At 71.1% G+C, this 56,182-nt stretch carries 53 protein-coding genes and 1 pseudogene (2 of these 54 cut by a window edge); 19 read left to right on the top strand and 35 right to left on the bottom strand.

Annotated elements, in window-relative coordinates; genetic code table 11:
* The 13 genes and pseudogenes from ACWFRU_RS10505 to ACWFRU_RS10445 form a co-directional block, all read right to left on the bottom strand.
* Positions 1–788: the 5' portion of an SDR family oxidoreductase gene (locus tag ACWFRU_RS10505; protein WP_453685703.1), read on the bottom strand. 70 nt of this gene lie to the left of the window's left edge; the window shows 788 of its 858 coding nt (coding positions 1–788); its start codon is at positions 786–788; its stop codon lies off the left edge, out of view.
* Positions 789–858: 70 nt separating this feature from the next.
* The gene (locus ACWFRU_RS10500) at positions 859–2,400 is read right to left on the bottom strand and encodes an acyl-CoA carboxylase subunit beta (RefSeq protein WP_453685702.1); all 1,542 of its coding nucleotides are present in this window, start codon (positions 2,398–2,400) and stop codon (positions 859–861) included.
* Positions 2,401–2,412: 12 nt separating this feature from the next.
* Positions 2,413–3,801, bottom strand: coding sequence for an MFS transporter (locus ACWFRU_RS10495; protein WP_453685887.1), 1,389 nt, complete (start codon positions 3,799–3,801; stop codon positions 2,413–2,415).
* Position 3,802: 1 nt separating this feature from the next.
* Positions 3,803–6,145, bottom strand: a pseudogene (locus tag ACWFRU_RS10490) (SDR family oxidoreductase); the annotation flags it as partial.
* A complete protein-coding gene (locus ACWFRU_RS10485) occupies positions 6,097–7,041 on the bottom strand; it encodes an aromatase/cyclase (RefSeq protein ID WP_453685701.1) in 945 nt (314 codons plus the stop codon). The pseudogene ACWFRU_RS10490 and the gene ACWFRU_RS10485, both read right to left, overlap by 49 nt.
* Before the next feature lie 44 nt (positions 7,042–7,085).
* A complete protein-coding gene (fabG, locus tag ACWFRU_RS10480; RefSeq protein WP_453685700.1) occupies positions 7,086–7,871 on the bottom strand; it encodes a 3-oxoacyl-ACP reductase FabG in 786 nt (261 codons plus the stop codon).
* A 30-nt stretch (positions 7,872–7,901) separates the two neighbouring features.
* Positions 7,902–8,174 (bottom strand): acyl carrier protein, encoded by a 273-nt coding sequence (locus ACWFRU_RS10475; protein WP_453685699.1) that lies wholly within the window; start codon positions 8,172–8,174, stop codon positions 7,902–7,904.
* Between the two features lie 121 nt (positions 8,175–8,295).
* Complete coding sequence (locus ACWFRU_RS10470) at positions 8,296–9,510, bottom strand: ketosynthase chain-length factor (protein WP_453685698.1); 1,215 nt, start codon at positions 9,508–9,510, stop codon at positions 8,296–8,298.
* Complete coding sequence (locus tag ACWFRU_RS10465) at positions 9,507–10,778, bottom strand: beta-ketoacyl-[acyl-carrier-protein] synthase family protein (RefSeq protein ID WP_453685697.1); 1,272 nt, start codon at positions 10,776–10,778, stop codon at positions 9,507–9,509. Before ACWFRU_RS10465 ends, ACWFRU_RS10470 begins: the two co-directional genes overlap by 4 nt.
* Positions 10,775–11,104 carry a TcmI family type II polyketide cyclase gene (locus tag ACWFRU_RS10460; protein WP_365818852.1) on the bottom strand — a complete coding sequence of 110 codons (330 nt, stop codon included), beginning with the start codon at positions 11,102–11,104 and terminating at the stop codon, positions 10,775–10,777. The genes ACWFRU_RS10465 and ACWFRU_RS10460 overlap by 4 nt, the downstream gene beginning before the upstream one ends.
* An 82-nt stretch (positions 11,105–11,186) precedes the next feature.
* On the bottom strand, positions 11,187–12,656 hold the full coding sequence (locus tag ACWFRU_RS10455; protein WP_453685696.1) for an FAD-dependent monooxygenase: 1,470 nt from the start codon (positions 12,654–12,656) through the stop codon (positions 11,187–11,189).
* Positions 12,657–12,980: 324 nt separating this feature from the next.
* Entirely contained in the window at positions 12,981–13,466 is a 486-nt protein-coding gene (locus ACWFRU_RS10450; RefSeq protein ID WP_453685695.1) for a hypothetical protein, read from the bottom strand.
* Between the two features lie 469 nt (positions 13,467–13,935).
* On the bottom strand, positions 13,936–14,655 hold the full coding sequence (locus ACWFRU_RS10445) for a response regulator transcription factor (RefSeq protein ID WP_453685886.1): 720 nt from the start codon (positions 14,653–14,655) through the stop codon (positions 13,936–13,938).
* Positions 14,656–15,042: 387 nt separating this feature from the next.
* On the opposite strand from ACWFRU_RS10445, the gene ACWFRU_RS10440 reads away from it, so the two are divergent.
* Entirely contained in the window at positions 15,043–15,711 is a 669-nt protein-coding gene (locus ACWFRU_RS10440) for a ScbR family autoregulator-binding transcription factor (RefSeq protein ID WP_453685694.1), read from the top strand.
* 159 nt (positions 15,712–15,870) lie between these two features.
* On the opposite strand, the gene ACWFRU_RS10435 is transcribed toward ACWFRU_RS10440, so the two are convergent.
* The 3 genes from ACWFRU_RS10435 to ACWFRU_RS10425 form a co-directional block, all read right to left on the bottom strand.
* Entirely contained in the window at positions 15,871–16,542 is a 672-nt protein-coding gene (locus tag ACWFRU_RS10435) for a ScbR family autoregulator-binding transcription factor (protein WP_453685693.1), read from the bottom strand.
* Between the two features lie 193 nt (positions 16,543–16,735).
* Entirely contained in the window at positions 16,736–17,506 is a 771-nt protein-coding gene (locus ACWFRU_RS10430) for an SDR family NAD(P)-dependent oxidoreductase (RefSeq protein ID WP_453685692.1), read from the bottom strand.
* A gap of 81 nt (positions 17,507–17,587) precedes the next feature.
* Complete coding sequence (locus ACWFRU_RS10425) at positions 17,588–18,280, bottom strand: HAD family phosphatase (RefSeq protein ID WP_453685691.1); 693 nt, start codon at positions 18,278–18,280, stop codon at positions 17,588–17,590.
* Positions 18,281–18,639: 359 nt separating this feature from the next.
* Between ACWFRU_RS10425 and ACWFRU_RS10420 the strand changes: the two genes are divergently transcribed.
* Both ACWFRU_RS10420 and ACWFRU_RS10415 read left to right on the top strand, forming a co-directional pair.
* Positions 18,640–19,641: a ScbA/BarX family gamma-butyrolactone biosynthesis protein gene (locus ACWFRU_RS10420; RefSeq protein WP_453685690.1), complete on the top strand. Its 1,002-nt coding sequence runs from the start codon at positions 18,640–18,642 to the stop codon at positions 19,639–19,641.
* A gap of 226 nt (positions 19,642–19,867) precedes the next feature.
* Positions 19,868–21,664, top strand: a complete 1,797-nt coding sequence (locus ACWFRU_RS10415) for an SGNH/GDSL hydrolase family protein (protein ID WP_453685689.1) — start codon at positions 19,868–19,870, stop codon at positions 21,662–21,664.
* A gap of 54 nt (positions 21,665–21,718) precedes the next feature.
* Here ACWFRU_RS10415 and ACWFRU_RS10410 read toward each other — a convergent pair whose 3' ends face one another.
* From ACWFRU_RS10410 to pcaDC, 3 genes are read right to left on the bottom strand one after another with little or no spacing between them, the layout of a single operon-like run.
* The gene (locus ACWFRU_RS10410) at positions 21,719–22,498 is read right to left on the bottom strand and encodes an exodeoxyribonuclease III (RefSeq protein ID WP_453685688.1); all 780 of its coding nucleotides are present in this window, start codon (positions 22,496–22,498) and stop codon (positions 21,719–21,721) included.
* A 45-nt stretch (positions 22,499–22,543) separates the two neighbouring features.
* The gene (locus ACWFRU_RS10405) at positions 22,544–23,176 is read right to left on the bottom strand and encodes an MBL fold metallo-hydrolase (RefSeq protein WP_453685885.1); all 633 of its coding nucleotides are present in this window, start codon (positions 23,174–23,176) and stop codon (positions 22,544–22,546) included.
* A 40-nt stretch (positions 23,177–23,216) separates the two neighbouring features.
* Entirely contained in the window at positions 23,217–24,515 is a 1,299-nt protein-coding gene (gene pcaDC / locus ACWFRU_RS10400) for a bifunctional 3-oxoadipate enol-lactonase/4-carboxymuconolactone decarboxylase PcaDC (RefSeq protein WP_453685687.1), read from the bottom strand.
* Between the two features lie 142 nt (positions 24,516–24,657).
* Here pcaDC and ACWFRU_RS10395 point away from each other — a divergent pair, with 142 nt between their 5' ends.
* Positions 24,658–25,593 (top strand): ornithine cyclodeaminase family protein, encoded by a 936-nt coding sequence (locus ACWFRU_RS10395; protein WP_453685686.1) that lies wholly within the window; start codon positions 24,658–24,660, stop codon positions 25,591–25,593.
* 4 nt (positions 25,594–25,597) lie between these two features.
* On the opposite strand, the gene ACWFRU_RS10390 is transcribed toward ACWFRU_RS10395, so the two are convergent.
* The 8 genes from ACWFRU_RS10390 to ACWFRU_RS10355 form a co-directional block, all read right to left on the bottom strand.
* Complete coding sequence (locus ACWFRU_RS10390) at positions 25,598–26,884, bottom strand: sulfite oxidase (RefSeq protein ID WP_453685685.1); 1,287 nt, start codon at positions 26,882–26,884, stop codon at positions 25,598–25,600.
* 53 nt (positions 26,885–26,937) lie between these two features.
* Positions 26,938–27,540, bottom strand: coding sequence for a sugar kinase (locus ACWFRU_RS10385; protein WP_453685684.1), 603 nt, complete (start codon positions 27,538–27,540; stop codon positions 26,938–26,940).
* A 4-nt stretch (positions 27,541–27,544) separates the two neighbouring features.
* The gene (locus tag ACWFRU_RS10380) at positions 27,545–28,702 is read right to left on the bottom strand and encodes an ROK family glucokinase (RefSeq protein ID WP_160508012.1); all 1,158 of its coding nucleotides are present in this window, start codon (positions 28,700–28,702) and stop codon (positions 27,545–27,547) included.
* A 196-nt stretch (positions 28,703–28,898) separates the two neighbouring features.
* Positions 28,899–29,720 carry an ATP-binding cassette domain-containing protein gene (locus tag ACWFRU_RS10375; RefSeq protein ID WP_453685683.1) on the bottom strand — a complete coding sequence of 274 codons (822 nt, stop codon included), beginning with the start codon at positions 29,718–29,720 and terminating at the stop codon, positions 28,899–28,901.
* Positions 29,717–30,787: an ABC transporter permease gene (locus ACWFRU_RS10370; protein WP_453685682.1), complete on the bottom strand. Its 1,071-nt coding sequence runs from the start codon at positions 30,785–30,787 to the stop codon at positions 29,717–29,719. The genes ACWFRU_RS10375 and ACWFRU_RS10370 overlap by 4 nt, the downstream gene beginning before the upstream one ends.
* Positions 30,784–31,797: a sugar ABC transporter substrate-binding protein gene (locus tag ACWFRU_RS10365; RefSeq protein ID WP_453685681.1), complete on the bottom strand. Its 1,014-nt coding sequence runs from the start codon at positions 31,795–31,797 to the stop codon at positions 30,784–30,786. The genes ACWFRU_RS10370 and ACWFRU_RS10365 overlap by 4 nt, the downstream gene beginning before the upstream one ends.
* A 95-nt stretch (positions 31,798–31,892) precedes the next feature.
* The gene (locus ACWFRU_RS10360; protein WP_453685680.1) at positions 31,893–32,900 is read right to left on the bottom strand and encodes a sugar ABC transporter substrate-binding protein; all 1,008 of its coding nucleotides are present in this window, start codon (positions 32,898–32,900) and stop codon (positions 31,893–31,895) included.
* Positions 32,901–33,096: 196 nt separating this feature from the next.
* Entirely contained in the window at positions 33,097–33,270 is a 174-nt protein-coding gene (locus ACWFRU_RS10355) for a CsbD family protein (protein ID WP_453685679.1), read from the bottom strand.
* 181 nt (positions 33,271–33,451) lie between these two features.
* On the opposite strand from ACWFRU_RS10355, the gene ACWFRU_RS10350 reads away from it, so the two are divergent.
* Positions 33,452–34,318, top strand: coding sequence for a SigB/SigF/SigG family RNA polymerase sigma factor (locus ACWFRU_RS10350; RefSeq protein WP_453685678.1), 867 nt, complete (start codon positions 33,452–33,454; stop codon positions 34,316–34,318).
* 121 nt (positions 34,319–34,439) lie between these two features.
* The gene (gene dps, locus ACWFRU_RS10345) at positions 34,440–35,000 is read left to right on the top strand and encodes a DNA starvation/stationary phase protection protein Dps (protein WP_453685677.1); all 561 of its coding nucleotides are present in this window, start codon (positions 34,440–34,442) and stop codon (positions 34,998–35,000) included.
* Between the two features lie 70 nt (positions 35,001–35,070).
* Here dps and ACWFRU_RS10340 read toward each other — a convergent pair whose 3' ends face one another.
* Positions 35,071–35,820: a GntR family transcriptional regulator gene (locus ACWFRU_RS10340; protein ID WP_453685884.1), complete on the bottom strand. Its 750-nt coding sequence runs from the start codon at positions 35,818–35,820 to the stop codon at positions 35,071–35,073.
* Between the two features lie 127 nt (positions 35,821–35,947).
* On the opposite strand from ACWFRU_RS10340, the gene ACWFRU_RS10335 reads away from it, so the two are divergent.
* Positions 35,948–36,967, top strand: a complete 1,020-nt coding sequence (locus tag ACWFRU_RS10335; RefSeq protein ID WP_453685676.1) for a Gfo/Idh/MocA family protein — start codon at positions 35,948–35,950, stop codon at positions 36,965–36,967.
* 42 nt (positions 36,968–37,009) lie between these two features.
* Here ACWFRU_RS10335 and ACWFRU_RS10330 read toward each other — a convergent pair whose 3' ends face one another.
* Positions 37,010–37,681 carry a response regulator gene (locus tag ACWFRU_RS10330; protein WP_453685675.1) on the bottom strand — a complete coding sequence of 224 codons (672 nt, stop codon included), beginning with the start codon at positions 37,679–37,681 and terminating at the stop codon, positions 37,010–37,012.
* 193 nt (positions 37,682–37,874) lie between these two features.
* Here ACWFRU_RS10330 and ACWFRU_RS10325 point away from each other — a divergent pair, with 193 nt between their 5' ends.
* Positions 37,875–38,606: a class I SAM-dependent methyltransferase gene (locus ACWFRU_RS10325; protein WP_453685674.1), complete on the top strand. Its 732-nt coding sequence runs from the start codon at positions 37,875–37,877 to the stop codon at positions 38,604–38,606.
* A gap of 45 nt (positions 38,607–38,651) precedes the next feature.
* Here the strand turns inward: ACWFRU_RS10325 and ACWFRU_RS10320 are convergent, their stop codons facing one another.
* The gene (locus ACWFRU_RS10320; RefSeq protein WP_453685673.1) at positions 38,652–39,104 is read right to left on the bottom strand and encodes a hypothetical protein; all 453 of its coding nucleotides are present in this window, start codon (positions 39,102–39,104) and stop codon (positions 38,652–38,654) included.
* 158 nt (positions 39,105–39,262) lie between these two features.
* Positions 39,263–40,189, bottom strand: coding sequence for an LLM class F420-dependent oxidoreductase (locus tag ACWFRU_RS10315; protein WP_453685672.1), 927 nt, complete (start codon positions 40,187–40,189; stop codon positions 39,263–39,265).
* Between the two features lie 158 nt (positions 40,190–40,347).
* On the opposite strand from ACWFRU_RS10315, the gene ACWFRU_RS10310 reads away from it, so the two are divergent.
* From ACWFRU_RS10310 to ACWFRU_RS10270, 9 genes are all read left to right on the top strand, one after another.
* The gene (locus tag ACWFRU_RS10310) at positions 40,348–40,539 is read left to right on the top strand and encodes an FDLD family class I lanthipeptide (protein ID WP_365818900.1); all 192 of its coding nucleotides are present in this window, start codon (positions 40,348–40,350) and stop codon (positions 40,537–40,539) included.
* Between the two features lie 130 nt (positions 40,540–40,669).
* Complete coding sequence (locus ACWFRU_RS10305) at positions 40,670–42,085, top strand: lanthionine synthetase C family protein (protein ID WP_453685671.1); 1,416 nt, start codon at positions 40,670–40,672, stop codon at positions 42,083–42,085.
* A 55-nt stretch (positions 42,086–42,140) separates the two neighbouring features.
* On the top strand, positions 42,141–45,446 hold the full coding sequence (locus ACWFRU_RS10300) for a lantibiotic dehydratase (RefSeq protein WP_453685670.1): 3,306 nt from the start codon (positions 42,141–42,143) through the stop codon (positions 45,444–45,446).
* Positions 45,443–46,333, top strand: coding sequence for a phytanoyl-CoA dioxygenase family protein (locus ACWFRU_RS10295; protein WP_453685669.1), 891 nt, complete (start codon positions 45,443–45,445; stop codon positions 46,331–46,333). Before ACWFRU_RS10300 ends, ACWFRU_RS10295 begins: the two co-directional genes overlap by 4 nt.
* A 17-nt stretch (positions 46,334–46,350) precedes the next feature.
* The gene (locus tag ACWFRU_RS10290) at positions 46,351–47,292 is read left to right on the top strand and encodes a phytanoyl-CoA dioxygenase family protein (protein WP_453685668.1); all 942 of its coding nucleotides are present in this window, start codon (positions 46,351–46,353) and stop codon (positions 47,290–47,292) included.
* On the top strand, positions 47,289–48,305 hold the full coding sequence (locus ACWFRU_RS10285) for an NAD-dependent epimerase/dehydratase family protein (RefSeq protein ID WP_453685667.1): 1,017 nt from the start codon (positions 47,289–47,291) through the stop codon (positions 48,303–48,305). Before ACWFRU_RS10290 ends, ACWFRU_RS10285 begins: the two co-directional genes overlap by 4 nt.
* Positions 48,306–48,342: 37 nt before the next feature.
* Positions 48,343–50,346, top strand: a complete 2,004-nt coding sequence (locus ACWFRU_RS10280; RefSeq protein ID WP_453685666.1) for an ABC transporter ATP-binding protein — start codon at positions 48,343–48,345, stop codon at positions 50,344–50,346.
* Positions 50,347–50,367: 21 nt separating this feature from the next.
* Positions 50,368–50,994 carry a hypothetical protein gene (locus tag ACWFRU_RS10275; RefSeq protein WP_453685665.1) on the top strand — a complete coding sequence of 209 codons (627 nt, stop codon included), beginning with the start codon at positions 50,368–50,370 and terminating at the stop codon, positions 50,992–50,994.
* Positions 50,991–51,746, top strand: a complete 756-nt coding sequence (locus tag ACWFRU_RS10270) for a thioesterase II family protein (RefSeq protein WP_453685664.1) — start codon at positions 50,991–50,993, stop codon at positions 51,744–51,746. The genes ACWFRU_RS10275 and ACWFRU_RS10270 overlap by 4 nt, the downstream gene beginning before the upstream one ends.
* On the opposite strand, the gene ACWFRU_RS10265 is transcribed toward ACWFRU_RS10270, so the two are convergent.
* Positions 51,717–53,006 carry a sensor histidine kinase gene (locus tag ACWFRU_RS10265; RefSeq protein ID WP_453685663.1) on the bottom strand — a complete coding sequence of 430 codons (1,290 nt, stop codon included), beginning with the start codon at positions 53,004–53,006 and terminating at the stop codon, positions 51,717–51,719. The genes ACWFRU_RS10270 and ACWFRU_RS10265 overlap by 30 nt on opposite strands.
* 158 nt (positions 53,007–53,164) lie before the next feature.
* Between ACWFRU_RS10265 and ACWFRU_RS10260 the strand changes: the two genes are divergently transcribed.
* Entirely contained in the window at positions 53,165–53,374 is a 210-nt protein-coding gene (locus ACWFRU_RS10260) for a hypothetical protein (protein ID WP_453685662.1), read from the top strand.
* Between the two features lie 22 nt (positions 53,375–53,396).
* Here ACWFRU_RS10260 and ACWFRU_RS10255 read toward each other — a convergent pair whose 3' ends face one another.
* The 3 genes from ACWFRU_RS10255 to ACWFRU_RS10245 form a co-directional block, all read right to left on the bottom strand.
* On the bottom strand, positions 53,397–53,816 hold the full coding sequence (locus tag ACWFRU_RS10255) for a ribonuclease domain-containing protein (protein ID WP_453685661.1): 420 nt from the start codon (positions 53,814–53,816) through the stop codon (positions 53,397–53,399).
* A 92-nt stretch (positions 53,817–53,908) separates the two neighbouring features.
* Positions 53,909–54,310 carry a hypothetical protein gene (locus ACWFRU_RS10250; RefSeq protein ID WP_453685660.1) on the bottom strand — a complete coding sequence of 134 codons (402 nt, stop codon included), beginning with the start codon at positions 54,308–54,310 and terminating at the stop codon, positions 53,909–53,911.
* Between the two features lie 33 nt (positions 54,311–54,343).
* On the bottom strand, positions 54,344–55,261 hold the full coding sequence (locus tag ACWFRU_RS10245) for a DMT family transporter (RefSeq protein WP_453685883.1): 918 nt from the start codon (positions 55,259–55,261) through the stop codon (positions 54,344–54,346).
* A 193-nt stretch (positions 55,262–55,454) separates the two neighbouring features.
* Here ACWFRU_RS10245 and ACWFRU_RS10240 point away from each other — a divergent pair, with 193 nt between their 5' ends.
* Positions 55,455–56,182, top strand: the 5' portion of a protein-coding gene (locus ACWFRU_RS10240; protein WP_453685659.1) for an SDR family NAD(P)-dependent oxidoreductase. It continues 13 nt past the right edge of the window; only the first 728 of its 741 coding nucleotides appear in the window; its start codon is at positions 55,455–55,457; its stop codon lies beyond the right edge, outside the window.

Here is a 56,182-nt window from a genome sequence, read left to right as displayed (position 1 = left end):
GCGACGACCGTGGAGCCGACCTCGGGCTCCTTCGTCAGCATGGCGAAGTAGTCGAGTGCGCCGTCCGCGTACGAGGGCGGCCAGCCGGTGTCGACCATGGCCCGGCGGGCGTCGTCGTGCTCGATGTCCTGCCAGCCGAGCTCGCGCCCGATGACCTCGCCGATCACACGGACCTGACCCTCCTGGGAGAGCTCCTCGGGCCCGGACACCAGGTACTTCTGGCCCGCGTGGCCGTCCTGGGTCAGCGCGGCGGCGCCGACGGCGGCGAGGTCGCCCTCGTGGACGGAGGTGCGGGTCGCGGCGCCGTAGGGGAAGTGGACGACGCCGCCCTCGCGGATCTGGCCGGCGAAGCCGAGGGCGTTGGCGTGGAAGCCGGTGGTGCGCAGGAACGTCCAGTCCAGGCTCGTCTTCTCGACGATCGACTCCAGGTAGGCGTGGCAGTTGTTGTCGACCGGTTCGAGGCCGATGTGCACGCCGACCGATGAGACGACCGCGATACGGCTCGCGTGCGCCTCGATCTTGCGCAGCACGGCGGGCGCGGTGGTGACGTCGAGTGCGAAGAACGGCCACATCCAGAAGACGCCGTCGACGCCGTCGAGCGCGGCGTCCAGGCTGTCGGGGTCGGCGAGATCCCCGTAGTGGATCTCGGTGCCCTCGGGGAGGCGGCCGATGTTCGGGTCGTCCTCGAGCACCAGGGCGCGGACGGTGGCGCCGGCCTTCTGCAGTTCGGCGACAGCGTGCGGTCCGACGTTGCCGGTGGCGCAGGTGACCAGGATGGTTTCGGGCATGGGTGTGTCCTTCTCGTACGTGGGCGGGGCGGGAAGAGGTGGGGTGTGGGGGCGCGGGCGCCAACTGCCGCTACTGCGGCGGGTTTCCGTGCTTCCGCGACGGCAGGTCGGCGTGCTTGGCCCGGAGCATCGCCAGGGAGCTCGTGAGCACCCTGCGGGTGTCGCGCGGATCGATCACGTCGTCGACGAGGCCGCGCTCGGCGGCGTAGTACGGGTGCATGAGCTGCTCCCGGTACTCCTCGATCTTCGACTGACGCAGCGCTTCGGGGTCGTCGGCGGCGGCGATGTCCCGGCGGAAGATGACGTTCGCGGCGCCCTCGGCGCCCATCACGGCGATCTCGTTGCTGGGCCAGGCGAGGGCCAGGTCCGCGCCGATGGAGCGGGAGTCCATCACGATGTACGCGCCGCCGTAGGCCTTGCGCAGCACCAGGGAGATCCGCGGCACCGTCGCGTTGCAGTAGGCGTAGAGCAGCTTGGCGCCGCGCCGGATGATGCCGTTGTGCTCCTGGTCGACGCCGGGCAGGAAGCCCGGCACGTCCACCAGGGTCACCAGCGGGATGTTGAACGCGTCGCAGAACTGGACGAAGCGCGCGCCCTTCTCCGAGGCCTCGATGTCCAGGACCCCGGCCATGGCCTTGGGGTTGTTGGCGACGACACCGACGACTTGGCCGTCCAGACGGGTCAGCGCGCAGACCAGGTTGGGCGCCCAGGCGGCGTGCACCTCGAAGTACTCGCCGTCGTCGACGATCTCCTCGATGACCTCGCGCACGTCGTACGAGCGTCCCGGCTCGCTCGGCACGATGTCGAGGAGCGCGTCCGTCGCACGGTCGGCCGGGTCGTCGCTGTGCTGCACGGGCGACAGTTCACGGTTGTTGGCGGGCAGCAGGGAGAGCAGATAGCGGACGTCCTCCAGGCAGCTCTCCTCGTCGTCGTACGCGAGGTGCGCGACGCCCGAGGTACCGGCGTGCACGTCGGCGCCGCCCAGGCCGTTCTGGCTGATCTCCTCGCCGGTCACCGCCCGCACCACGTCCGGTCCCGTGATGAACATCTGTGAGGTCTCGCGCACCATGAACACGAAGTCGGTCAGGGCGGGCGAGTAGGCCGCTCCCCCGGCGCACGGGCCGAGCATCACGGAGATCTGCGGGATGACGCCGGAGGCGCGTGTGTTGCGCCGGAAGATGCCTCCGTATCCGGCGAGCGCGGTGACGCCCTCCTGGATGCGGGCCCCCGCGCCGTCGTTGAGCGAGACGAGCGGGGCGCCGGCCGACGCGGCCAGGTCCATCACCTTGTGGATCTTCTCGGCGTGCGCCTCTCCGAGCGCGCCGCCGAAGATGCGGAAGTCATGGGCGTAGACGAAGACCGTGCGGCCCTGGACGTTGCCCCATCCGGTGACGACGCCGTCGGTGTGGGGCTTCTTGTTCTCCAGGCCGAAGCCGGAGGCCCGGTGTCTGCGCAGGGTCTCGATCTCGTTGAACGAACCTTTGTCCAGCAGGAGTTCGATGCGTTCGCGGGCGGTGAGTTTCCCCTTGGCGTGTTGTGCCTCGGTGGCTTTGTCGCTCGGACCCGCGAGTGCCTTCTCTTTCAGGTCGAGCAGTTCTTCGAGCTGTTGCAAGGCAATGCTCCTTCACGATCGGCGAAGAGGTCTCAGTGCGGCGAGCAGCCCCACGGCGCCGGCCCCGGTCACCAGGGCCATCGCCGTGCGGCTGCCGTACGCCGTCAGGAGCGCGGCGGTCGGCGCGATCACCAGGACGGCGCCGCTCTGCACGGCGGTCTGGTAGGTCGCGACGGCCGGGCCGCGTTCGGCGGGTGCGACGCCCGCGACCGCCTGGGTGTTGAGCGCCGCGAAGGCGCACACGAAGCCGGCCCCCACCAGGAGCAGCGTGGGCAGGACTCCGGTGGTGTACGTCGCGTGCGCGGGGTCCCGCAGGTACAGGACGTATCCGATGAGGGGCGCGGTGGCGCCGAGGACGATCAGCCGGGGTGCGCCGAAGCGCTGGACCATGCGGCCCGACGACAGGGCGGTCAGGGCGAGGGGCGCGCTGGCGGGCAGCAGCGCGAGGCCCGTGCGCAGCGGCCCCCATCCCTGCGCCGCCTGCCATTGGTAGGTGACGACGAACAGCAGCCCGAGGAACGAGCCGTTGAGCGCGGCGGCGCCCACGGCCGACCGGAGCAGGGGCCCGTGACGCAGCAGCGAGGCACGTACCAGCGGTTGGCGCGCGCGCCGTTCGGCGAGGCAGAACGCCGCGAGGAGCACGAGGGCCGCCAGTGCGGCACCCCATGTTCGTACGTCGGCCCACCCCCGCTCCGTGAGGGTGACGACGGTGAGGACGAGGGCGAGCAGCCCTCCGGTCAGGGTGAGTGCCCCCGCCACGTCCAACTGCCGCTTTGCCACGTCCTGTTCGTGGTCGGGGCCGTCGTCGGCGGGGATGAGTTTCCTGCCGACGACGAGCAGCACCAGCACGACCGGAGCGGGGAACACCATGGTCCAGCGCCAGTCCACCTCGGTGAGCAGGCCCGAAAGGATGAGCCCGGCCGTGAAGCCGCACCCGCCGAAGAGGGTGTAGACCGACACGGCCCGGTCCCGGTCGGGTCCCGCCCTGAAGGTGGCACCGATGATGGCGAGCCCGGTCGGCGCGGTCAGCGCCGCACAGAATCCCTTGACGAAGCGCGTCGCGAGCAGTGTCGCCGGGTCCCCCGCGAACCCCGCGACGAGCGAGGCGGCGGCGAACCCGAACAGCGCCCACAGGTAGACGCGCCGCCGCCCGAGCAGGCCCACGACCCGTCCCGCGAACAGCATCAGACCGCCGAAGCCGACGGCGAATCCGGTCATCGTCCACTGCGCGGCGGCGGGTGTCAGACGCAGGTCCGCGCCGATCGACGGCACGGCCACCACCATCACCGACACCTCGAGGGCGTCGATGAGCATGTTGCCCGCGAGGACGATCAGCAGCCCCCACAGACGCGGGCCCCAGGCCCCGGGGGCCCGGGGCCCGGCCGTGGCCGCGGCGGTCACGTCAGCCAAGGAGGGTGCCACCGGTGGCGTCCACGAAGGAGCCGGTGATCCAGCGGGCCTCGTCGGAGGCGAGGAAGGCGACGACGTCGGCGATGTCCTCGGGCTCGCCCACCCGGTTGAAGGCGGAAAGGGCCGACATCTGCTCGACGGCCTCGGGTATGTCGAACACGGGGGTGCCGTTGCGGGTGATGCCGGGCGCCACGCTGTTGATCGTGATGTTGCGCGGGCCCAGGTGCTTGGCGAAGTGCAGGGCGAGCTGCTCCACCGCGCCCTTGGTCATCGCGTAGGCGATCTCGGACGGGTTGGCGCACCGGGTCAGGCCGGAGGAGATGTTGATGATGCGGCCACCGCTGGGCAGGTTCTTCAGCGCCCGCTGGATGATGAAGAACGGCGCCCGCGCGTTGACCGCGAAGAGGCGGTCGAACGCCTCCGGGGTGGTCTCCTCAGCGGCGACACCGCCCATGACACCGGCGTTGTTGACCAAAATGTCGAGCGTCGTTGATCCCGTGCGCTCCTTGAGGCCCTCCTCCAGGCCCAGGAACAGCTCGTGCACGTCGCCCGGGACGCCGAGTTCGGCGCGGATCGCGAAGGCCCGGCCGCCCTCCTTCTCGATGGTCGCGACGGTCTCCTCTGCGGCCTCCTTGTTGCTGGTGTAGTGCACGGCGACCAGTGCGCCGTCGCGTGCGAGGCGCAGGGCCGTCGCGCGGCCCATGCCGCGGCTCGATCCCGTGACCAGGGCTGTCTTTCCTTCAAGCCTGCTCATGCTGTTTCTCCTGTGGTCGGCTGATGTCGCGGCTCGCGTCGTCCCGAACCAGCGCTCCAGAGCGGCGCGCAGACCGTCTTCCTCGGTGCCCGTCCAGGCGACATGGCCGTCGGGGCGTACGAGGACCAGGCCGGCGTCGTCGAGGTCCGTGCCGGACGCGCGGGCCGCCGTGACGGTGACGCGGTCGTGCCAGGGTTCGCTCAACTCCCGTACAGCGGTGTGCTGTTCCGGGTCGGCCCGTAGATCGATGAGCAGCCCGCGGCCGGTGCGCAGCAGGGCCGTCGTCGTCACCGGGCCTTCGGGTGTGGTGATTTCGGTGTGCGGGAGGCGGGCCCCCAGGAGCGGGGACGGCCCCGCTCCGACGTCGTAGCGCACGTCCAGGCCGGAGACCATGCCCGCCAGGTGCTCCCGCGCGCGGCGGCTCGCGACGAGTTCGCCGACCACCGCCCGCACCGGCTCCACCTCGGGGCCGCCGAGCAGCAGCATGGCCTGGGCCTTGATGTTGGTCAGGATCCGCTGCCCGACCGTGTGCCGCTCCTCGTGATAGCTGTCGAGGAGGCCGTCCGACGCCTTGCGCGCGACCTGGACGGCCAGCTTCCAGCCGAGGTTGACGGCGTCCTGGAGGCCGAGGTTGAGGGCCTGGCCGCCGATCGGCATCTGCTGGTGCGCCGCGTCACCGGCGAAGAGCACCCGCCCCTCGCGGTACCGGGTGAGCTGACGGCTCGCGTCCCCGAAGGAGTTGATCCACAGCGGGGTTCCGCCGCTGATGTCCTCCCCGGTGACCCGCCGCCACACCGCGCACAGTTCGTCGAACGACGGCTCGCCGGTGCGCGCGCCGACCGGGCGGCCGAACTCGTGCACCATGACGCGCGTGACACCGTCGTCCCTGCGCGCCGCGATGGCGAGCCCGTTCTCCAGGCGCTCGAAGCGCCGGCCCGGTACGTCGATCCCGTCGACGTCCGCCCGTATGAGCTCACGCCCGGCGTCCGTGCCGAGGAAGTCGGCCCCGGTCAGGCGCCGCACGGCGCTGTTCTCGCCGTCGCAGCCGACGACGCACAGGGCACGCAGCCGCACGGCGCCCTCGGGCCCCGCCGCCTCGACCTCGACGTAGTCGTCCTCGACGGTCAGCGCGCGTACGTCATGCCCGCGCCGCAGATCCGCGCCGAGAGACAGGGCCCACTCCTGGAGGACCTCCTCGGTGCGGGTCTGCGGGACCTTCCACTGCCCGGGATAGGGGCTCGGCAGCGTCAGGTCGAGCGGGATGCCACCGAAGTGACCGCGGGGTTCGTTCGGCGGGGTGCCGAACTTCTCCAGGAGGCCGCGGCTGTCGAGGATCTCCATGGTCCTGGCGTGCAGGGTGGAGGCCCGCGACTCCGTTGTCGGGACCTCCCTCCTCTCCAGGACGATGACGTCGGCGCCGCCGAGCCGCAGCTCCCCGGCGAGCATCAGGCCCACGGGACCGGCACCCACGACGATGACCTGACTGTCCAGGCGATGGTCCTGGTGGCTCTCGTGCTGGTGCGACGGCATGGTCAGGCCCTCGACTCCGCGTAGTCCTTGGCATGGCCGAGGGTGGCGCGGCTGTTGGTGCTGAGCGCCGAGTGCACGTACTCCCTGGCGTCGGCGACCGTCGCGTCCGGGCCGAGAATCCGGGCGATGTTGTCCGGGTTCAGGACCACCGTGTGCTGGGACGACGCGGCGACCCCGGTGCCGTTCTCCTCGAACGTCCAGTAGCCGGTGTGCAGCGTCATCAGGGCCGGCAGGGTGACCTGCTTGTAGGCGATCTTGTGGTGCTCGAAGGTCACCCGGTACGACTTCGTGGTGTGGGTGGAGCCGTCCTTCGCCCTGGTGTCCATCTCCAGGGTCTGCAGGCCCGGGGTGTCCTCGTCGAGGCGGACCTTGGCCACGTGCGGCAGACGCTCCGCCCACAGGTCGGCCTCGTTGATGAAGCCGTAGACGTCCTTGGCCGAGCCCTCGATCTGCACGGTGTCCTCGAAGGAGAACGTCAACTCCTCGGCGGCGTGCGCCCGTTCGACGTTCTCCTTCAGGGCGGCCAGTTCGGAGCGCGAGTTGCGGTCGACCGCCTCGTCGATCCACTTCAGGCCCGCGGGGTCGTCGTCGACCGCGCGGTAGTCGTGCAGAAGGCGTATCCGGGACGAGGTCGCCGAGAGCGCCTCGATGATCCAGGTGCCGCCCATCGAGGCGACGGGCGGCGTGGAGACCGTCTGCCGGAAGGTGATCCGCCGGGCCCCGGGATCGAGGGTGCGGCGCGACGACCAGTTCTTGGCCTCGCCGTTGGCGGTCGCCCAGATCCTGATGAGCTCCTCGTTCCCGCTGCTCTCCACCTGGTCGACGTAGATCGTCGGGGGGAAGATGCGCGGCCAGTTCCGTACCTCCGCGATCAGCCGGTACACGGCGTCGGCCGGTGCCTCCACACTGATCTCGTGCTCCACCTCACGCAGGCCGTGCTGCGACATGTTCACGCTCCTTGACTGTTGGTCGGGTCGGTGCCGCTCGCGGCTCAGAAGTTGCCGAGGCCGCCACAGACGTTGAGGGCCTGCGCGGTGATGGATCCGGCGGTGTCCGAGGCGAGGTACCCGACGAGACCCGCGACCTCCTCCGGCGTGGAGTAGCGGCCGAGCGGGATCTTGGACTGGAACTTCGCGAGGATGGCGTCCTCGGAGGTGTCGTAGGCGGCGGCGTACCCCTCGCGCACGCGCTGGGCCATCGGCGTCTCGACATAGCCGGGGCAGACCGCGTTGACGGTGATGCCGGTCGGGGCGAGCTCGTTGCCGAGCGACTTGGTGAACCCGACGACGCCGTGCTTGGACGCCGAGTAGGGCGCGCCCAGCACCACGCCCTGCTTGCCGGCGGTCGAGGCGATGTTGATGATCCGGCCGCGGTCCTTGTGCCGCATGCCGCCGGTGTTGAGCACCTCGCGGGTCATGCGGAAGACACTGTTGAGGTTGGTGTCGATGACGTCGTGCCACAGCTCGTCGGTGATGTCGGCGGTGACACCGCCGCCGCTGCGCCCGGCGTTGTTCACCAGGACGTCGACGGTGCCGAAGCGGTCGACCGCCGCCTGCACGAAGGCCTTGACGGCTGCCTCGTCGCGTACGTCGAGGACGGCGCCGTCGGCGTCGAGTCCCTCGTCCTGCAGTTGTTTGACGGTCGCGGCGACGTTCTCGGCGTCACGTGCGCCGATGAACACCTGGTGTCCCTGTGTGGCGAGGAGCCGGGCGGCGGCGAGGCCGATCCCGCTGGTGGCTCCGGTGATGAGGGCGACGCGCTGATTGTCCTGTGCCATGGTGTTCGGTTCTCCCTTGATGCGAGCCGGTCAGGCGGCGGTGGCCGTGGGGGCGAGCTGCTCGCCGACCGCTTCGATGAACCGGCGGGGGGTGGCGGCGTCGGTGACCATGTCCTCGTCGAGGGTCACGCCGTACTCGCGCTCTATTCGGCTGCTCGTCTCGAGCATCGCCAGCGACTCGTAGCCCAGGTCCTCGAACGGGGTGTCGAGGATGTCGCCGTCGAGGTCGACGCCCTCCGCGGCGCCCGCGCCTTCGAGGAGGATGCGCTTGAGGTCTTCGAGGGTGAAGCGTTGTGCGGACACGTGGTTCCCTTCGTGGTGCGGTCAGGTGGGGTGTTGCTGCGGCAGGCGTGTGGAGGGTGCCGCGCGCCCCGCCGGCCTCGCGGGGGATGTGGAGGCCGGCGGGGCGCTGTCTGTGGGCCGCCTAGTCGGCGGCGCGGACGACCAGGGCGGAGTTGAAGCCGCCCTCGCCGCGGGCCAGGACCAGCGCGGTGCGCACCTCGGCGGGGCGCGGCTGGTTGACGACCAGGTCGAGGCCGTAGGCGGCGTCGGGCGCGACGTTCACCGTGGGCGGGATCAGGCCCTCGTCCATGGCGAGCAGCGCGGCGGCCACGTCCAGCGGGGCCGCGCCCGAGTAGAGCCGTCCCGTCATCGTCTTCGGTGCCGTCACGACGACTCCGCCGCGGCCGAAGACCGCGTTGAGTGCCTCCGCCTCGACGCGGTCGAGTTCGGGTACGGCGGCGGCGTCCGCGAAGACGACGTCGACGTCCTCGGGGGCCACGTCGGCGTCCGCGAGTGCGATCTCGATGGCCTTGCGCAGGCCGGGTTCGCGTCCGCTGCCCGGCTTCGGGTCGAAGGTCGCGCCGTACCCGGCGATGGAGCCGTAGATCTTCGCGCCGCGCCCGCGGGCCGCCTCCTCGTCCTCCACGACGAGGATCGCGCCGCCCTCGCCGGGCACATGCCCGGCGGCGTCGGCGTCGAACGGCAGGTAGGCGCGGTTCGGCTGGTCCTCGGTGCTGAGCCGGCCACCGGACAACTGCGCCACCCAGCCCCAGGGGCAGATGGAGGCGTCGATGGAACCGGAGACGATCAGGCTGGTGCCCTTGCGTATCTGGCGGCGCGCCTGGGCGAGCGCGTCGAGGCCGCCGGCCTGGTCGCTGACGACGACCCCGCTCGGACCCTTCATGCCGTTGCGGATGGAGATCTGGCCGCTGTTGACGGCGTAGAACCATGCGAAGGACTGGTACGCGGAGACGTACTGGCTTCCCTTGCCCCACAGCTTCTCCAGCTCGCCCTGCCCGAACTCGAAGCCGCCGGACGAGCTCGCCGTGATGACGCCCATGTCGTACTCGGACATCTTCTCCGGCTCGACGCCCGCGTCGGCGAGCGCCCAGTCGGTGGCGACGAGCGCGATGCGCGTCATCCGGTCGGTCTGCGGCAGCAGCCTGCTGGGCAGATGCTCCTCGGCGACGAAGCCGGGGACCTCGCCCGCGAGCGTGGCCGGGTAGGGCGTCGGGTCGAAGTGCGTGACGCGCCCGATGCCGCTCTTCCCGCTGCGGGTGGCCGCCCAGTAGTCGTCTGTGCCCAGGCCGTTGGGGGATGCGATGCCCAGGCCCGTGACCACGGCGGAGGCTGTCATGCGCCCTTCCTCTCGGGGTTGGCGAGCACCATGGCGCTCTGGAATCCGCCGAACCCGCTGCCGACGGTCAGGACCGTGTCCGTGCGCTGGTCGCGCGCCGTGACCGGCACGTAGTCGAGGTCGCACTGCGGGTCGGGGGTGTGCAGGTTGGCGGTCGGGGGCACCACGTCGTACTCCATGGCCAGCGCGGACGCGGCGATCTCGATGGAGCCGATCGCGCCCAGCGAGTGGCCCACCATCGACTTGATGGAGCTCACCGGCGTGCGGTACGCGTGGTCGCCGAGTGCCTTCTTGAAGGCCGCGGTCTCGTGCCGGTCGTTCTGCTTGGTGCCGGAGCCGTGCGCGTTGATGTAGTCGATCTGGTCGCCGTTCATCCGGGCTTCGTCGAGCGCCACCCGGATCGCCTCGGCCATCTCCGCGCCGTCGGGCCGCAGACCCGTCATGTGGTACGCGTTGCTGCGCGCCCCGTAGCCCGCGATCTCGGCGTAGATGTGGGCGTGCCTGCGCCGCGCGCTCTCCAGCTCCTCGAGGACGAAGACGGCGGAGCCCTCGCCGAGGACGAACCCGTTGCGGGTGTTGTCGAAGGGCCGTGATGCCTCGCCGGGCGCGTCGTGGCGCGGGGTGGTGGCCTTGATCGCGTCGAAGCAGGCCAGCGTGATCGGTGAGATCGGCGCGTCGGACGACCCGGCGATCATGACGTCGGTGCTGCCCTCGCGGATGAGTTCCACCGCGTGGCCCACCGAGTCGATGCCGGAGGTGCAGCCCGTGGACACCACGGTGGAGGGGCCCTCGGCGCCGACGGCCCAGGCGACCTCGGCGGCGAACGAGCTGGGCACCAGGAAGTTGTAGAGGTGCGGCACGGCGTACGCGTGGTCGACGAGACCGAGCCGGCCGCCGTCACTGACGACGCGGTACTCCTCGTCGAGCCCCGTCGTCGCGCCGACGGCGCTGCCGATGGTCACGCCGACGCGGTGGGGGTCGTAGGCCCCGAGCTCCACGCCGCTGTCGGCGACCGCCTCGCGCGTCGCCACGACGGCGAGCTGCGCGGCCCGGTCCATGCGCCGGATCTCCTGCGGGCTCAGGCCCTGCGCCTCGGCGTCGAAGTCGATCTCGGCGGCGACCCGGGAGCGGAAGGGCTCCGGGTCGAAGAAGGTGATGCCGCGCGTCGCCGTACGGCCCTCGCTGAGCAGGCCCCAGAAGTTCTTGGTCCCGATGCCGCCCGGGGCGACGACACCGATCCCCGTGATGACGACCCGACGACCCGTCACTGGGAGGCCTCCCAGTTGTAGAAGCGCTTGGCCATGGCGTCGGCGGGCGAGCGCCAGGTCGCCGGGTCGTATGCCTCGATGAACGGCTTGAGGTCCTGGCTGATGCCGACGAACCGCGGGTCGGTCTTGGCCTCCTCGATCAGCTCGCCGCCGTTGTCCTGGTCGAAGTCCTGCAGATGGAAGTACAGGCCGCGGTACGAGAACAGCTGGCGGCGGCGTGTGCCCATCCGGTGCGGCATCTCGGTGTCGTCGAACTCGCCGAACAGACGGGCCACGTCGACACCGGAACCGGGGTCCATCCGGGCCACGATCAGAGTGCTGTGCATGTCTTCTCTCTCCTCGACGACCGGATCGGTCCGGTCGTCGTGCGTGTGTGGTGGATCTGGTCTGCCGTGTCCGTCGGCCGCTCTAGCGGGACGGTCCGAACCAGCGCTCCAGGGACATGGGCAGGTCGTCATGGCTGCCGGGCGCGGCCCAGGCGACATAGCCGTCGGGGCGGACCAGGACGGCGGTGGTACCGGCCAGTTGGCTGTTCTCGGCCAGGCCGTGCGGGGCGGCGGTCACCACGTCCACGCGGTCGGCCCAGCCCGCGGCCCTGCGCCGCAGCACGGCGTTGTCCGCCAGGTCGAGCAGGAGGCCGCGCCCGGAGTGCAGCAGTCGCGTGGCCCGGGTCTTGAGGTCGGCGCCCACCAGTTCCAGGTCGGGCATCCGGCGGCCGAGCAGCGGATGCCGCCCGCCCCCGACGTCGTAATGGATCTCCAGGCCGCTGACCATGCCCGCGAGGTGGCGGCTGACGTCCTCGTACTGGATGAGTTCGGACAGGACGTCGCGCAGCGGCTGCACCTCGGAGCCGCTGAGGAACAGCAGGCCCTGGGCGCGGGTGTTCATCAGGAGCCGCTGCCCGACGGGGTGCCGCTCGTCGTGGTAGGTGTCGAGCAGCGCTTCGGGCGCCTTGCCCCGCACCACGGCCGCGAGCTTCCAGCCGAGGTTCACGGCGTCCTGGATGCTGGTGTTCATGCCCTGGCCGCCGGCGGGCAGATGGATGTGCGCGGAGTCGCCCGCGAGCAGAATCCGCCCGCGCCGGTACTCGGTGGCCTGCCGGGTGGCGTCGCCGAAGGAACTCACCCAGATCGGCTTGCCGTGCGAGATGTCCTCGCCCGTCACGCGCTTCCAGCCGACGACGACTTCCTCGTACGAGGGAGCGCTGGTGCGCTTCTGCGGCGGGGTGCCGCGTTCGCAGAGGATGAGGCGCGTGACGCCGCCGGGCAGCGGGCCGACCATGACCATGCCGTTCGCGAACGTCTCGCCGATCATGCGGGGTTCGAGACCGAGCCCCTCCACGTCGGCGAGGAACATCTCCATCGTCGACGCGGTGCCGGGGAAGTCGAACCCGCCGGCCTTGCGCACCATGCTGCGGCCGCCGTCACAGCCGACCAAGTAGGCGGCGCGCAGGGTGTATTCACCGTCGGGGCCGCGCACGCCCACCTCGACGCCGTCGCCGTCGTCCTCGATGGACGTCACTTCGTGTCCGCGTCGCAGGTCCGTGCCCAGTTCGTTCACCCAGGCCTCGAGCGCCGCCTCGGTCTGCGACTGCGGCACGGACTTCGCCGCCTGGTGCGCGCCTTCGAGCACCCCGAAGTCCACCGGCAGGCCGCCGAAGTGGCCCACGTTGCTGGTCTCCACGTCGCCGAAGCGGGTGAGCAGACCGCGCTGGTCGAACACCTCCATGGTGCGGGCGGTGAAACCGAGCCCGCGGGACTCGCCGGTCCGCTCCGGCAGGCGCTCCAGGGCGATGACATCGACGCCCGCGAGCCTGAGCTCACCGGCGAGCACAAGCCCGGCCGGCCCCGCCCCCACGACAATCACTGCAGCGTCCATACGCATCTCCTTGGTAATCGTCGAATTCCTGCCCGACAGCTCGACACAGAGCAGCGGAAGCTATTAATAAGCTTCTTCGCCGGTGCTGTCCTTTTCAAGATTTCCCATGTCATACGTTGGTGAAGTTGAGTCATGAATAGGTGCGGGAATCCGACAGAAACGTGCGGGAGAATTGCCAGAGGAATGTCAAATGCCGGTCAGAACGGCAGCTCAGCCCTGCCTGTACCGCGGCACGGCCATGACATGCGACAAGGCCCGGCCGGCGGCTGCCGATCGGGCCTCGTGGGGGGGGCGGGTGGGGGTGAGAGGGGTGGGAGGGATGGGTCAGAGGGTGCGCGCCGCACGGCGGCTGAAGCTCTCGTGCACGTCCTGCTCGAAGTAGTAGGTACGCCCGACGCGCTGCTCGCGCCGCCACCGCTGCTCGCTGGCGAGCCGGTAGACGGTGCCTTTCGGGGTGCCCCAGAGCCTGCACACGTCCGCCGCCGTCAACCAGCGTGCGGTGGGCTGCTGTTCAGCGGCCGCGGCCTTGGGCACCTGGGCGATCGCCCTGCTGAGCTCCGTCCACTGATGGCGCTCCCACACGTGCTCGGCGTTCCGGTCGCACCGGATCTCGGTGGCCGCGGCCCCGGTGGCCGGGTTGACGGCCGCGGTGAGCTCCCCTCCGCAGCCCTGTGTCGCACAGGGCCCGACGCGGACGGTGCGCCGCCGCTCCCCGTGGGCGATCCGGCGGGCCCTGCGGGCGAGCAGGGCCACTTCCCTGGTGGCCTCACCGACGGCGGGGTGAACGGCCAGCCAGTCGACATGCCGCACGAGGAAGAGAGAAAGGGGTTCTACGGAACGCCGGGGAGCGGAAATTCCCCGCCCCTCCGCGACAAGTCCGCACCATGAACTCAGGGTGGTCAGAATAGAGGTCCGCACATCGGCGGCGGCGCCGTTGAAGGGCATTCCGGGAAGCGATCCGCCACCGGTCGCCCGCTCCCCCGGCAATTGCGCCGTTCCGCCGCCCAATACGCTGCCGCAATCCTCGTGGAGTCCGGGCAGCCGACGAAGCTGTACGACGAATCCTTCCCGGCACAGCGGGCAGAGGCGTTGTCCCCGCACGGCGAGGCGGCTGCCCTCGCCGGTCGCCGCGCGGTACTTGCATCCGTCGCCCTGGCACAGGGTGCTCGTAGTCGGGCGGGCGGCTGTCCGATGCGTCACGGGTGTCTCCGGAGGTCTCTCGGCCGAGTCGGGAAGTGCGGTGCTTCGTGCGGGGCTACGTGCGGGCACTGGTGAACGCTCACACCTGACCGAACCGGAATCCGACACCCCGGACGGTGATGATCCAGCCGCTGCAGCCCAGCTTGTTGCGCAGGCTGCTGACATGGGTGTCGACGGTCCTGCGGGACCACGAGTCACCCCAGACCCGCTGCATGAGCTGCTTGCGCGGGATGACGGTGTCGGGGTGGGAGGCGAGCAGGAAGAGGAGGTCGAACTCCTTGCGCGTCACGTCGATGCGCCTGCCTTCGAGGCTGACCTCGCGGGAGCCCGCGTCGATGCTCAACGGCCCGCGGGAGATGGACTCGGCGGTGGACGACGGCTGTCGCGTGGTCCGGCGCATGACCGCCTCCATACGGGCCATCAACTCCCGGAACCCGTAAGGCTTCACCAGGTAGTCGTCGGCGCCTGCCTGGAGGCCGAGCACACGGTCCAGCTCGCTGCCGCGGCCGGTGACGGCGATGATCGGGATGTTGCTGACCCGCCGGATGTCCCGGCAGACCTCCAGCCCGTCCAGGTCGGGCAGTTCGAGGTCGAGGAGCATCAGGTCGGCGCTCTCGTACGAACGCAGCGCCTCCCGCCCCGTCGTGACGTGCTCGACCTCGTGGCTGTGCCTGCGCAACCCCCTCACCAGGCTGTTGGCGTCGTCGACGTCGCTCTCGGCCACCAGCACGCGCCATACGTCGCTCGTGCCGCGAACTTCCCTCCCCGGGACACCTGTCGGCCTGACCAGCACGGACATTCTCATGTCGCGTGAGGTCGATATATGAGGCTCCAGAAGGTTTGCCGCACTCTGATTCATCGTCTTCCCCCTCGATCGATGCAGCTCAGCTACTACCTCGCGTCAAGACGGGTAGAAATTTACAAACCTCGGTGCCGGTTTGTCAAAGAAGAAAGTTCCTTTGAGACCGACGCCGCAGGGAAGCCAAATACGGACACAACCACACCAACTCTGACGTAGCGGCGCCCTCACCACCCCTTGACGCCGCAACGCTACGGGAAAGATTGGCGCTAACTGTAGAAACAAAACAGACTTGGCGGTTTAAATACAGTTCATGGACCAGCCGCCCCCGCGGGCCCCGCAGTCACCCGGGCCGCCCGCCCCCGCCCAAGAACCGTCAGGAATCTCATGACCAAGCAGGAACGGGCCGTTCGTACACGATCGCAGCTGATCGCCGCGGCCGCCCTCGCGTTCCACCAGCACGGCTTCACCCGCACCAGCCTCACGAACATCAGCCATCAAGTAGGCGTCAGCTCAGGGGCGTTGTACTTCCACTTCGACAGCAAGGAAGCGCTGGCCACCGAGGTGGTGCGGCAGGCGTCCCGTGCGCTCCAGGGTGCGGCGCGGCAGTCCTACCGCGCCGGCACCTCGTCCCTCCAGTGTCTGATCGACACCTCGCACGCGCTCGCCGAGCTCCTGCGTTCCGACACCGTCGTCCGCGCCGGTTTCCGGCTCAACTGCGCGGGCCACGGCGCCAGTCGGACCGACCTGTGCCAGGAGTGGCAGGCCTGCGTGCAGCGGCTCCTCGCCGAGGCGGCCAGAGAGGGCTCGCTGGCGCCGGGCGCCTCACGGCAGAGCATCGTGGCCGCGCTGGTGGCGGCGACGGTCGGTTTCGAGGTGCTGAGCCGCGACGACTTCCAGTGGCTGTCACGGCATGCCCTGAGCGGCTTCTGGAGCCTTCAACTCCCGTGCATCGCCGCCCCGGAGGTCCTTGACCGGCTCAGCCCGGCAGGCTCCGACACAGCCCTGCACGGACCGCGCGTGACCTCGCCGGGCGACGGACGCTGGGCCACCTGAGTCAGCCGCCCCCGGCAAGCGGTCCTGCCGTTTGTCGGGGGCTGCTTCTTTGTCGGGGGCGGCCTCGCTGACGGCACGCACACGAAAAACGCGGGCCGGACCGGTACGCCACAAGGGCGCCCGGTCCGACCCGCGCGGAGTATGCCGCGGACGGCCGCCTCAGACCCCCGCGCCCACGTCCTCCCGTACGTCCGTCCGTGCCATCTCCGCCTCGACCAGCTCGCCGCGCCCAGGGGACATGTCCAGGGTGGCGAGCACGCCCGGCAGCGCGATGCTGGGCATGATGTGCCGGTACAGGGCCGCTGCCCGGTGGCGCAGCTCCGCCTGCTCGCCCGTCGACCGCGCCATCATGTTGATGCCGGCGTACGCGCCGACGATGATCAGGCCGGACTCCAGCGGATCGACGTGCGGCAGCAGCTCGCCGTTGTTCTTGGCCTGCCGCAGCGCCTCCACGTTCAGCTCGGACCAGTTGCGGTACGGACCGCTGCGGTCGAGCCGCGGGCCCGTGTCGTCCAGGGCGAGGCGCACGCTCCCGCGCACCACCGGGTCGTACGTCAGGCGGTGGGCGAACACCATGCCGATGTCCACCACCTCCTGGAGCTTGGACTTGCGGGGGATGACCGGCAGCCCCTCGCTCACCTGCGCGGCCAGGACCGCGAGGGCGAGCGCCTCCTTGGACTCGAAGTGGAAGTACAGCGCGCCCTTGGTCACTTCCGCCCGGGTCAGGATGTCCGTGATTTTGGCGGCCTCGTACCCGCACTCCTCGAAAACGCCGGCGGCCGCCTCGAGGATCACGCGGCGGGTCCTGATCCCGCGGTCCTGCTTCGCCATGGCCACTCCACCCATCTGTGCCCATCCGTGCGGGCCCTGTATACCTCCACGTGCCGATGCACGCTGACGGTCCATTCTAAACCGCCAGGTCTGTATGTAATCAATACGTCAGTCGCATATGCTTTTGAGATCGTTCACGCAAGAGTGCGTCCCGCGCCGCGACCGCCCCTTGGGTCTCGGCGAGCACCACGCGTCACACGATGGTGAGCCCGCCGTCCACCGGCATGGTCATGCCCGTGACGAACGAGGCGCGGTCGCTGAGAAGCCACGCGGCCGCCTCGGCCACTTCCTCGGGCTCCGCGGTGCGCGGCTGCGGGGTCGCCTGGTGCAGCGCCTCCTCGATGCCGGGGTTCGCGGCGAACCACTCCCCCACGACCTCGGTCCGCGTCGTGCCCGGGGCCAGCGCGTTCACCCTGATCCCCTGCGCCGCGTACTCCGCGGCCGCGGCCTTGGTGAGCCCGAGGACCGCGTGCTTCGCGGCCACGTAGGGCGCGGCCACCGGGGTGGCGAGAAGACCGCCCACACTGCTGGTGTTCACGATCGCGCCGCCCCCGGAAGCGAGCATCGAGGTGATCTCGGCACGCAGGCAGTTCCACACCCCGCGTACGTTGACGTCCATGATCTGGTCGTAGAGACCGTCGTCCATGAGGTGCAGCGGGGTACGCCCGGTGCCCCAGCCCGCGTTGTTGAAGGCGGCGTCCAGCTTTCCGAAGCGGTCCACCGCGTGGGCCACCGCCGCCGCCGTGTCCGCGGGACGCGTCACGTCCGTCACCACGTACTCCGCCTCGTGCCCCGCGTCGCGCAGTTGGGCCACGAGCTGCTTGAGCCGGTCCTCCCTGCGTGCCGCGAGGACGACCTTGGCGCCCTCGCGGGCGAAGACGCGGGCCGCGGCCTCTCCGATCCCGCTGCTCGCCCCCGTGATCAGTGCCACCCGGCCGTCGAGCAGTGCCCCGTGCGTGTTCATCGACTTCTCCCCCATGACGTTCCTCTCCCCTGTCACGTACTTTTCCCCTGTCACATCAACTGTTGGCTGCCGCAAGGCGGTTCAGGACCACACGGTCCCGGCCGCGGCCTCGGCGTCGACCGTGCGCAGCAGGTCCTCGTCGATCTCCCCGAGTGACCCGACCACGTGCCGCACGCCGGCCCGGCGCATCAACTCGCCCTGGTGGCCGTGCTCGAAGCCGCTCGGGTGACCGATGAACGGCACACCGAGATCCTTGGCCACCTCGGCGACCCGCGCCACGTCGTCGATGAAGACCACCTGGGCCGGTGCGAGCCCGAAGACGTCGCGGACGATCTCCTGGACGCCGGGCCTGAAGTCGTTGGTGCACACGTAGTGGGGCTCGTCGAAGAGCGGGGCCAGTGTGCCGAGGTGGCGGTCGAAGTGGGTCTTCTCCAGACCGCCGTAGCAGATCGTCCGCAGGCCCAAGGAGCGCAGCCGGCGCAGGAGTTCGGCCGCTCCGTCGTGGACGCGGATCGGGTCCTTGGCGAGGTACTCCTCGCGCTCGGCGAAGTAGAGGTCCCGGACCTCCTCCGCGGTTTCCGTCATCCCCGCCGCCGCCCCGAGGGCCTTGCAGGCGGTCAACTGGGTCTGGGAGAAGATCTCGCGCTCGGTCGCGGCGTCGTAGCTGCCGCCGCGGCTGGTGATGAAGTGGTGGATCACGGGGCTGAAGGTGTCGTTGAGGAGCACGCCGTCGATGTTCACGGCGGCGAGCCGTATCTGTTCCAAGTGCTGCACGAGGTCTCCCCGTTGAGTGGCGTGGCGCGGTGTGGCGCGATGTGGCCCGGCGTTAAAGAGAAGGAAACAAAACCGCGTGGACCGGATGTTCTGCGTCAGGAACATACCGGAAACAGCACGGGCACAGCCCTGTGCGAGCAAGATCCTCATGGATGTACGCAACACCGATCGGCCGGTGCCGAGCCGCCAACACCCATCCCACCTGCGGAAACACAGGATCTTCAGATGCTGGATCAGTCAACGACCCACAGAGCGCCGAAAAGTTGCTCGTGAATCTTGTTGTAAACCAAACCACGAAGTACGTATCTTTTTCCCAGCCAAGCACGCCTCGGTCTGTCGACATCTCTATGGGGGAAGCCATGCTGCAGACGCTGGAGTCAACGGAGTCGGTCCGCACCACGGACACGCACCACTCGGCCGCGAGACGCACGGTGGGGAGCATCGAAGCCACGCTGACCAGGACCGTCCCGCGAGAGTTCGTGCACCGGGCCGCGGTGGCCGAGGTATTCCTCACCGGCATACGCCAGCTGAGCGACGAGCAGTTCACCGTGACCGCCCAGTGGCCCCGCGGCCACAGCTTCTACGGCTCCGTGCACGGCAGGTACGACCCCCTGCTGATCGCCGAGACCATACGCCAGGTCGGTGCGCTCCTGTCCCACACGGTCTTCGACGTGGCGCTCACCCACAAGTTCCTGCTGTGGGACCTGAACTACACCGCGCTTCCCGAAGGCCTGGTCATGGACTCCGCTCCGGCCGACCTCGAACTCTCCGTGACCTGCACCGAGATCCGCCGCCGCGGCAACCGCCTTGCCGGTCTGCGGTACGAGGCCACCATCCGGCACGCCGAGCGCATCATCGCCACGGGCGGGGCCAGCTTCACCACCACCTCACCGGAGGCGTACCGCCGCCTGCGTGCCGCACGCCTGGAGAGCTCGACCGGGCCCGTGATCCCCGGCGCGTCCGTGTTGCCCCAACTGGTCGCCCGTACCTCGCCGTTCGACGTGGTCCTCGCCCCCACCGAGCAGGCCGGGCGCTGGCAGCTTCGGGTCAACGCGACCCATCCGGTGCTCTTCGACCACTACGTGGACCACGTACCCGGCATGGTCCTCCTGGAGGCGGCGCGCCAGGCGGCGCACGCCATCGGGTCGCAGGACCGCCCGGTCCTCCCCGTCACCCTTGACAGCACCTTCCACCGGTACGCGGAGTTCGACACCCCGTGCTGGGTGGACGCCGAGATCGTCGACACCGACGCCACCTCGCCCGACGCCTGCACGGTCCGCGTCACCGGCCGGCAGGACGGCGAGACCGTCTTCACCACCACCGTGGGCCTGACGGCGCTGAACCCGACCCCCATGGTCTAGCTCCACCCGCGCATGGCCCCCGGCGCCGGGAGGCCGTTCGGGTGCGGCAGGCAGCGGCCGCCCCACTCGAACGGCCGTATCGCGCTCAACGCGATCACCCCGGTATCCCGGCAAGTTCGGGTCATGTTCACGCACACCTCATTGACGCTTCTCTCCCACCTCCTTAGCTTCATGGCGCACCTGTCGTCACGTCAGCTTCGGCTTCAGCCAAGGGGAGGGGTCTGGTGTGCGCCCACGCAGCTCGCGTACCTCGCGTATCTCACGTATCTGGGGTGCGGCCGCCGTACTCGCGGTGATCAGCGGCGCCGTCCCCGTGGCGACGGCGCAGGCCGCTCCGCACAGACCCGGGCCGCTCCCTCTGGAGCGGCTCTTCGACAACCGGGCGATCAGCGATGACGCGCGGCCCGGCGACGCGGACTTCGACGGCTCGGGCGGTTCGTTCTCGGCGCGGGATCTCGACGCGGCGGGCTGGACCCCGGGCCGTTCGCTCGCCGTGGACGGGGCTCGGCTCACCCTGCCCCGCACGGCCGCCGGCGAGAAGGACAACGTCCGCGCCGACGGGCAGTCCGTGCGGGTGCGCGGGCGCGGGGACGCACTGGCGTTCCTGGTCGCGGGCACGGGCGGCGAGGCGAGCGGCACGGGGACGGTGCGCTACCGGGACGGTTCGAAGGGGACGTACCGCCTGACGGCGCCGGACTGGCGCTCGGGCCCGCTTGCCACCAAGGCGGTCGCGCTCCCGCACCTGAACACCCCGGGCGGCCAACTCGCCGAGAAGACACGGCTGTACGTGGTGACCGTGCCGGTGGCGCGTGGGCGCGAGGTCACCTCGGTGACTCTGCCCAAGGACCCGGGCGCCCCGGATCTGCACGTCTTCGCGCTCTCCGTGCGGCAGCCGGCCAAGGGGTGGACCGGCAGCTGGTCGACGTCGACGGCCGGTTACACGGCGGTGGGCCCGTGGACCGACCGGACCGTGCGGCTGGTCGTCCACACCAGTGCGGGTGGGCCGCGGGTGCGGATCAGGCTCGACAACACCTTCGCCTCCGCCCCGGTGCGGATCGGGAGCGCGACGGTGGCGGTGCAGGAGTCCGGGGCGGGGGCGCGGGGCGAACCCCAGGCGCTCTCCTTCCGCGGCAAGACGGGCACCGAAGTCCCGGCGGGCGCGCAGGCGTTCAGCGACCCGCTCGACTTCGACGTGCCCGAGGACACGAATCTCCTGGTCAGTTTCCACCTCCCCGAGACGGTGACGACCGCCCCCGTGCACAGCCAGGCCATCCAGCGCTCGTACGTGAGCAGCCCCGGCGACCACGCGGCCGAAGGCTCCCCGGCGGCGTACACGTCGACGATCACCACCTGGCCGCTGCTCACGGGGGTCGACGTGGGCGGCGGTCCCGGGTCGGTGGTGCTGCTCGGCGACTCCATCACGGACGGCGTGAAGTCGACGCAGGACGCGAACCGCCGCTGGCCCAACGTCCTCGCCACGCGGCTGCTCCAGCAGGACGACGTCCCGCGCTTCGGTGTCCTGAACCAGGGGATCTCGGCGAACCGCGTCGTCGCGGACCGCTACCCCGGCGACGGTGTCTCCACCGACACGGGCGGCGTCAGCGCGCTGCACCGCCTGGACCGTGATGTGTTCGCCCAGACGTCGGCCCGTACGGTCGTCGTCTTCCAGGGCATCAATGACGTGCGGTGGGGCGCGTCGGCGGACCAGGTGATCGCCGGTATGCGGGAGATCTCCGAGCGGGCCCACGCGCGGGGGCTGCGCGTGGTGGCAGCGACCATCGCGCCCTGCCAGGGCGAGTCCCTGTGCACGGCGGCGGCGGACGCGGAACGGGTCAAGGTCAACGACTACCTGCGCGGCGGCGACGGCTTCGACGCCGTCCTGGACTTCGACGCGGTGCTGCGGGACCCGGCGAACCCGGCGCGGATGCTGCCCGCGTACGACAGCGGAGACCATCTGCATCCCGGGGACGCGGGGCTCGCCGCGATCGCGGAGTCGGTGGATCTGCGGCTGCTCGAGCCGTAGGGAGCAGGCGGGGGTGCCGACCGGAGGTCTTTCACCCCGGCCGGCGCCCCTGGGTCACACGTCCAGGTCCACCACGACCGGCGCGTGGTCCGAGGCGCCCTTGCCCTTGCGCTCCTCGCGGTCCACGTACGAGTCCGAGACGGCCTTCGCGAACGCCTCGTTCCCGTACACCAGGTCGATGCGCATGCCCTTGTTCTTGGGGAAGCCGAGCTGGCGGTAGTCCCAGTACGTGAACGGGTGGTCGTACTTCAGGGGTCGCGGCACGATGTCCGAGAGGCCCGCTTCCCGCAGCGCCGCGAGTGCCGCGCGCTCGGCGGGGGTCACATGCGTGGCGCCCTCGAACAGGGAGGGGTCCCACACGTCCGCGTCGGTCGGCGCCACATTGAAGTCCCCGAGGACCGCGAAGGGCCGGGCGCCCGCCGCGTCGGCGGCGACCGCGGTCTTCAGCGCCTCGAACCACCGCAGCTTGTACGCGAAGTGCGCGTGGTCCACCTCGCGGCCGTTGGGCACGTACACCGACCAGACGCGGGCGGGGCCGCAGGTGGCGGAGATGGCGCGCGGCTCCTGGACCCCGTCGTAGTCGGGGCCGCCGGGCAGGCCGGTCGTCACGTCCTCGAGGCCCACGCGGGAGACCAGCGCGACGCCGTTCCACCGTCCTGTCGCGTTCACCGCCGACTCGTACCCGAGCTCGCGGAGCTCGGCGGCGGGGAACTGCTCCGCGGTCGTCTTGGTCTCCTGGATGCACAGCACATCCGTACCGCTGCTCTCCAGCCAGGCGAGGAGCCTGGGCAGCCGAGCGGTGATCGAGTTCACGTTCCAGGTGGCAATGCGCATGCTTCCCAACCTACCGAACGCCACTGACAGTGCCGGGCCCGCCGGTCACAGCTCGGCGGACTCCCCCGGGGTGAGCCGCAGGTGCTCGGCGCCGCCGAGGGACCCGATCTGCGAGTCGTAGATCGGCCGGGCCAGGTCCGTGAGCAGGGCGTCGTGGACGTCGTAGGCGCGCTGCGGCTTGACCTCGCGCACGTAGTCGATGACCTCGGAGATCTTGCTCCAGGGTGCCATCACCGGCAGCATCAGCGTGTCCACGGGCTGCGCGGGGACGGTCAGGGCGTCGCCCGGGTGGAACACCGAACCGTCCACCAGATATCCGACGTTGGTGATCCGCGGGATGTCCGGGTGAATCACGGCGTGCAGCTCCCCGTGCACCTGTACGTCGAACCCGGCGGCCTCGAAGGTGTCGCCGTGCCCGACGGTGTGCACCCGCCCCGGGAAGGCCGCCGAGATCTTGTCGGCGACGGAGCGCAGGGTCCAGATCTCGGCCGCGGGGTTGGCCTCGAGACCGGCCCGCAACCGCTCCTCGCTGAAGTGGTCGGGGTGCTCGTGCGTGACCAGGATCGCGTCGGCGCCGAGCGCCGCGTCCTGTTCGCTGAAGCCGCCCGGGTCGATGACCAGACTCCGGCCGTCCCGCTCCAGTCGGACGCAGGCGTGTGTCTTCTTCGTGAGCTTGATGCGCTTCGCGGCAGTCGTCATCCCCCCATCCTGCTACGCCTCACTCCTGGGGCGTGGTTTCCTCGCGGATCACGGCCTGGGCGACCTTGAAGGCGGAGTTCGCCGCGGGGACACCGCAGTAGACGGCCGCCTGCAGAAGGACTTCCTTGATCTCCTGCGGGGTGAGGCCGTTGCGCAGGGCGGCGCGGGTGTGGAAGGCCAACTCGTCCAGATGGCCGCCCGCGACGAGCGCGGTCAGGGTGACGCAGCTGCGGGAGCGCCGGTCCAGGCCGGGGCGGTTCCAGACCTCGCCCCACGCGTAGCGCGTGATGAGCTCCTGGAAGTCCGTGGAGAAGTCGTCGGCCGCGGCGAGCGCGCGGTCGACGTGCGCGTCACCGAGCACCTCGCGGCGGACCTTGATCCCCGCTTCGTAGAGGTCGGGGCGGCCGTCGCCCACGGCCTCAGGCTGCTCCATGGGCCCGATCTCGGCCACGGGGAAGACGGGCGGCGGCGGGGCGAGCACCGGCTTGACCGGCGTCGCGCTGATCGCCGCGTGCGTCCCGGTGGCGTCGGGCGCGAGCTGCCAGGCGGTGGAGAAGTGCCGTACGAGAAGGTCGGTGACGGCGGCGGGCTGCTCGACCGGGGCGAGGTGCGAGGCCCCCGGCACCACGGCGAGACGGGAGTCGGGGATGCCGGCGACGAGGGTACGGGCCTCGCCCTGTCCGGTGACCTGGTCCTCGGACCCGACGAGCACGAGGGTGGGCACCCCTATCCGGCCCAGCTCGGCGCGTACGTCGAAGGCTGCGAGGGCTTCGCACGCGGCGATGTAGCAGCCCGGGTCGGTCGTCCGCACCATCTGTACGGCCCAGTCGGTGATGGCGGGCTGCGCGGCGGCGAAGCCGGGCGTGAACCAGCGGTCGGGGGACGTGCGCGCGATGGGGTCCAGGCCGTTGCTCCGCACGATCACCCCGCGCTGGCGGAACTCGTCGGCGCTGCCGAAGCGGGGCGAGGCGGAGATCAGCGCCAGGGAGGCGACGCGCTGCGGGTGCCGCAGGGCGAGCTCGGCCCCTATCGCGCCGCCGAAGGCGCAGCCCGCGTACCCGAAGCGCTGCACGCCGACCTCGTCGAGCGTGACGAGAAGCCGCTGCACGAGGTCGCCGACGGAGCCGCAGGGGTGCGCGGGCGCACCCCCGTGTCCGGGCATGTCGAAGCGGAACACACGCCACTGCTTGACCAGCTCGGGCACCTGCCGGTCCCACATGTGCCAGGTGGTGCCGAGCGAGGGGCCGAGGATCAGCACGGGGGCGTCTTCGGGGCCGTCGAAGCGGTACTGGAGGGCAGGGGTAGTCGTCTCGCTCACCGCTCTACGCTAACGGGCGGAGCTGACGCGTGAGTAAGAGGGTGCACAAGCTCTCGCAGGGACGGCTGTTCCCGTCAGGGGATTGGGCGCGACAAATGCGAGCAGATACTCCTGAACTGCCCGCCCCCGAAAGGAACCAGCAATGAGTGAGGCCCCGCCCTACATCGACGCCGACGCGATGACCCGGTACGTCCCGATGTCCGCGGCGATCGAGGCCGTGGAAGCAGTGCTCAAGGCGGGCCTGAACCCGGAGGCGGAGCCGCCGCGCGGTGTGGTGGACGTACCCGGCGGCCAGCTGCTTCTGATGCCGTCCGCCACGAGGGCGTACACCGGCGTGAAGATCGCCACCGTCACCCCGGAGAACACGGCCCGCGATCTCCCCCGCGTCCAGGGCCTGTACCTCCTCCTGGACGGCACGGTCCACACCCCCCTGGCGCTTCTCGACGGCATCGCGCTGACCTCCCTGCGGACCCCCGCGGTGTCGGGCGCCGCGATCAAGCACCTGGCGGCCCCGGACGCGCGCCGCCTCCTGGTCTTCGGCACCGGCCCGCAGGCCTGGGGCCATGTGGAGGCGGTCCGCGCGGTACGCCCGACGCTGACCCACGTGGACGTGGTGGCGCGCAACCCCGGGCGCGTGGCGGCCTTCGTCGACCGCTGCCGCGAGGCGGGCCTGTCGGCGGCGCCCGCGACTCCGGCGGACGTCGCGACCGCCGACGTGGTCTGCTGCTGCACGACGTCCCGCGAACCGCTCTTCGACAGCACCCTGCTCCCGCCCCACGCGACGGTCGCCGCTGTCGGCTCCCACGAACCGGACGCCCGCGAGGTCGACGAGAAACTGCTGCGCCGCGGCCTGGTGGTGGCGGAATCACACGAGGTCGCCCTGCGGGAATGCGGCGACATCGTCCTCGCGACGGCCACGGGCGCCTTCGACGTGAAGAACCTGCGAACGCTGGACGAACTGGTACGTGGCGAGGTGCAGATCCCCGGGGAACGCCCGCGGCTGTTCAAGTCCGCGGGGATGGCCTGGGAGGACTTGGCGGTGGCGGCGGCTGTGCATGAGGGCGTCGGGGCCCGCTAGAGGCTCACACCACCCTCACCGCATGCCGCACCACCGCGTCGAACAAGTAGCCCTGCGTGTTGTGTGTCGTCGTTTTCGGCTGGGTGTGGCCCGTGGTGTCCGTGGCGCGGGCCAGGAGTGTGGTCGGGCCCGGGGTTCTGGGGTGCCAGGGGGTGGTCCAGCGGGTCCAAGTGGCGCGGTGAGGGGTGTCCTTGAGGTGGGCCGGGTGCCAGGTGCGGCCCTCGTCCGTGCTGACGTCCACGCGGGAGATCGCGCCCGTCGCCGACCATGAGCGGCCGGTGAGGTGGTGGGTCGTGGACGCCGGGAGGCTTGCGTTCCAGGGGAGTTCGAAGGCGGACTTCAGGGTTTGGTGGGTGAGGGGGGCGCTGCCTTCCGGGGGGTACGCCTCGCCGAACAGGCGGTAGAACTGGGTGTTCCAGGGCGAGTAGAGGGGGGCGGCCGAGACCTCGATGTCGCCCACCCATTTGATCGACGCGATGCCCACCCACCCGGGGACCAGGACCCTCACCGGGTAGCCGTGGTCCGCGGGGAGCGGGGCGCCGTTCATCTCGTACGCCAGGAGCACGTCGTCCAGCGCCTTGGCGAGCGGCAGCGGGCGGCGCACCCGGCCCAGGTTCGTGCCGTCGTCCGTGACGTACTCCGCGTCCAGGCCGCTGGGCATGACGTCCACCGCGTGGCGGGAGACGCCTGCCCGGCGCAGGACCTCGGAGAGGCGCACGCCGCGCCAGCGCGCGTTGCCGATCGCGCCCAGGGTCCAGGCCGTGCCGGAGGCCGGTTGTCCCTGCTGGGTGGTGAAGAAGCTTCTGCCGTTGCCCGCGCATTCGACGAAGGCGGTGCGTGTCGTCGACGGGAGGCGCTTGAGGTCCGCGAGGGTGAACTCTCTGGTCCTGCCGTCTCGAAGGCCGTCGCCCCAGACGCGCAGGCTCCACGTCTTCGCGTCCAGGCGTGGCGTCGCCGTGTGGTTGCGCACGAAGAAGTGCGACGCGGGGGTGTGGAAGCCTGTCTCCGCCAGCGCCTCGAACTTCGTCTCCGCGTTCGTGCCGCGGATCGTGAAGCGGTCCGCGGGGAGCGGTTTCACGATGCCGGCCGCGGCAGCGGCCCCTGCCGCCTGAGCGCGAGGTGCGTCCAGCGCCACCGGCAGCGTCGCCGCGGCCCCCGCCGCCGCGAGCAGCCGCAGCATGTCCCTGCGTGCCACCCCGTCCGCGCGCGCCTCCCCTGCGAGCCACTGGGCGCGCCGGCGTCTGTCGTACTCCTCTTCGGGTGCCCCTGCGGACGTCTCTCTGGAGATCATGGGCGCCATCGTACGAGCCGCCCGTCGGTCAACTCACCGATGAAACACGCCAGTTACGGGGTTGTCGTAGACACTACATAGACCATCGGGTGTTCCGCGTTGACGCGGTTCACCACCACGTCCAGGGTCGGCACCGGGTCCTTCTGCACATGGGTCAGGCCCAGCCAGGGGCCCGGGTCCGTGAACTCCCAGCCGACCACCTTGCGGTCGCGCTTGCTGATGGTGATGTCGTTCTTCTCCAGCGCCTCGGTGCTCGTGCCGATCTGCTTGAGGAACTTGTCCAGGCCCTCGTTGCTCGTCAGGAACTGGGCGTACAGGCGGCTGGTGCGCCAGTTGTTCGTCTCGTAGTAGGCGACTTCCCTGGAGTAGTACGGGATCGGCACGTCGTACAGACGGCGCTGCACCTTGGAGGGCCAGCCCGCGGTGAGGCCGGTCGCGGAGTACTTGGCCTCCTTGTCGCGGCCGCTGTTGCGGCTCTGGTTCGCGGAGATCACCAGATAGCCGGCCGGCACACCGATCAGGAGCACGATGATCGTGGCCGTCAGCCAGCGGCGGCGGAGCATGTGGCGGCGGCCCTCGCGGGGGCGGCCACCCTCGTCGGCGGTGTCCGGGGAGTCCGCGGAGTCCGGGGACGAGGGCTGGCGGGGGACGGTCATCTGTCTACTGGGTTCCCTGAGAGGTGCGGTCGTTGGTGCGGCGCGCTTCCACGTACCGCTCGTACCGTTCGTGTCGCTCCACCCGGCGGCGGTTGGCGCGGCGGAAGCGGCGGGCCACCAGACGGGCGAGGTCGGCCGCGCCCACCATGCCCGCCTCGGGGCCGAGCTGGGCGCGGGCGATGCGGGCCTCGGGGCGGTAGCCGCGGCCGGTCAGCTGGCGGCGGAAGGCGTCGCGGGCCGGGCCGATCAGGAGGTCGTCGGCGGCCGACACGCCGCCGCCGATCACGAAGCAGGACGGGTCGAGCGCCGCCGCGAGGTTCGCGATGCCGACGCCCAGCCACTGGCCGATGTCCTGGAGGAGTTCGACGCACATCGCGTCACCGTCGCGGGCCAGCTCCGTGATCAGGGGGCCCGTGATGTCGGGGATGTTGCCCTTGACCCGCTCGATGATCCCGTACGCGACCGGGGAGTCGGCGGCTGCGAGCTCGCGGGCCTCCCTGACCAGCGCGTTGCCGGAGCTGTACTGCTCCCAGCAGCCGCGGTTGCCGCACGGGCAGCGGTGGCCGCCGGGGACGACCTGCATATGGCCGAACTCCCCCGCCACGCCGAACTTGCCGCGCTTGACCTGGCCGTCCTCCAGGATCGCGCCGCCGATGCCGGTGCCGAGCGTGATCATGACCAGGTGGTCCTCGCCGCGGGCCGCGCCGAAGCGCCACTCCGCCCAGGCGGCGGTGTTCGCGTCGTTGTCGACGAGCACGGGCACGGCGAGGCGGCCGGAGATGCGGTCACGCAGGGGTTCGTTGCGCCAGGACAGGTGCGGGGCGAACAGGACGCGGTTGCGGTCCGCGTCGACCCAGCCCGCCGCGCCGATGCCCACCGCGTGCACGTCGTGCCGGTCGGAGAGGTCCAGGACCAGCTCGACGATGGTGTCCTCGACGACCTTGGGGCTCTTGGACTTGTCCGGGGTCTCCGTGCGGAGCGTCTCCAGGATGTTGCCGTCGGCGTCGACGACGCCCGCCATCACCTTCGTGCCGCCGATGTCGATGCCGACGGTGGGCACACGGGGCGCCGTCAGATGTGATCGGCGCTCACGCGTGCCCACGGTCCGCAGGACGGTGGCTCGGGCGGAGCCGCGGTGCGCGAGATCGCGGTAGGTGCTCATTGCGGCGATTCTGCCTCACACTCGCGGGGGCGCGCACAACGGGGATACGGGGCTCGGCCCCGTCAGGGGCGCGGGGAACTGCACGCTCAGCCCGCGAAAAAGCCGCAGTCGCGTCTGCCGGGTGACCGAGCAGACGCGACCGCGGCTCTTCTGTGGTTGCTCGCGCAGTTCCCCGCGCCCCTGAAGGGCGCCCTGCTCAGCGCTTCTCCAGTTCGTGGCGGAGGTCGTCCAGTTCGGAGCCGCCCGCCATCTGGCGCGTCAGTTCGTCGAGGGTGACCTCGTCTCGCGCGTAGCTGCCGAACATCGTGCCGCGCTTGAGGAGGACGAAGCGGTTGCCGACCAGGTAGGCGTGGTGCGGGTTGTGGGTGATCAAGACCACTCCGAGGCCCGCGTCCCGCGCGGCGGCGACGTACTTCAGGACGACGCCCGACTGCTTGACGCCGAGCGCGGCGGTGGGCTCGTCCAGGACGAGGACCTTCGCGCCGAAGTACACCGCGCGCGCGATCGCCACGCACTGGCGCTCGCCGCCCGACAGGGTGCCGATGGGCTGGTCGACGTCGCGCAGGTCGATGCCCATGCGAAGCAGCTCCGCGCGGGTCGTCTCGCGCATGAGGTCGACGTCGAGGCGCTTGAAGGGGCCCGCGCCCTTCGTCGGCTCGGAGCCGAGGAAGAAGTTGCGCCAGACCGGCATCAGCGGGACCACGGCGAGGTCCTGGTAGACCGTCGCGATCCCGTGGTTCAGGGCGTCGCGGGGCGTGCCGAGCTTCGCGTCCTCGCCCTCGATCCGGAAGGACCCGGCGTCGTGCTGGTGCAGCCCCGCGATGATCTTGATGAGGGTGGACTTGCCCGCGCCGTTGTCGCCGAGGACGCAGGAGATCTCGCCCGCGTGGACCTCCAGGGAGACGCCTTCGAGGGCACGGATGTTGCCGTAGTACTTACTGACGTCGTCGAGCTCGACGAGCGGGGTGCGGCCGGGCTCCGGCACGGCGTCGGTGACTGCGGTCGATTCGGTGCTCACTTCGTCGCCTCCGCGCGCTTGCGGACCCAGTGGTTGAGCAGGGTCGCCAGGAGCAGCATCACTCCGAGGAAGAACTTGAACCAGTCCGGGTTCCACTCGGCGAACACGATGCCCTTGCTGACCATGCCGAAGATGAGGGCGCCCACGGCCGCGCCGACCGCGGAGCCGTAGCCGCCCGTGATCAGACAGCCGCCGATGACGGCCGCGATGATGTAGATCAGTTCGTTGCCGACGCCCTCGCCGGACTGGACGACGTCGTACGAGAAGAGCAGGTGCTGGCCCGAGATCCAGGCGCCGAAGGCGACGCCCATGTAGAGGCCGATCTTCGTCGCGGCGACCGGGACACCGACCGCGCGGGCCGCGTCCTCGCCGCCGCCGACGGCGAAGATCCAGTTGCCGACGCGGGTGCGGAGCAGGACCCAGGTGGCGACCGCGATCAGGCCGAGCCACCACAGGATCGTGATCTTGAAGTCGACGCCGCCGATGGTGATCGTCGAGGCGAAGACGTCCTTGGCGGAGGTGAAGCCCTCCATGTCGGCGATCGACTTCGTGGAGACCGTGCCGCTGATCAGCTTGGTGAAGCCGAGGTTCATGCCGGTCAGCATCAGGAACGTACCGAGCGTGATGATGAAGCTCGGCGGGTCGGTGCGCGTCAGCATCACGCCGTTGAAGACGCCGATCGCGAGGGTGACGACCAGCGAGACGAGCACGCCGACCCAGACGTTCGCCGTCATCTGGTAGCTGAACATCGACGAGATGAGCGCCGAGGTCGTCACCATGACGCCGGCCGACAGGTCGAACTCGCCGCCGATCATCAGGAGCGCCACCGGCACCGCCATGATGCCGAGGGTCGATGCCGCATACAGCACCGTGGCGAGGCTGGTGGCCTGCAGGAAGCTGTCGGCGGCGACCGCGAAGAAGACGAAGACGGCGATGGCGCCGACGACGGAGCCGAGCTCGGGGCGGCCCATCAGCTTCTTCAGCGGCGAGGCCTTCAGGAGGCGCTCGTCCGTCTTGGTGTCCGGGGAGCCCGGGGATGGCGCGGGCGCCGGGGCAGTGGCTGTCATCGCGTCCCTCGCTTCGCGTATTCCTCCAGCTTGGCGGCCTGGCTCTTGGTGACGATCTGCGGTCCGGTGAGGACCGGCTTGCCGCCGCCGAGCACGTCGTCGTTGTACTTGTAGAGCCAGAGCAGGTCCACGGCCTCGTAGCCCTGGAGGTAGGGCTGCTGGTCGACGGCGAAGCCGAGCGTGCCGTCCTTCAGGCCCGCGGCGACCTTCTCGTTCAGGTCGAAGGTGTCGACCTCGGCCTTGCTGCCCGCGCTGTCGGCGGCCTTCACGGCGGTGTCCGCGAAGGGCGCGCCGAGCGTGACGACCGAGTCGACGGACTTGTCGGACTGGAGCCTGGCCTCGATGGAGGACTGCACGTCGGGCATGTTCGTGCCGGTCACGTACAGGTTCTGCATCTTGCCGTCGAAGGTCTTCTTGGCGCCCTCGCAGCGCTGCTCGTGGCCGACGTTGCCCTGCTCGTGCAGGATGCAGAGCGCCTTCTTCTTGCCGCGCTTGTTGAGCTCCTCGCCGACGGCCTCGCCCGCGATCGTCTCGTCCTGGCCGATGTGGGTGAGCGCGCCGAACTCCTTGGACTCCGCGGAGCCGGAGTTCACGGTGATCACCGGAATGCCGGCCTTCTTCGCGCGGGCCAGGGCGCCCTTCATCGCGGCGGGCTTGGCCAGGCTGACGATGATGCCGTCGACCTTCTTGTCGATGTACGAGTCCACCAGCTGGGCCTGCTGCTGGGCCTCGGCGTTGTGGGAGTAGAGGAACTTGATGTTGTCCTTGCGGGCCGCCTCTTCGGCACCCTCCTGGACGATGTCCCAGAACGTGTCACCGTCACCCGAGTGGGTCACCATGCCGAACGTCCACTCCGGCGTGCTCACCGCGGCCTTGCCGCGTGCCGATGCCGCCTTGCGCGCGTCCTCGGCCCGCTTGCCACCGGTGCTGCTGCACCCCGCGAGGGATACCCCGAGCACCGCGACCAGCACGGCGCCCACCGCACGTACCCCTGTCTGAACCCTTGCCACGACGCCGTGCCCTTCTAGCTCTGCTCCTCGGTGAGGCCGGTCCGGATCCCCGGCCCCAGCCGCCCAAGTATCGACCACGCGGATCACGCATGTGTTCATCGGGTGCCGCGGGCGGTGTACTTCTCCAGCTTCGGTACGTCCTTCTCGGTGACGATCGCCGGTCCGGTGAGGACGGGCTTGCCACCGCCCAGGACGTTCGCGTTGGTCTTGTAGAGCCACAGCTCGTCGATGGCGAGGTAGCCCTGGAGGTAGGGCTGCTGGTCGACGGCGAAGCCGACCTCCTTGGCCTTGAGGCGCTTGACGACCTCGGCGTTCAGGTCGAAGGTGGCGACCTCGGCCTTGCTGCCGGAGTCCTCCTTGGCCTTCACGGAGAGGGCGGCGATCGGCGCGCCGAGCGTGACCACCGCGTCGATGTCCTTGGTCGCCTGGAGTTTCGCACTGATGGAGGACTGGGCGTTGGGCGCGTTGGTGCCCTCGACGTTCAGGTTCTCGACCGACCCCTTGAGGGTCTTCTTCACGCCCGCGCAGCGCTGCTCCAGGGAGACGTTGCCCTGTTCGTGGATGACGCAGAGCACCTTCTTCTTGCCGCGCTTGCTGAGCTCGTCGCCCACGGCCTCGCCCGCCACGGACTCGTCCTGGCCGATGTGGCTCAGGGCGCCGAAGTCGGCGGAGAACTCGCCGCCGGAGTTGATGGTGACGACCGGTATCCCGGCGTCCGCGGCCTTGCCGAGGACCGCCTTCATCGCCTCGGGCTTGGCCAGCGTGACGACGATGCCGTCGACCTTCTTGTCGATCGCCGACTGGACGAGCTCGGCCTGTCCCTTGGCCTCCTTGTCGTTGGAGTAGAGGAACTCGACGTTGTCCTTGCGGGCCGCCTGCTTGGCGCCGCTCTGGACGATGTCCCAGAAGGTGTCGCCCTCGCCTGAGTGCGTGATCATCGCGATCTTGAGGCGGGGCGTGTTCACACCCTTGCCGCCTCCCTCGCCGTCGCCCGACTTGTCCTCGTCTTCCTTGCCGCCGGAGCCGCTGCACCCGGCCGCGAGCGCGATCACCGCCGCGAGAGCTGCTGCCGTGCGTGCTGTACGCCTGGTGGGACTACGCATGGTGGGACCACCTCTTCTCCCGGCCGCCCGAGTGCGGCTGGTGGGAGTTCTAGCGGCGGGCGCGCGGCAGCGTCAATGGATTTGTCAGAACATTCTTACGACCGTTGGCCAGTTGGTATCTGGAGAGCCGGAACCAGCAGAAGGGGCGGCCCCGTCTGACGGGGCCGCCCCAACGGCGGTTGCGTGACCGGTGAGGTCAGTGCTTGCCGATGTCCTTCGTCTTCTCCTTGGCCTGACGGGCGTCGCCCTTCATCTGCTCGGCCCGGCCTTCGGCGGTGAGCCGTTCGTTGCCCACGGCGCGTCCGGCGGCTTTCTTGGCGGCACCGGTGGCCTGCTCGGTCTTCGCCTTGGCCTTCTCGTTGGCGGTCATGGCCGCTCACGCTCCTTGGCATCGACTTCGTGTTCTGCACTCCGGTTGACCGGCGAGCCGCCCGGCAAACATCCGCACGGCGCGGCTTCTTTCGTTCGGAAATGAGTGTGTGTGGGTGGGAGACGGTGGGGTACACGGCCGTCGCCGAAGGAAGTTTCGAACTGAACAAGGAGCGGAACGCATGATCACCGCGGCGCAGGAGCAGACGCAGGAGCCGGTCACCAAGGCCGGGGATGACCTCGTTGAACGCGCGTACACGGACCCCTCCTCCATCGCGCCGAGGGACGCGCGGGAGGTCGGCAAGCGTTTCTTCGACCGCCTCACGCAGCTCGAGGAGGGCACGCACGAGTACCAGTACGTGCGCAACGTCCTGATCGAGATGAACCTCTCCCTCGTGCACTACGCGGCCTCCCGGTTCAAGCACCGCGGGCAGCAGGAGATGGAAGACATCATCCAGGTCGGCACCATCGGCCTGATCAAGGCGATCGACCGCTTCGAGCTGACCCGCGAAGTCGAGTTCACCTCCTTCGCCGTCCCCTACATCACCGGGGAGATCAAGCGGTTCTTCCGCGACACCTCCTGGGCCGTGCACGTGCCGCGCCGCCTTCAGGAGGCCCGCCTCGAACTGTCCAAGGCCACCGAGGAGTTGCGCACCCGCCTGGGCCGCCTGCCCACCACGGTCGAGCTGGCGGAACTGATGCAGCTCAAGCCCTCCGAGGTCGCCGAGGCGCAGAAGGCCTCCAACGGCTACAACGCCGTCTCCCTGAACGCCGCGGTCAGCGGCGCCGACGACGAGTCCGACACGATGCTCGCCGACTTCATCGGCGTCGACGAGCGGTCCTTCGAGCTCGTCGAGAACTTCCATTCGCTGGCTCCGCTGATCGCCGACCTGGACGAGCGGGACCGCACGCTCATCCATCTGCGCTTCGTCGAGGAGCGGACCCAGCAGCAGATCGCCGACGAGCTCGGCTACTCGCAGATGCATGTCTCCCGGCTGATCACCCGCGTCGTGGGCAAGCTGCGCGCCGGGCTGATGGCCAACGACTGATCCCTCGTTCCGGCCGTCCGGGCAGTGGCGGGTGTAGCGGCGTCCGTCCGGGGCACCAGATGGACATAAGCCCGTACAGAACGCAAACCTGTACAGAACGCACGAGACAGGAGGCACTCCGTTGACTTCCGAGGCCACCCCCAAGTACACCGTCCCTGGCATCACGGTGCGGGAGGCCGGCACGGTCATCGAGCTGCTGCAGCAGCGCCTGCACGCGCTCAACGATCTCCACCTCACGTTGAAGCACGTGCACTGGAACGTGGTCGGCCCGCACTTCATCGCCGTGCACCAGATGCTCGACCCGCAGGTCGACCGGGTCCGTGACCTGGCCGACGACGCGGCCGAGCGCCTCGCCGCCCTGGGCGGCGTCGCGCACGGCACTCCCGGCGCCCTGGTCAAGGAGCGCACGTGGGAGGACTACAGCGTGGGCCGCGCCGATGCCATCGCCCACCTCGGCGCCCTGGACCTCGTCTACACCGGCGTCATCCAGGACGTACGCGCGGCCATCAAGAAGGTCGGCGAGATCGACCCCGCCACCGAGGACCTGCTGATCGAGCAGCTGCGTGCCCTCGAGCAGTTCCAGTGGTTCGTCCGGGCCCACCTGGAAACGGCGGGCGGCACCCTCACCACGGCCGGCGCAACCACCGAGACCGAGGCAGCCGAGAAGTCCTCCGGCGCGTGACCTCCCTTGCGGCGGGGCCGCGGTGTTCATGCACCGCGGCCCCGCCGACGCATGTCCGGCCGGTCTGCCCCTACGGGCGTACGAGGAGCTGGAACTCGAAGGAGTAGCGCGAGGCCCGGTAGATGTGCGAGCCGAACTCGACCGCACGGCCGGTGTCGTCGAAGGTCGTGCGCTGCATCGTGAGCAGCGGGGCTCCCGCGGGTTCGCTGAGCTGCTCGCCCTCGTCGGCGGTGGCGGCGCGGGCCCCCACGGACTGGCGCGCGCTGTGCAGGGTGATGCCTGCGGCCCGCATCAGGCGGTAGAGGCCGGTCGCCTCCAGGTGCGCGGTGTCCAGCGCGAGGAGACCGGAGGGGATGTGGTTGCGCAGGCACGCCATGGGCTCGCCGTGCGCCAGACGGAGCCGCTCGACGAGGTGGACGTCGTCGCCCTCCGCGATGCCGAGCCTGGCCGCGACCTCGGCGGACGCGGGCTCGACGGTGTTGCGCAGGACGCGGGTCTCGGGTCGCTGGCCCGCCGCCTCCAGGTCGTCGTAGAGGCTGCTGAGCTCCAGCGGGCGCTTGACCTGGCTGTGCACCACTTGGGTGCCCACGCCCCTGCGGCGCACGAGCAGCCCTTTGTCGACGAGGGACTGGATGGCCTGACGGACGGTCGGCCGGGAGAGCCCGAGGCGTCCGGCCAGCTCTATCTCGTTGCCGAGCAGGGTGCCCGGGGTCAGGGCGCCGCGCTCGATCGCCGCCTCCAGCTGCTGGGAGAGCTGGAAGTACAGCGGGACCGGGCTGCTGCGGTCGACGCCGAGCTGGAGCGAGACGGTCGGGTCCACGGCTGGTTTGTCGGCAGATTTGGGCACGTGGCGAGCGTAGTCGCAGGGAATGATGACGGGAAGTTCTGAAGTTCTGTTGTCCGGACAAAGGATTGACAGGATCGCGGGGCGTCGCGAGGGTTGGTCCATGCGCATCGGACTGATCGGAACGGGCCGTATCGGCACATTTCATTCTGCGGCTCTGCAGCGGCATCCGGAGGTGGGCGCCCTGGTCGTCGCCGACGCCGACGCCGGGCGGGCCGCCGGGCTCGCCGCACGGATCGGCGCGGCCTCCGCGCCGTCGGTGGACGACGTCTTCACGGGCAGCAGCCGGACAGCCGCCGTGGACGCCGTGGTGATCACCGCGGCGACCTCCGCGCACGCCGAGCTGATCGGCAAGGCGGCGCGTGCGGGGCTTCCGGTCTTCTGCGAGAAGCCCATCGCCCTGGATCTGCCCGGTACGCTCGCCGCGCTCCGGGAGGTCGAGGCCGCGGGCACGGTGCTTCAACTGGGCTTCCAGCGGCGGTTCGACGCGGGGTACGCGGCGGCGCGCGAGGCCGTGCGGTCGGGGCGGCTCGGGCGGCTGCACACCGTCCGGGCGATGACCTCCGATCCCGCGCCGCCGCCGGCCTCGTATCTCCCGCTCTCCGGCGGGCTCTACCGCGACTGCCTGGTCCATGACTTCGACATGCTGCGGTGGGTCACGGGCCGCGAGGTGACGCAGGTGTACGCGACCGGGTCGGACGCCGGTCCCTCGATGTTCCGCGACGCGGGCGACGTCGACACGGCCGCGGCGGTCCTCACCCTGGACGACGGCACGCTCGCCACGGCGACGGCCACGCGGTGCAACGGCGCGGGCTATGACGTACGGATGGAACTGGCCGGGGAGGAGGACCAGATCGCGGTCGGCTTCGACGACCGCACTCCCCTGTCGTCCGTGGAGCCCTCCGGCCCGCCGCCCCCAGAGAAGCCGTGGCCCGGCTTCCTCGAACGCTTCACGCCCGCGTACGAGGCGGAACTCGCGGCGTTCGTGGATGTCGTACGGGGCGTGCGGGCCAACCCTTGCGACGGCCGTGAGGCGCTGGAGGCCCTGCGCGTCGCTGAGGCGTGCGAACTGTCGCGCAGGGAGCGGCGGTTGGTTCACATGACGGAGATCGACGGGGGCTGAGCCCGTCGCCGAGCCCCTCCGGCGGGCCCCGGCCTCAGGGTGCTACTCCACCCCGTCCAGCAGCCCCGCGTCATGCGCCAACAGCGCGATCTGCACCCGGTTGTTGAGGTCCAGCTTCGTCAGGATGCGGGAGACGTGGGCCTTGACCGTGGCCACGCTCAGGAAGAGTTCCGCCGCGATGTCCGCGTTCGACGCGCCCCGGCCCACCGCGACCGCCACCTCCCTCTCCCGCTCCCCCAGCAGGTCGAGACGGGCCAACGCCCGCTCCCGGCGGCCCTGTTGGGGGTCCACGCCCGTCACGCGGGTGATCAACTGCTGCGTCACCGTGGGGGACAGCACCGGCTCCCCCGCCGCGACCGCCCGTACCGCCGCGACGATCTCGGCGGGCGGGGTGTCCTTGAGGACGAACCCGGCCGCTCCCGCCCGCAGGGCCCGCAGCACCTGTTCGTCGGCGTGGAAGGTCGTGAGGACGATGACCTCGGGTGCGTCGGGGCGCTTGCGGAGGGCCTCCGTCGCCGCGAGGCCGTCCATCGTCGGCATGCGGATGTCCATCAGGACGACGTCGGGGCGGAGCTCGCCGACCAGCGGAGCCACCTGGGAGCCGTCCGCGGCCTCGCCGACGATCTCGATGTCGTCCGCGCCACCCATCATGAAGGACAGACCGGCACGGACCAGCGGGTCGTCGTCGACGAGAAGGACGCGGATCGGGTTCATGGGGCCACAGTAACGAGATCTCGGGGTCCCGATCACGCCCGCCGTACGGGTGGGGCCGGGCCGCGGTAGGGGGGCCGGAACAGCACCCCCTAGAAGCGCTTGTACGCCTGGAGAAGCACCGGTGCGGGCATCTAGGCTCGCGGCGGAAGCAGGTCGGCTCGGCTGGGCAGCCCGAGGCATGGAGGTATGCGCCATGGTCGACAGCGAACAGCTCTCCGCACGCGTGCGGTCCGCACAGGCCGCGCCGGGCGGCTCCTTCCGTGAGGGCGAGCTCCTGTGCGCACCCCCCGAGAGCGCAGGCGAACGCGCCCCGTGGGACATCGGCCAGGTGCAGCCCGCCGTCGTCGAGTGGGACCGCGAGGGCACCATCCGCGGTGAAGTGCTCGACGCGGGCTGCGGTTTCGGCCAGAACGCCGCGTTCCTCGCCTCGCGGGGGCACAGGGTCACCGGCATCGACTCCTCGCCCGAGGCGATCGGCAGGGCGCGGGACCTCGTGCGGGGGCGCTTTCCGGGCGTCACGTTCACCGTCGCCGACCTCACCGGACTCAGCGGCCACGACGGCCGGTTCGACACCGTCGTCGACAGCGCCCTGTTCCACTGCCTGGACCGGGAGGAGCGGCCCCGCTATCTGCGAGCGCTGCACCGGGCCACCGCGCCCGGCGCTCATCTGCACCTGCTGTGCTTCTCGGACGCGCTGCCGCCCGGGAACCCCGACCTCTTCCGCATCTCCGCCCAGGAGCTGCGCGGCTCCCTGAAGGCGGAAGGCTGGGCGAGCTGCGAGCTGCGCCGGGGCACGCTGCTCGGGTGCGTGCCGTCCGAGGAACTGCGCGAGATCTACCTCAGCCGCTTCAGCCCCGACGGCGGCGCCGACACCTACGGGGTGGCGCACAGCCCCGCGTGGTGGGCGCGGGCCCGGCGGGTGTGAGCGTCAGCCCGGCGCGTGTGTGCGTCAGCCTGCCGCGTGTGAGTGTCAGCCTGCCGCGCCGCAGTTCTTCTCGCGCCCGACGGGCGGTGCCGCGTCGAGGACCCAGCGGTCGTCGCTGCGGACGGCGGCCCACGCGGTGCACACCGTGCCCTTGGCCCCCGCGTCGGCGGTGACGGTGACCACCGGGTCGCCGCCGCCCTTGGCCACGGTGGCGCGGACGCGTCGCGGGTCGGCGTCGCCGAGGCGGGTCACATAGTTCTTGGCGTAGTCCTCGCCCGCGCTGTCGGGGTCGACGAGCCGGCCGAACTCGCCGTCGTCCCGGTCGGTCAGGGCCTGTTGCACGGCGGAGCGCAGGCCGTCCAACGAGGCCTCTCCCTCCGGCTCCTCGTTCACGATCGAGACGATGACCGTTCCCATCCAGACGGCGAGCAGAGTCGCGCCGATCAGCAGGACCAGGGAGGACGGCCGCTTCAGCCAGGGCTGCCGCTGCTCGGTCATGTACGTCCCACTTCCACACTCAAGAGGGGCATTTGCACCGCGACAGTACCATCGGCGGATTCACGCCTGAGCCCATGGAGCGGCGCCTTCCGTCCGGAGGGAGGGAACCGGACGGAAGGCGCCTTCGGCACGCCGGCCGCGGGGGGGGGTACGGCCGGTCAACTGCCCCGCAGTTTCTCGATGATGGGCGCGAACGTCTCGATGTAGGGCTGGTGGACCGTGATGTACGAGAAGCCGTACTTCTCGCGGTTGGTCACCAGCTGTTCGGCGATCTCGTCGACGGTGCCGATGAGCAGGTACGGCGTCTCCAGGGCGTCCTCGACGCTGATGCCCATGCCGAGCTGCGTCAGCAGCTTCTCCGCCGTGGCCCGCCGGTCGTTGGTCACCTCGACGGCGTGCGCCAGCATGTGCCACTCCAGGTCCGGGAGCCGGTCTCCCGCGTGTTCCCTGACGAAGCGCACCCGGTCGGCGGCCTCGGCCGCCGAGCCGAGGCGGCAGGCTCCCGCGGGCTTGCCCGGCATCTGGTGGACACCGGAGATGCTGACGATGTCGGCGTGCTCGGCGGCGATGCGCAGCACCCGGTCGCCGACCCCGCCGATGAGCAGCGGCGGCCCCGTGCGGTGGAATCCGCGCCGCTGCACGGCCCGTGACTCGCCCCGCGCCTCGGGCGGGGCGCCGACCTCCGTGGTGAAGTGCCGTTCCAGCTCGGTGACGGTGGTCTCCAGGCGCTCGGCGCGGACGCCGATCGGATCCCAGGGGATGCCGGCCTCGTCGAACTGCCAGCGCATGTGGCTCGCGCCGAGCCCCACTTCGAGGCGCCCGCCGGTGAGGAGGTCGGTGCTGAGGATCTCGCGGGAGAGCAGCGCCGGATTCCAGAACGAGGTGTTCAGGACCAGCGTGCCGACACGCATCCGTTCGGTGGCGTCCGCGGCGGCGACCAGTGCGGGAAAAGGCGCCAGCATTCCCAGGTGATCGGCCGCCAGAACTACGTCATAGCCGTACTCCTCACTCTCCCGGCACTTCTGGGCGAAGGCTTCTCGGGAATCCGCCTGACAGATGTTGAAGGAAAACCGGAATCCGCGCATGGCGTCGAGGCTGGCAGGGCGGAACCACCCTGGCTACCCCAGTCGACGCCCCTTCCCGATAGGGGCATCCCCCTTGTTCAACATAGGGGTTTCGGCCTGTGAGCGGGGTCTCTAGCGTCACTGATCGTCCTGCCTCAATCGACTTGGAGGCTCAACCGATGACAACCCAGCAATTGATCGACATACCCCTGGACGAATTCGATCTGGATATCCGGGTCGACGTCCCGGAAGCCGGAACGGAGGACACCGACCCGATGGCCTGGTGGTGCACCCACCGCTACAGCTGCCGCTGGACCAAGTGCTGCTCCGGTGAGCTCATGCAGAACATGCCCACCGAGTACTGGAACTAGCAGCAGCGCCGGGGGCGACCGCTTGCTCCCGCCGACATGACTCCGCTTGACGGAGGCCGGCGGCTGGGACGTGCCGCGGTCCATCAGTGGCTCGTCCCAGCCCTGGCACCGACCGTACGTGAGGACGCCCATGCCATCGCCGCCGCGCGCACCCGCCCCTACGGACCAGCAGAGCACCGATGCCACCGGCACGCCGCACGCTTCCCCGTGGCGGCCCGCACTGTCCGGCGCCCTCCAGGACCGGGCCGTGGAATGCGCGCGGGCCGTCGGCCTGCGGCTCGCCGACCCGGAGCGGGTGCTCGCCGTCGCGGCCGAAGCCGCCCGCGGCTCCCACCGGTTCGAGTTCGCGGGGCCCTCCCTGGCCTGCGGTTTCCCGAGCATCGCCCTGGCGCTCCTGCACCTCACGCGCGCGCTGCCGGGCGAGGGCTGGGAGCAGCGCCTGCACACCGCCCTGGGGCTCTCCGCACGCTCGACGGCGCGGAGCCCGCTGCACGGTCCGGGGCTGTACGGCGGCACGGGTGGTCTGGCCCTGGTGCTCGCGGGGGCGGCCGAGACGGAGCCGCGGTACGCGCCGACGGCGCTCAAGGTGCAGACCGCGCTCCTTGGGCAAGTGATGTCCGGCCCCTGGCAGTCGAAGCCGTCCGAGGCGCCCGGGGCGTACACGGGGGATCAGGCGTACACGAAGGACCATCTGTACGACGTGGTCACCGGCGCGTCCGGGGTCCTGGGCGTGCTCCTGGCCACCGGTGTCGACAACGCGGCGGGCGAGGAGGCTGCCGGGCTCCTGGTCCGCTACCTGAGCGGTGTCGCCGACGGGGACGGCGCCGGGCGGCTGCTCTCCCCCGCCGACTCCGTCGACCCGGCGCTCCTGGAGGAGTGCCCGCAGGGCTATTTCGACCTCGGGGCGGCCCACGGCGCCGCGGGGCCGCTGGCCGCTCTCTCGCTCGCCTGCCGGGCGGGCCACCGCACCTCTGGCCTGCGCCAGGCCGTGCGGGCGCTCTCGGACTGGGTCGTGGACCACCGCGTACAGGACCCTTGGGGCGTCAACTGGCCCAACCACGTGGGCCGGCACGATCCGCCGGGGCGGGGTGCGGCCACCGCCCGGCCGCCGTCGCGCGCGGGCTGGTGTTACGGCGCGCCGGGCATCGCGATGGCCTTGTGGCACGCGGGGCACGCCCTGGAGGCGCCGGAGCTGCGGCGGCTCGCGGTCGAGGCCGTGGAGAGCGTGCTGGGCCGGCCGGTGCCCGAGCGGCACATCCCCTCGCCCTCCCTCTGCCACGGCGTGGCGGGCCTGCTGATGGTGTGCCTGCGCATGGCCCAGGGAGACCCCAACTCCCCGCTCCAGGACCACATTGCCGACCTGACCGAGCAGATCCTCGACCTCTTCGACCCGGAGGCGCCCCTGTGCTTCCGCGACGAGGAACAGCCCGGCGTGTTCGTCGACGATCCGGGGTTCCTCACCGGCGCGGCAGGCGTGGCGCTCGCCCTGCTCGCCGCGGCCACCCCGGTCGCGCCGTCCTGGGACCGGGCGCTGCTGATGTCGTGACCGGGCGGGCGGCGCGGTGGACCCACGTAGACCGAAAGGCAGGAATCACGTACCCATGAGCCGGCACGACCAGGGCACACCCCCTCCCCCGTCCGCCTCCGGGCCCGACGCCACCTACGAACCCGCGGGCTTCTTCCTGCTGCGCGCGCCCGCCCTGCCCTTGGGCTCCTTCCACCGGCTCACGGCCCCCGCCGACGACGTACCCGAGGGGCCGCACGGCGCGGAGCTGGAGTCCGCCCTGCACGCAGCGGGCGACCGGACCCGGGAGCTGCTGCGCAAGCACGCGGCCGACGCCGAGGTCAGGCAGGCGCTCGCGGTCGCGAGCCCGCCGCTGCTCGCCGCGGTCGACTGCCTCGACGCGGGCGGCACTTCGGAGCGGCGGACCGAGCGCACCTACCGCAGCCTGCTGCGCTATCTGACGCGGATGAGCACGCGCGCCACTCCCTTCGGCCTTTTCGCGGGCGTCGCCGCCGGGCGGTTCACCGACCCCGCGGCACAGGGGGCCGACGCGGGCGGGGAGACGCTGCGTCTGGGCCTGCCCGTGACCGGGGCCGTGCGCACCAGGCCGGACATGAACTGGCTGATGGCGCTCGTGGAAGAGGTCGAGCGCGACGCGGACGCGCCGGAGCACCTCGGGGTCGTCGCCAACCCGACGGCCCACGTCGCCGGTGACCGTCTCGTGCTGCCGGTCGCCGACATCTACGGCACGCGCGACACCCGCTCCATCACCCTGCGCGCCACCTCGGTCGTCCTGGAGGTGCTGCGCCGGGCCGGACGCCCGCTCCCGTACGCCGAGCTGCGGGCCGGTCTGGTCCGCGATCTGCCGCAGGCCGGCGAGCAGAAGATCGACGCGCTGCTGCGGAAGCTGTGGGCCAACCGGTTCCTGATGAGCGACCTGCGGCCCGCGCTGAGCGATTCCCGTGCCGCCGAGACCTTCGCGGCCCGGCTGCCGGACGGCCCCCGCACGGCGCGGCTGCGGGCCGCGCTCGGCACGGCCCTCGACCTCGCGGGGCGCACCCAGGCGGCTGAGCCCGCCGACCGTGAGCGTCTCTTCGCCGAGCTGCACCGCCACCAGACGGGCGTCCACGAGTCGAGCGCGCCGCCCTTCCAGGTCGACATGGCCCTGAACACCGTGGGCGAGCGCCTCCCGCGGGGCGTCGGCGACGCCGCGGCGGACGCCGCCGACGTGCTCCTGCGTCTCGGGCTCTTCCCCTCCGGATTCCAGCATCTGCGCGGCTACCACGACGACTTCGCGCAGCGCTACGGCGAGGACGCGCAGGTGCCGCTGCTCGAACTCCTCGACGCCGAGTCGGGCCTCGGCCCTCCCGCGACCTACACCGAGCCGCTGCCCGACCCGCCCCGCCAGGCGCCGCCGGCGCCCCTGAACCCGCACCGTGACGTCGCCCTGTGCGGCCTGGTGTCCGAGGCGCTGCGCAGTGGCGCGCAGGAGATCGAACTCACCGACGACCTCCTGGACACGCTCTCCACCTGGCGCCCGGAGACCGGCCCCCGGGCGCCCGAAGTCCTGGACGTCTACCTGCAGTTGCAGGCATCCGACGCCGCCGCCCTGGAGGGTGACGACTGGCGTGCGGTGCTGTGTCCGACGCCGCTCGCGGACGGCGGGCGTACGTTCGGCAGGTTCACCGATGTGCTGCCGTCCGAGGTGACCGGGGCGCTGCGGCACTGCGCGCGCCGCGAGGAGGCCGCGCGGCCGGACGCCGTCTTCGCCGAGCTGAGCTATCTGCCGCTGGTGCGGCGGGCCGCCAACGTCGTCGTCCACCCCGGGCTGCGCGACTACGAGATCGTGGTCAACGCGTCCGCCTCCGTACCCGACGACCGCACGATCTCGCTCTCCGACCTGATGGTGGGCGTGCACGACGGCCACTTCTACGTCTGCTCGCGGCGCCTGGGCAAGGAGGTCGTGGTCGGGCAGAGCCATCTCCTGACCGACCTCCAGGCGCCCAACGTGTGCCGGTTCCTGCTGGAGATCGGCCAGGACCGCCACCCGTTGCTCGCGGCCTTCCACTGGGGCCCGTACAAGAGCGCGCCGTTCCTGCCGCGTCTGGTGCGGGGCAAGGTCGTCATCAGCCCGGCGCAGTGGATTCTCCAGCACGGCTCGGTCGCTCCCACGGGTTCCGGGGACGACGGCACGCGCTGGTACCGGGGCGTCCAGGAGTGGCGAGCGCGCTGGCGGGTGCCGCGCTGGGTCCACCTGGTCGAGTTCGACAACCGGCTGCTGCTCGACCTGCGGCACCCCATGTGCGTGGCCGAACTGCTCACCGCGCTGCGGAAGTCCAAGGCTCCTGGCCGCGTCGCCGTGCAGGAGGCGCTGCCGGCCAACGACCGGCACTGGCTGCGGGACACCGAGGGCAGGACCTACACCTCGGAGGTCGTGGTGCCGGTGACGCGGCGCGCGCGGGCCGAGCCGCCGCCGAAGCCCGGCGCGGACGAGCCGCTGCCGGTACGGCTCGCGCGATACCCGGAGCGTCCGCCGGCCGCCGACGAACTGCGCGCGCTGCCCGGCGACGGCTGGGTGTACCTCAAGCTCTACACCTCGGCCAAGCGCCAGGACGAGGCCGTCGCAGGCCCGCTCGCACCGTTCGTGGCATCGCTGCGCGCCGACGGTCTGCTCGCCGACTGGTTCTTCATGCGTTTCGCCGACCCCGAACCGCACCTGCGCATAAGGCTGTTGGCCGCGGACGCCCGGCGGGGCGGGGAACTCCTGGCGCGGACCGCGGCATGGGCGGGCGACGTGGTGCGCTCCGGGCTCGCCTGGAAGTTCGGCTTCGACACCTACTTCCCCGAGGTGTGGCGCTATGGCGGCCCCGTCGCCATGACCGCAGTGGAGCGGGCTTTCGGCACCGACAGCGAGGTCTGCCAGGCCGTGCTGGCCGCACGGCAGGCCGGGGCGCTGCGCCTCGACCCCGCCGTGACGACCGCGTTCTGCCTGGACCGTCTCGCCGAGGCGTGGGGGCTCGACTTCGAGGAGCGGCTCGCCTTCATCCGGGCCCGCTCCGACAAGGACGAGTTCAGCGACGCCTTCAAGCCGCACCGCACCGAACTCTGCGAGCTCCTGCGCCCCTGGCGGCGCCCTGCCGACGACCCGCGCCGCCGCCTCCTGCTCGCCATGACCGAGCCGTACGCCCAACTGGCCGACACAGCACGCGTCTTGAACGAGCTGCACCGCGAGGGCTCCCTCTGGCAGGACCCCCGGGAGATCCTCGCCAGCCTGGTCCACATGCACGTCAACCGGGTGTGCGGCATCGGCCCGAGCCGCGAGCGGAAGATCTACGCGTTCTGGCGCAAGGCGCTGGACGCGTTGGAACAGCGTCCCGACCGCACGGAGGTGACATCACCATGAGCGACAACGAACTCGCCGACCGCGTACGGGCGTTCCGCGAGGACGGCTATGTGGTCCTGCCCCAAGTCTTCGGCAAGGACGAGGTCGCCGCGTTCCGGCGGCTCTACGACGAGGGCGCGGACGACTGGCAGTTCGTGCACGGCCGTGAGGACCCTCCGCTGATCGTCGGCCATCTCGTCGAGCGCAGCCCCCGGGTGGCGCTCGGCGCGGTCACCCGCCCCGCGCTCCTGGACCTGGCGGAGGCCGTGATGGGACCGGCCGTGCAGCTGGACAGCACCGTCCTGTTCAGCGCCGACGCCGAGGACCCGGAGGCGAAGGGGCGGCCCGTGCACTGGCACCGGGACCGGTTCGGGTACTTCCCGAACGGCTCGTACATGAAGCCGCTGCTGGTCATCTGCTTCGCGTACCTCCAGGAGATGACCATCGAGTACGGCCCGCTGCGGGTCATCCCCGGCTCCCACCGCATCCCCGTGAGCATCCCCGAGGACCGCCTGGAGGAGCCGCACGAGGACGAGGTGCTGCTGCACACCACGCCGGGGGACGTCGTCCTCATCCACCACAACCTGCTGCACTCCGGCACGCACAGCGTGAGCGAGGGGCGGCGGCAGTTCCTCGGCATCGGCTACAACACCTCGGCCATGCGCCACGACGAGTCCTACGCCGGACCCAACGTCCGGGCGATCGTCGCGACGGCACGCAAGACGCGGGACCGGCGGACGCTGCGCCTCTTCGGCGAGGACGAGATGTTCGACCGGCGGCAGAACGCGGGCTTCACCACCCCCGAGCGGTCGGCGTGGGAGGCGTGGCGGCGTGCCGACGAGGAGCACGCGGAGGAATGCACCGAAGCACGTGCCCGGGTGGCACAGGCACGAAAGAGGTTCTCGTAATGGAGGAGGTTCCCGGCATGACCCACGACCAGCAAGGACCCGACACCCAGCGGTATCTGACGAAGGAACAGATCGATTTCTTCCACACGTTCGGCTATCTCGTCCTGCCGCAGCTCCTCGACGAGGACGAGATGACCCGCCTCGCCGACGAGGTCGAGCGGTGTCACGCCGACGCCTTCGGCTATCTGGCGGGCGCACGGCCCGAGGGCCAGGGGCTGCCCTCGTACCTGCTGCCGATGATGAGCACCGAACGCACCCCATTCAGCCTCGAACTCATGGAGGACAAGCGGTTCTACGGCGTCGCCAACGATCTGGTCGGCGCCCGCGCGCTGCCCACCTTCGCCGAGAGCATCCTGCTGTTCACGCAGACGCCGCTGCACCGCGACTGCATGCCGGGCATGCACGGGGTCACCTTCGCCGTCTACCTGGAGCCGCTCACCGCCGACACCGGCGCCCTGCGCTTCCTGCCCGGCTCGCACCACGCCGACTTCTCCGCCGCCTCCGACGCGTGGAAGAAGACGTACGGCATATGGGCGGACGAGTGGGGCGAGAAGGCCGTCCGCAAGCAGGTGTCGGAGCTGCCGCTCGACGTGGCCGAGACCCGGCGCGGCGATGTCATCGTCTTCGACTGGCAGGTGTGGCACGCCAGCATCAACGGCGTCGACCGCCTGCAGTGGTCGGTGAGTTACGCCAACGAGCCGACCACCGACGAGGAGGAGACGGCGTTCAGCCGCTTCTTCCACAGCGCTGGCTCGGTCGACCCGGACGCCGCCTACGACACGACGGCCTACCCCCGCTATGACGAGCGGTGGGTGGAGAAGGCCGTGCGCGACCCGAAGATGGCCCCGGTCATCGCCCGGATGCGGGAGCTCGCCATGATCGGCAGCCCCGACGACGAGGTGCACGGGGTCTCCGGCGGCCCGGTGCCGGGGGCGAGCGCCCCACAGGCCCCCGCGTGAGGCTCCTGGTGCTCGGCGGCACGGGCTTCCTCGGCCGCCACATCGTCGAGCGCGCCGTGCTCGGCGGCTGGCACGTCACCACGTTCAACCGGGGGCTGACCGGAGCCGACCATCCGGCGGCCGAGGCGCTGCGCGGCGACCGGGAGACCGAGGGCGGCCTGGCCGCCCTCGGCTCCGGCCGCTGGGACGCCGTGATCGACACCAGCGGTCATGTCCCCGCGTCGGTCGCCCGGTCGGCGCGGCTCCTCGCCGACCGGGCGGGCACGTATCTGTACGTCTCGTCGCTCGCCGCGCTGCCCTGGCCCGCGCAGCCCGCGTCCGACGAACTGGCGCCCCGTGACTGCCCGGCGGACGCGGGCCTCGATGACACGGGATACGGGACGCTGAAGGCGGGCTGCGAGCGGGCGGTCCGCGCGGCCTTCGGCGACCGGGCCCTGATCGTGCGCCCCGGCATCATCACCGGGCCGCGCGACGACGCGGGGCCGGTGCGCGGCTGGCTGCTGCGGGCCGCGCGCGGCGGACGGTTCCTCGCGGGCGGCGACCCCGGCGATCCGGTCCAGCTCCTTGACTGCCGTGATGTGGCGTCCTGGCTGCTCGCCTGCGCGCGGGAAGGCAGGACCGGCAGTCTCAACGCGGCGGGCCCGCTGGGGAGTACGACGCGGGGCGGGCTCATGGACGCCTGCGTCGCCGCCACCGGGGCGGGCGCCGAGCCGGTGTGGGCCGACGACCGCTTCCTGACCGCCGCCGGGGTGCGCCCCTGGCTCGACCTGCCGCTGTGGACGCCGCACGACACCCCGGGTTACGCCCACCTGTGGACGGTGGACGCCGCCGCCGCGTACGCCGCGGGCCTGTCGTGCCGCCCGCTCGGCGAGACGGTCGAGGACACCTGGGCCGAGCTGCGCGACACACCGGCGGGCGAGGCGGAGGGCGGCGCCTTCTCCGCCGAACGGGAGCGAGCACTCATCGACGACTGGCTCGGCCGGCGCGCGACAGCCCCGCAAACAGCTCCGTAGACAGCGGGAGCCCCCACCACGGCAGGAAGGGAGAAGCATGCGGATCAGGCGGATCAGGCCCTCGCGCCGCTCCGACCGGAGCGGAGGGAACGCCGGGCAGCGGGACGCGCCGGACGCCACCGCGCCCAGCACCCCGGAACTCGCCAAGGAACCCTGGGAGATGAACGAGGCGAACCTCTTCTCCGCGGGGTTCTGGGCCATGGCGAGCGGCCTGCCCGCGCTGATCGGGCACGTCCTGCGGCTCGCCTGGCGGACCAGCCGGTTCGACACGTCGGCGGCCATCGTCCTGAACGCCGTCTCGGGCGGCTTCCTCTCGCTCGGCCTGCTGGCCACCACCTCGGTGATGCAGTCCCTGTTCACCGGGGGCCCCACCCCGGACCGGGTACGCGATGCGCTTCCCTCCCTGCTGCTCGTGGCGCTCGCCCTCGCGCTGCGGTCCGGGTTCCAGGCGGCGGCCGCGTGGGCGCAGGCGCGCCTCATCCCCCGCATCGAGCGAGCGGTCGAGCTGCGGCTCATCGAACTGACCACGCAGGTGGACCTGGCGTCGTACGACGACGCGCGGTTCCACGACAGCCTGCAGCGGGCTCGCGAGCGCGGGACGGCGAACGCGCCCGTCACCGCCCGCGCCACCCTCGAGGTGTTCAGCAATCTGGTGGGCCTGGCCGCGGTGGCCGTGACGCTGGGCGTGCTGCACCCGGTGCTGCTGCCGCTGCTGCTCGTCACCGCCGCGCCCGACTGGTGGGCGGCGGTGCGCTCGGCGCGGATGCGTTATCGCGCGCTGTGGGATCTGATCGCGAGCCGCCGCCGCAAGTGGATCATGTTCGAGCTGATGACGGACCGCAGGTCGGCCGCCGACGTGCGGTCCTTCACGATGCGGGACTTCCTGCTGCGGCAGTACGACCGGGTGGCGACGGTCGAGCGCGACGTGCAGATCGACCTCGCGCGCAAGGAGACCGGGGTGCGCCTGGCCGGGGACGCCATGAGCGGGGTCGCCACCGCGGCCACGTATGTGGCGCTCGGGCTGCTGCTCGGTGCCGGGGCGATCCCGCTGGAGGTCGCGGGCGCGGCGGTGCTTGCCATCCGCAGCGGCAAGGAGTCCCTGCACCTGCTGGTGCAGGAGATGAACAGGCTCTACACCGAGGGCCTGTACTTCTGCGACTACCTGGACTTCTGCACCGAGGCCGAGCGCGTCCTCACCCTGTCCGAGAAGCGCGCGGCGCCCTCGTCGTTCGAGCGGATCACCGTGCGGGACGTGACGTTCAGCTATCCCGGCGCCTCGTCGCCCGCCCTCTCGCACACGTCCATCGAGATCGCCAGGGGTGAGGTCATCGCCCTCGTGGGGGAGAACGGCTCCGGCAAGACCACGCTGGCCAAGATGCTCGCGGGTCTCTACACGCCGGACAGCGGGGCCGTGCTCTGGGACGACACGTCACTCGCCGAAGCCGACCGCTCCCAACTGTGGGAACACATCGCGGTCGTGGCGCAGAACCCCACCAACTGGCCGCTCACGGCGCGCGAGAACATCTCGATGGGCGACGGCGGCGAGGAGCGGCGGATGCGCGGCGCGGCGGCCGAGTCGGGCGCCGACCAGTTCATCGACCGGCTCCCGCAGGCCTACGACACGCTCCTGGACAAGCGGTTCGAGAACGGCCGCGAGCTGTCGGGCGGACAGTGGCAGCGCCTCGCGGCGGCGCGCGGCTTCTACCGCGACGCGCGGCTGCTGATCTGCGACGAGCCGAGCGCGGCGCTCGACGCGCGGGCCGAGCACGAACTGTTCCGGGCGATCGGCGGTCACGCCGAGGACCGCACGGTCGTCCTGATCACCCACCGCCTGGCCAACGTCCGGTACGCGGACCGCATCTACGTGCTCGCCGACGGCCGGGTGACCGCGAGCGGCACGCACGAGGAGCTGATGGCGGCCGAGGGCCTGTACGCGGATCTCTACAACCTCCAGGCCGAGGCCTACCGCACGGACCAGCCGAACGGCGAGTCGAACGGCCACCCGCTCGCCCTGCCGCGCCCCACCACACCCGTCGTCTAGCCACAGGAGAGCGATCCCGTCATGACAAGGCCGACAAGCCCGGCCGCCCTGGTGCCCTGGGTCGCCCTCTGGGAGGGCGAGTCCCGGCTGGAACCGGTGCGCGTCGATCCGGTCAGCGGCGCCGTCCACTACGAGCGCGAGGAACCCGAGGACCGCGACGAGCACGGCGTCCTGTGGATGCGTCACCTCGGCCCGCGCGGCGAGGGCCGCCCGCTGTTCTCCCAGACCCACGCCCGCCGCCAGCGGGAGTGCATGCGCCGCATGCTCTGCCAGGTGTGCGGCGAGCCGATCACTCCACGGGACGGCCGCCTGCCCTGGCTGCTGCCCGCGGGCGAGTACGGCAGCCGCCCCAAACGCCTGCACACCACCGGGACTCCCCCCACCTGCCGCTCCTGCTGGGCGCTCGCCGGCGAGCACTGCCCGCATCTGCGGGACGCGGGCGCCACCGCCCTGGAGGCCGGGCAGGTCACGCGGTGGGGCGTGGCCGGGCTTTACCACCCGCCCGGCGGCGGGGAGCCGCGCTGGACGGGGTGCGGTTACGAGGGCACGGCACCGGCGGCCCTCGCCGGGATGCTGGCCGAGACACAACTGGTCGTCCTGAGCGACCTGCGGGAAGTCCCGCTGACCGGAAAGGACGGTGTGCTGTGAGCAAGGAACCGGAGAACGACTGGATACGGCGCTTCAAACCGGCACCGCAGGCGCTCTGCCGACTGATCTGCTTCCCGCACGCGGGCGGTTCGGCCAGCTACTTCCACGGCCTCACGGGGCGCCTCGCCCCGGACGTCGACGTCCTGTCGGTGCAGTACCCCGGCCGCCAGGACCGCAGCGCGGAGCCGTCCCTGGAGAGCGTCACCGACCTCGCCGACCAGGCGTACGAGGCGCTGAAGCCGTGGACCGGCAAGCCGTTGGCGCTCTTCGGCCACAGCATGGGCGCGATCGTGGCCTTCGAGGTGGCGCTGCGGCTCGCGGCCGACGGCACCGTCCCGCTGCGGCTCTTCCCTTCGGGGCGCCGGGCCCCCTCGCGCTTCCGCGAGGAGAACGTGCACCTGCGGGACGACGACGCCCTGCTGCGGGAGGTGGCGAGCCTCGCGGGCACCGACAGCGCGCTCTTGGCCGACCCGGACGTGCGCCGGATGATCCTGCCGTCGCTGCGCGCCGACTACCGCGCCATCGAGACCTACCGGCACACCGGCGGCAAGCGGCTCGACTGTCCGGTGCTCGCGCTGGCCGGCGCGGACGACCCGAAGGCACCGCTCGACGACGTACGGGCCTGGGGCGAGCACACCACCCAGGGGTTCGGCCTGGAGGTCTTCCCCGGCGGCCACTTCTATCTCAACGGCGAGACGGTGGCCGTGGCCGCACTGCTGCGCTCACAGCTCGCCGCCGCGACCGGCGGCTGAGTCCCACGGCAGCCAGGCGTCGACGCGGAAGCCGCCGTCCTTCGCGGTCCCGTGCTCGATGCGGCCGCCCGCGAGCGTGGCCCGTTCCGTGAGGCCGATCAGTCCCTGGCCGGAACCGGGGACGTCGGGCACGTCGCCGGGCGGCGGCGGGTTGCGCACCGTCAGGGTGAGGCCTTCGCCGGGGGCGCCGGACACCGTGACGGTCACCTCGGCGCCGGGGGCGTGCTTGCGGGCGTTGGTCAGGCCCTCCTGGGCGATGCGGTAGGCGGTGCGGCCCACGGCGGCGGGCACGGCGGCCGGGTCGGTGACGCGGTGGTCGAGTGCGACCTTCATGCCCGCGTCGCGTGACTCCGCGACCAGGGTCTCCAGGGCGGTGAGGGTGGGCTGCGGCCGGCCCGATGCCTCGCCGTCGCTGCCGCCACGCAGGACGCCGATCACCTCGCGCAGATCCTGCAGCGCCTCGTGCGAGCTCTCCCGGATGACACCGGCGGCGCGGACGATCTCCTCGCGTGGCGCGTCCGGGCGGAACTCCAGGGCGCCCGCGTGCACGCTGAGCAGGGTGAGCCGGTGGGCCAGCACGTCGTGCATCTCGCGGGCGATGGACTCGCGGGCCAGGCGCTGGGCCTGTTCGGCGCGGAGCGCCGCCTCGTTCTCGGCGCGGATCGCCCGGTCGCGAAGGCTCAGCAGGAGTTGGCGGCGCGAGCGCACGAACATGCCCCAGCCGATGACGGAGGCGTTGATCAGCATGCCGATGAGGACGGCAACCAGCCAGGGCAGGTCGGCGTCGGGCCGCATCCAGTAGATGAACGGCATCAGACAGATCGAGACCCCGCCGATCCAGCCGACGTACCGGAAGGGCCGGTGCACCGCGAGGCTGAACAGCGCGACGGCGCCCGCGCCGCCCGCGGTGTCCGAGACCAGGCTGACAAGGACCAGGGCGGCGGCGAGGCCGACCGGCCAGCGCCTGCGCAGCCAGACGGCGGCGCAGGCGAGCGCGCCGATCAGCTGGTCGGCCTCGGCCGCACCGTGCGAGACGTTCGGATTGCTGCTGACCGCGTCGGCGCCGACCAGGCCGATGACGACGGCGGAGGCGAAGCAGGCGAAGTCGACCAGCCAGTCCCGCGCGGTCCGCCGGGGCCTGCGCTTGCCCTGCTGCGCCGCGTGGTCCGGGTCGAACTCACCGGCCACGGCCGAGGGCAGCGCCCAGGGACGCCTCGCCAAGGAGGCCGAGGGGTCCGACGGAGGCTGGTTGCCGCTCATGGTCGACAAATCTACGCACTGCCGGGGGCGTCGGGTGCCCTCCGGGCGTGATCGGCTACCAAAGTCGCGCACACGGAGACTTTGGGAGGGTGCCGGGGGAAGAGGCCTCGCCCCGTGGCCGATGTGCGTGGGGGGTCCATGGGGCGAGGCTCTTCGGCATGAAGCAGGTACTTGAGGTCCTCGGCGTCCTTCTCCTGATCCAGGGCGTGGCCGCCCTGGTGCACGGACTGACCGGCCGGCTGCGCGGCTGGGGGTTCGTGCGGCGGATCGGGTTCCTCGACGGATACGAGATCTACGCGGGCGTCGCGCTGATCGTGCTGGCGCTCGCACTGTTCGCGGTCGCGGAGAGCCGCAAGGCCCGTCGGTGAGTACCGTGCCGGGCGGGTGGGCTCAGCAGGAGTGGTCGACCAGGTCGAAGGACTCGTAGTGGTCGGCGGTGTAGTAGTCCTCCTGGTTCTTCTCACCGGTCACGACACGGCGGGCGCCGCGGTCCGGTGAGCCCGGCGTCTTCACGGTGTACTCGTGGTAGTAGCCGGAGCCCTGGGAGGGCAGGATGCCTTCCCTGTTCTGGAAGACGGTGCCGTCCTGCGGATACGGGTAGGGGCCGCCCGCCTCGATCAGGTCCAGGGTGTCGTGCGCCTGGGCGGGCAGCGCGGAGTAGCAGATGTCACCGACGGCGGTGACGGAGTACGCCGTCGAGGCGGGGGCGTGCTGGTCCGGGACCGCGCTCGCGGTCGCGGCGACGGGGCCGCCGACAAGCAGGGCGGCGGCGAGGGCGGTGATGCTCACGATTCGTGGGGGGATTCGCATGCGACCAGTGTGACGCGCGTAGAGGCAGCGCTGTCAACGCCAAGTACGGTGAATTTTCCGGGAGTTAACCGAGCGCGGCCTGCTCGCCGCCCTCAGTCCTTCTTCGCGGCGGCTGCGCTCTTCGCGGCGGCGATGCGGTGCTGCGCCATGTACTCCCGCATTCGCAGACTGGTGGTCCCGCCGGTGTAGAGCACCGCGCCGGCCACCGACAGCGGCACCGAGAGCCCCAGCCAGCCCAGCATCTCGGGCCACCGGCGCTGCGCGCGGCAGTCCTCCCACGTGGAGTCCTGCCATGTCGGGGCGTCCCCCTCGTAGAAGAGCACCGACTGGCACTTGCGGCTGCTCGACGAGTCGTCGTCCCCGTCACTGAACGGCACCATCAACTGCCAGGCGAGCACCGCCCAGATGACACCCGCGGCGAGGAACAGCACCGCGCCCCAGATGCGGCGCTTCTCCGCGGCCGCGGCGAAATCCTGCTCGAAGTACTCGTTCATGGGCTCCCCCTGTGTGATCGGCCCCGGAAGGTATCACCGCACCCCGCGGCCCCAGCTGGTCCCCACCAGAACCAGCACACCCCCCACCAGACCCACCACACCCAGCCGCTCCCCGCCCAGCGCGATCCCCACCGCGGCCGCCCACAACGGCTCCGTCCCGAGCAGCAGGCTCACGCGCGAGGGAGACGTCCTGCGCACCGCCCACATCTGCACGAAGAAGGCGAAGAGCGTGCAGAACACGGACAGGAAGAGCAGTCCGGCCCACTCGCGCGCACCGAAGTCCGCCGCCACGGCCCAGGGCGTCGCGCCGGTGCCCGCGGCGGCCAGCACCGCGAACACACCCACGGCGGTGCCCAGTTGGACGGTGGTGAGCGAGAGCGACGCCGAGTCCCCGGCATCCCGCAGCGCCTTGATCCGGGACATCGCCAGGACGTGCACCGTGCGCGCGAGGGCCGCGAGGAAGATCAGGCCGTCTCCCACCGAGGGCTGCGTGAAGCCGCCGCCCTGGGTCAGCAGGACCACGCCGAGCACGGAGAGCCCGGCCGCGGCGAGGAAGGCGCGCGGCGGCCTCTTCCGCGTCACCGCGGCCTCGGCGAGCGGGGTGAAGATCATGGTGAGGCTGATGATGAGACCCGCGTTGGTCGCCGATGTGTGGACGACGCCGTACGTCTCCAGGAGGAAGATCCCGCTCAGGACGAGGCCGAGCGCTCCCGCCCCGCGCCACTGCGGGGCCGTCAGCGCGCGCAGGCCGCGCCATCCGGCGACCACGAGCGCGGGCAGCACGACGGCGAACCGCAGCACCAGGACGGCGACGACCGTGTGCGTCGTCGTGATGCCCTTCGCCGCGAGATAGCTGGCGCCCCAGACCACGGCCACGAGCAGGACGGGCAGGTCGGTGAGCCAGGCGCGGCGCGCGGCGGGCGGCGCGGCGGGAACGGTGAGCGTCGACACGGGCGCGGTCTCCAACGGATGCGGTGATGTGGAGACTTCGGCGGCTCTCACGCGGGTCGATCACCGTATCCCCTCCGCCGCGAAAGCGGTGTCCATTTCCCGCCAGCGACGGGTCCTCCCGCCCGCTTTCATTGAACCCGCAAGCACTTCTCAGGCATTAAGCAACATACCCACGCGAATGAGGTTTTAGGACATGTCTTCTCTGACCGGCAAGACCGCTCTCGTCACCGGTGGCAGCCGCGGCATGGGCGCCGCCATCGCGCTGCGGCTCGCCCAGGAGGGAGCCGACGTCGCGATCACGTACGTCAAGGAAGAGGCCGCCGCTCTCGACGTCGTCGCCAAGATCGAGTCGACGGGGCGGCGCGGGTTCGCCATCAGGGCGGACGCGGCGGACCCCGGGGACGCCGCGGGAGCCGTGGAGCGCGCGGCCGACGACCTGGGCCGCCTGGACATCCTGGTGAACAACGCGGGCATCGGAGTGCTCGGCCCCATCGGGGACCTGGCGCTCGCCGACATCGACCGGGTGCTCGACATCAACGTACGCGCGGTCTTCCTGGCCTCGCAGGCGGCGGCCGGCAGGCTGGCCGACGGGGGCCGGATCATCTCCACCGGCACCGCGCTCGTCCGGTACGTGGGCGGGGGCGGCAGCACGCTGTACGCGATGAGCAAGGCGGCGCTCACCGGCATGACCAAGCCCCTGGCACGGGAGCTCGCCGGGCGCGGGATCACCGTGAACGTGATCCACCCGGGCGCGATCGACACGGACATGAATCCGGCCGACGGGCCGTTCGCCGAGCCCCAGAAGGCGGCGGCCGCCCTTGGCCGGTTCGGCTCCGCCGACGAGGTGGCCTCGCTCGTGGCCTATCTCGCCGGTGAGGACGCCTCGTTCATCACGGGCGCGGATCTCGTGGTCGACGGCGG

The organism is Streptomyces sp. NPDC055099, assembly GCF_053607685.1.
The sequence above is the reverse complement of the archived record's forward strand: the minus strand, read 5'-3'. Positions and strand labels throughout refer to the sequence as shown.

Bases quoted from the DNA above. Each gene is read 5' to 3' on its own strand.
- ACWFRU_RS10485 (WP_453685701.1), bottom strand. From the start codon at position 7,041: ATGTCGCAGCACGGCCTGCGTGAGGTGGAGCACGAGATCAGTGTGGAG.
- fabG (WP_453685700.1), bottom strand. From the start codon at position 7,871: ATGGCACAGGACAATCAGCGCGTCGCCCTCATCACCGGAGCCACCAGC.
- ACWFRU_RS10470 (WP_453685698.1), bottom strand. From the start codon at position 9,510: ATGACAGCCTCCGCCGTGGTCACGGGCCTGGGCATCGCATCCCCCAAC.
- ACWFRU_RS10460 (WP_365818852.1), bottom strand. From the start codon at position 11,104: ATGCACAGCACTCTGATCGTGGCCCGGATGGACCCCGGTTCCGGTGTC.
- ACWFRU_RS10455 (WP_453685696.1), bottom strand. From the start codon at position 12,656: ATGGACGCTGCAGTGATTGTCGTGGGGGCGGGGCCGGCCGGGCTTGTG.
- ACWFRU_RS10445 (WP_453685886.1), bottom strand. From the start codon at position 14,655: ATGTCCGTGCTGGTCAGGCCGACAGGTGTCCCGGGGAGGGAAGTTCGC.
- ACWFRU_RS10440 (WP_453685694.1), top strand. From the start codon at position 15,043: ATGACCAAGCAGGAACGGGCCGTTCGTACACGATCGCAGCTGATCGCC.
- ACWFRU_RS10435 (WP_453685693.1), bottom strand. From the start codon at position 16,542: ATGGCGAAGCAGGACCGCGGGATCAGGACCCGCCGCGTGATCCTCGAG.
- ACWFRU_RS10430 (WP_453685692.1), bottom strand. From the start codon at position 17,506: ATGAACACGCACGGGGCACTGCTCGACGGCCGGGTGGCACTGATCACG.
- ACWFRU_RS10420 (WP_453685690.1), top strand. From the start codon at position 18,640: ATGCTGCAGACGCTGGAGTCAACGGAGTCGGTCCGCACCACGGACACG.
- ACWFRU_RS10410 (WP_453685688.1), bottom strand. From the start codon at position 22,498: ATGCGCATTGCCACCTGGAACGTGAACTCGATCACCGCTCGGCTGCCC.
- ACWFRU_RS10395 (WP_453685686.1), top strand. From the start codon at position 24,658: ATGAGTGAGGCCCCGCCCTACATCGACGCCGACGCGATGACCCGGTAC.
- ACWFRU_RS10390 (WP_453685685.1), bottom strand. From the start codon at position 26,884: ATGATCTCCAGAGAGACGTCCGCAGGGGCACCCGAAGAGGAGTACGAC.
- ACWFRU_RS10385 (WP_453685684.1), bottom strand. From the start codon at position 27,540: ATGACCGTCCCCCGCCAGCCCTCGTCCCCGGACTCCGCGGACTCCCCG.
- ACWFRU_RS10380 (WP_160508012.1), bottom strand. From the start codon at position 28,702: ATGAGCACCTACCGCGATCTCGCGCACCGCGGCTCCGCCCGAGCCACC.
- ACWFRU_RS10370 (WP_453685682.1), bottom strand. From the start codon at position 30,787: ATGACAGCCACTGCCCCGGCGCCCGCGCCATCCCCGGGCTCCCCGGAC.
- ACWFRU_RS10360 (WP_453685680.1), bottom strand. From the start codon at position 32,900: ATGCGTAGTCCCACCAGGCGTACAGCACGCACGGCAGCAGCTCTCGCG.
- ACWFRU_RS10355 (WP_453685679.1), bottom strand. From the start codon at position 33,270: ATGACCGCCAACGAGAAGGCCAAGGCGAAGACCGAGCAGGCCACCGGT.
- ACWFRU_RS10350 (WP_453685678.1), top strand. From the start codon at position 33,452: ATGATCACCGCGGCGCAGGAGCAGACGCAGGAGCCGGTCACCAAGGCC.
- ACWFRU_RS10335 (WP_453685676.1), top strand. From the start codon at position 35,948: ATGCGCATCGGACTGATCGGAACGGGCCGTATCGGCACATTTCATTCT.
- ACWFRU_RS10330 (WP_453685675.1), bottom strand. From the start codon at position 37,681: ATGAACCCGATCCGCGTCCTTCTCGTCGACGACGACCCGCTGGTCCGT.
- ACWFRU_RS10325 (WP_453685674.1), top strand. From the start codon at position 37,875: ATGGTCGACAGCGAACAGCTCTCCGCACGCGTGCGGTCCGCACAGGCC.
- ACWFRU_RS10320 (WP_453685673.1), bottom strand. From the start codon at position 39,104: ATGACCGAGCAGCGGCAGCCCTGGCTGAAGCGGCCGTCCTCCCTGGTC.
- ACWFRU_RS10315 (WP_453685672.1), bottom strand. From the start codon at position 40,189: ATGCGCGGATTCCGGTTTTCCTTCAACATCTGTCAGGCGGATTCCCGA.
- ACWFRU_RS10310 (WP_365818900.1), top strand. From the start codon at position 40,348: ATGACAACCCAGCAATTGATCGACATACCCCTGGACGAATTCGATCTG.
- ACWFRU_RS10305 (WP_453685671.1), top strand. From the start codon at position 40,670: ATGCCATCGCCGCCGCGCGCACCCGCCCCTACGGACCAGCAGAGCACC.
- ACWFRU_RS10300 (WP_453685670.1), top strand. From the start codon at position 42,141: ATGAGCCGGCACGACCAGGGCACACCCCCTCCCCCGTCCGCCTCCGGG.
- ACWFRU_RS10295 (WP_453685669.1), top strand. From the start codon at position 45,443: ATGAGCGACAACGAACTCGCCGACCGCGTACGGGCGTTCCGCGAGGAC.
- ACWFRU_RS10290 (WP_453685668.1), top strand. From the start codon at position 46,351: ATGACCCACGACCAGCAAGGACCCGACACCCAGCGGTATCTGACGAAG.
- ACWFRU_RS10280 (WP_453685666.1), top strand. From the start codon at position 48,343: ATGCGGATCAGGCGGATCAGGCCCTCGCGCCGCTCCGACCGGAGCGGA.
- ACWFRU_RS10275 (WP_453685665.1), top strand. From the start codon at position 50,368: ATGACAAGGCCGACAAGCCCGGCCGCCCTGGTGCCCTGGGTCGCCCTC.
- ACWFRU_RS10265 (WP_453685663.1), bottom strand. From the start codon at position 53,006: ATGAGCGGCAACCAGCCTCCGTCGGACCCCTCGGCCTCCTTGGCGAGG.
- ACWFRU_RS10260 (WP_453685662.1), top strand. From the start codon at position 53,165: ATGAAGCAGGTACTTGAGGTCCTCGGCGTCCTTCTCCTGATCCAGGGC.
- ACWFRU_RS10255 (WP_453685661.1), bottom strand. From the start codon at position 53,816: ATGCGAATCCCCCCACGAATCGTGAGCATCACCGCCCTCGCCGCCGCC.
- ACWFRU_RS10250 (WP_453685660.1), bottom strand. From the start codon at position 54,310: ATGAACGAGTACTTCGAGCAGGATTTCGCCGCGGCCGCGGAGAAGCGC.